This window comes from Streptomyces sp. NPDC048337 (assembly GCF_043201175.1).
GTDB lineage: Bacteria > Actinomycetota > Actinomycetes > Streptomycetales > Streptomycetaceae > Streptomyces.
In genome coordinates, this window is sequence record NZ_JBICYR010000031.1 from 25,196 (window position 1) to 73,984 (window position 48,789).

The following is a 48,789-nucleotide window of genomic DNA, read 5'->3' on the forward strand; positions in this document are numbered from 1 at the left end:
CCACCCGCCCGGGGGGCCGGGGGGCGGGGGTGACCCCGTGTTTCCCCCCCGCCCCGGGCGCGGGGGTGCCGGCCGGACCCCGCCGGGGGGGGCCCCCCGACCCGCGGGGCCGCCCCTCTCCCGTGCATTCAGGCCCAACCGTCAACCCATAAATCGAAAAGCCACGTCGAACCATCCCCCGACCGGGTGACTAAATGTCGCCAAATCTTCACCGAGCGCTACTCTCGCCCTCGTGACCCACACTGCCCGCCGTATCGGCCGTTCCCTCGCCCTGGTCCTGCCCGTCGTCCTCGTCCTGTCGGGGACCCTCGCGGTCACCATGGTCCCCTGGGCGGACACCTCCTCCTCCCAGATCCTGACCGCCTCCGCCGAGGACGTCTCCGTCCCCGCGAAGCCGCGCGCCGCACAGGACGTGCTGCGCGACAAGCTGCTGAGCGAGCTCCAGCAGGGCGAGGAGCCGGGTGACGTCCTCACCCACCTCCAGCGGGAGGTGGACAAGCGGCCGTCGCTCGCCGAGCACTGCGTGGGCATCGCGCGGGCCCTCGGGCGCGCCGCCGTGACCGCCTACGGCCCGACGAAGGCCCAGTCCTTCGCCCGCCCCGTCTGCGACACCTCGTACGCCTCCGGCGTCGCCTCCATGGGCTGACCCGCGCCGCGTCCCTACGCTGCCTCCATGAACGACACCCCCCGATCCGCCCCTCCCGCAGCCGCGTTCCCCGCCACGCCCACCCAGGCCGTCGTCCTGGCGGGCGGCCAGGGGTCGCGGCTGCGGCCGTACACGGACGACCGTCCCAAGCCGATGGTCGAGATCCCGGGGACGGGGGTGCCGATCATCGGGCACCAGCTGGCGTGGCTGGCCGCCGAGGGGGTCACGGACGCCGTGGTCTCCTGCGGGCACCTGGCGGGCGTGCTCCAGGAGTGGCTGGCCGGGGCCGAGTTGCCGCTCCGCGTGACCACGGTGGTCGAGGAGGAGCCCCTGGGGCGCGGCGGCGGCCTCAAGCACGCCGCGCGCCACCTCCCGCGGCCCGACGGCGCCTGGTACGCGACGAACGGCGACATCTGGACCCGCTTCTCGCTGCGCGAGATGGCCTCCTTCCACGCCGAGCGCGGGGCGATCGCGACCCTGGCCCTCGCCCGCCCGCGGATCCCGTGGGGGGTGGTGGAGACGAACGAGTTCGGGCAGGTGCTGGACTTCATCGAGGCCCCGCCGTCGCCGTATCCGGTCAATGCCGGCGTGTACGCCTTCGGGCCCGAATTCGCCGCGCTGCTCCCGGACTTGGGGGATCACGAGCGCACCACCTTCCCGCGACTGGCCCGCGAGCGCCGGCTGGCGGGCTTCCCGCTGCCCCAGGGGGCCTACTGGCGGGCGATCGACACGGCCAAGGATCTGACCGAGGCCGCAAGGGAGTTGGCCGCGCAGACGGCCCCCTGAGCCCTTTCCGCCCGCCCCCGCCGCTCCGCCCCTACGATGCTTCGCCCGCCCGGCACACGAGGAGGGGCCCGGCACGCCGTGCGCGCCGGGCCCCTCGTTCCCTCGATGCGGTTCGTCGGCCTCAGCCGAGGAGCCCCCCGACCAGGCCGGGCTGCCTGCTCGGGGTGGTGCCGCCACTGGTCGCGGAACCGGACGAGGTCGGCGGCTTCTGCGACGCGGACTGCCGCGGCGTGCTGCGCGGGGTCTGCTGGCCGCCGCCGGTGCCCTTGGTCGCGGTGGGCGACTCGGAGCCCGCCCCGGCGGTACCCCGGGTGGGCCCGCCGGTCGCGCCCTTGCCGGACTTGGCGGCCGGTTCGGTGGCGGTGGCGCTGGGCTGCGGCGCCTTCGACGGCTGCTGCTGCGAGGGCTGCTGCCGGGCGGGGGTCTGCGGAAGCGGCCGGCCCGGCAGGTAGTTGGTGGGGGCCTGTCCCGGCCCGGGCACGGTCACGACGGTGCTGGAGCGGACGGCCCCGCCGAGGAGGGAGCCGATGAGGAGGGTGAGCCCGCACACGACGGTGGCCATGACCGCCCCGCGGCGCAGGACCCGCCGCCGCAGCCGCCAGACCTCCGAGCGCGGCCCGAGGGTGCGCCAGGCCTCGCCGGCGAGGCGCCCGTCCAGCGAGTAGACCGGGGCGCCCGCGATGATCAGCGGGCTCCAGGCGGCGAGGTAGATGATGTCGGGCGCGTCGTAGGCGGGGACGGTCCGCCAGCTCACCGTCATCAGCAGCGCGGCGGACAGCAGCGCCCCGAAACAGGCGGCGAACCGCTGCCACAGCCCGAACACCGTCAGCACGCCCACGATGACCTGGAGGAAGGCGACGCTGAGGCCGGCCCCGACCGGGTGGGCGAGCGCGAAGTCACGCAGCGGCTCGGCCAGCGCCCAGGGGTGCAGGGTGTGCAGCCAGGTGACCATGGAGCCGCGTTCGCCGCCGTCGAAGTAGACGGGGTCGCACAGCTTGCCCATGCCGGCGTAGATGGAGATGAAGCCGAGGAAGACGCGCAGCGGGAGCAGCACGACGCCGAGGTTCATCCGGCGGCCCGGGTAGTAGGAGGCCTGCCCGCGCGTGTCGGACCCGGTCCGGCGGGATTCGGGTCCGCCGGGCCCGGCGGGTCCGGAACCGGGCGGCTGCTCGTACGGCAGGTCCCGTACGGCGGCCAGCGGGCGCGTCTCGTCCTGGCTCCCGTGGTCCCCGTAGCCCCCACCCGAGTAGCTGCGCTGGCCGATGACGGTCGGCGTGGCCAGGGTGTCGTCGGCGAGGTCGTGGGCGAGGTCGATGCGCGGGATGACCTGGGTGGCGCCGCCGTCGTACTCCTCGTGCCCGCGACCGGATTCGCGGACGGCCTGGAGCAGTCCGCCCATGACCGCGGCGTCGCCGGCGTCGGACTTGCCGCTCCAGACGACCGGTGCGCGGCGCCGGGTGGCGCCGGCGGCGGCGACCACGGCACCGCCGAGGACGGGCGCTCTGCCGGGGGCCTTCGCGGGCTTGGAACGCGCGCTCGGGCTCGGTGCGAGCCGCACGCGGAAGCTGGCGTGGTTGACGATGACCTGTGCGGGATCGCACGGCACCTTGACCATGCTCAGCGCGGGCTGGTCGTCGAACCCTGACGTTCTGGTGTCCACACTCATCTAACCGAGTGATCAGTGTTTAGGACACTGCCTTGACAGCAGGGATCTGTCCGAGACCCGTCAAGATCAAGCCACCCCGCCCGGAACGGGCGGGGTGACAGCCTCACGTGTCACTTTCCGTGAGCCAAGTGGATCAAGCAGACCCCGTGGGATCAGACGCGGCCGCGGTCAGCGCGGCGGCGGGCGGCCTCGTAGAGGACGACGCCGGCGGCGACACCGGCGTTGAGCGACTCGGCGCCGCCCGGCATCGGGATGCGGACGAGGTAGTCGCAGTTCTCGCCCACGAGACGGCCGAGCCCCTTGCCCTCGGAGCCGACGACGATGACGACCGGGCCGCCCAGCGCCTCCAGGTCCTGCACCTCGTGCGTGCCCTCGGCGGCGAGGCCGACGATGGCGATGCCGGCCTTCTTGTAGTCCTGGAGGGCGCGGGTCAGGTTGGTGACTCGGGAGACCGGGGTGCGGGCGGCGGTGCCGGCCGAGGTCTTCCAGGCACCGGCGGTCATACCGGCGGCGCGGCGCTCGGGGATGACCACGCCGTGGCCGCCGAAGGCGGAGACGGAGCGGACGATCGCACCGAGGTTGCGCGGGTCGGTGACGCCGTCGAGGGCGACGATGAGCGGGTCCTCGCCGTTGTCGTACGCCTCGGCGGTGAGGTCCTCGGGGTGCGCGTACTCGTACGGCGGGACCTGGAGCACCAGGCCCTGGTGGTTGAGCCCGTTGGTCATGCGGTCGAGCTCGGGGCGCGGGGCTTCCATCAGGTTGATGTTGCCGCGCTCGGACGCGAGCTGGAGGGCCTCGCGGACGCGCTCGTCGTTGTCGATGAACTGCTGGACGTAGAGGGTCGTGGCCGGGACCCCGTCGCGCAGCGCCTCGAAGACCGGGTTGCGGCCGACGACCATCTCGCTGGTGCCCTTGGGGCCGCCGCGGCGCGGGGCCGGGCGGCGCTTGGCGGCCTGCCGGGCCATGGCGTTGGAGACGCGGAACGCCTTGTGGCCCTTGCGGTCCTCGGCCTTCGGCGTGGGGCCCTTGCCCTCCAGGCCCTTGCGCCGCTGGCCACCGCTGCCGACCGTCGCGCCCTTCTTGTTGGACGTCCGACGTCCCCTGCGCTGGCTGTTCCCGGCCATGACCTCTACCTGTTTTCGTTGGTGCTGCGATATGTACGTATGAAGAGTGTGCCGCCCGGAGCTCCGGGCGGCCACCAAGCTGTGCTGCCCGGGCTCAGCGGGGGCCGAGCGTCCAGCGCGGTCCGGTGGGGCTGTCCTCGATGACCAGTCCGGACTGCTGCAGCTGGTCGCGGATGGCGTCGGCGGTCGCCCAGTCCTTGCGGGCGCGGGCGGACTCGCGCTGGTCCAGGACGAGGCGGACGAGGGTGTCCACGGCGCCGTGGAGGTCCTCGCCCCGGTCGGCCTCGCCGGCCCAGTGCGGGTCGAGCGGGTCCAGGCCGAGGACGGCGAGCATGGCCCGCACCTCGGAGAGGCGGGCGATGGCCGCGTCCTTGTCGTCGGCGGCGAGCGCGCTGTTGCCCTGGCGGACGGTGGTGTGGACGATGGCCAGCGCCTGCGGGACCCCGAGGTCGTCGTCCATGGCCTCGGCGAAGGCGGGCGGCACCTCCGCGGCGGGCTCGACGGGCCCGCCGGCCTTCTCGATGACGCGCTGGTAGAAGCCCTCGATACGCGCGAAGGCGGATTCCGCCTCGCGCAGGGCCTCCTCGCTGTACTCGATCATCGAGCGGTAGTGCGGGGTGCCGAGGTAGTAGCGCAGGACGATCGGGCGCCACTGCTTGACCATCTCGGAGACGAGCACCGAGTTCCCGAGGGACTTCGACATCTTCTCGCCGGACATGGTGACCCAGGCGTTGTGCACCCAGAACCTCGCGAACTCGTCGCCGAAGGCCTTGGCCTGGGCGATCTCGTTCTCGTGGTGCGGGAAGATCAGGTCGAGCCCGCCGCCGTGGATGTCGAAGGCCTCGCCGAGGTACTTGTGCGCCATCGCGGAGCACTCCAGGTGCCAGCCGGGACGGCCGCGGCCCCAGGGGGTCTCCCAGGAGGGCTCGCCGGGCTTGACCGACTTCCACATGGCGAAGTCGCGGGGGTCGCGCTTGCCGGTCTCCCCGCTGGACTCCGGCTGACGGATGTTGTCCAGCTCCTGGCGGGACAGCGAGAGGTAGCCGGGGAAGGACTTCACGTCGAAGTAGACGTTGCCCTCGGACTCGTAGGCGTGACCGCGCTCGATGAGGCCGCGCATCATCTCGACCATCTCGGTGACGTGGCCGGTGGCGCGGGGCTCGTAGGTGGGCGGGAGGCAGCCGAGGGCGGCGTAGCCGTCGTTGAAGGCCCGCTCGTTCTCGTAGCCGATGGACCACCAGGGGCGGCGCTGATCGGCGGACTTCGCGATGATCTTGTCGTCGATGTCCGTGACGTTGCGGATGAAGGTGACGTCGTAGCCCCGGTACTCGAACCAGCGGCGCATCATGTCGAAGTTGAGGCCCGAGCGGATGTGCCCGATGTGCGGGGCGGCCTGGACGGTGGCGCCACAGAGGTAGATCGAGACACAGCCCGGAACGAGCGGGGTGAAGTCGCGGATCTGCCGGGCGCTGGTGTCGTACAGGCGAATAGTCACGGCATCCAGGGTAGTGCGCCCGTAGCAGTGCCCCGCGACCCTTTGGGGACCCGGGGCACTCTTTGTTGCGGAAGAAGTGTCTTCGTACGTCGTGCTACGCGCGGTTCGTCCGGTAGACGAGGGCCGTCGCGATGGCGGCGAGCCCTTCCGCGCGGCCCGTGAGGCCCAGTCCGTCGGTGGTGGTGCCGGAGACGGAGACGGGGGCGCCCGCGGCGGCGGCGAGCGCCTTCTGCGCCTCTTCGCGCCGCTTGCCGATCTTCGGGCGTACGCCGATCACCTGGATGGCGATGTTGCCGATCTCGAATCCCTCGGCGCGGACGATACGGGCGGCCTCCGCCAGGAGGGTGACGCCGGCCGCGCCGGACCACTCGGGGCGGGAGGTGCCGAAGTGCGCGCCGAGGTCGCCGACGCCGGCGGCGGAGAAGAGGGCGTCGCAGGCGGCGTGCGCGGCGACGTCGCCGTCGGAGTGCCCGGCGAGGCCGTCCTCGCCCTCCCACAGCAGGCCGGCGCACCACAGCTCGCGGCCGGTCTCGAAGGCGTGCACGTCGGTGCCGATGCCGACGAGCGGGATCACGGGGAGGTCAGTAGACATCGGTGGCCCTCCTGCGGGCGAGTACGGCCTCGGCGAGGACCAGGTCGAGCGGGCGGGTGACCTTGAAGGCCTCTTCGTGACCGGGGACCACCACGACGGTGACGCCGAGCCGCTCCACCATGCCGGCGTCGTCGGTGGCGCCCTCGCCGTCCACGGCGATCTCCTCGTGCGCGCGCAGGAGGGTGGCCAGGTCGAAGCCCTGGGGGGTCTGGACGGCGCGCAGCCGGGCCCGCTCGGGGGTGGCGACGACCGGCTCGGGCTCGCCGGGCTTGCCGGGCTCGACCTCCTTGACGGTGTCGGCCAGCGGCAGGGCGGGCACCACGGCGGGCGCGCCGTCGCGGACGGCCTCGACGACGGAGTCCACGGTGTCCACGGGGACCAGCGGGCGGGCCGCGTCGTGGATCAGTACGGAGGTGACGTCCGCGGGGAGCGCCCGCAGACCGGCGCGTACGGACTCCTGGCGGGTCTCCCCGCCGGGGACGACCAGGATCTCGGTGCGGTCGGGCAGCGCGTGCTCGTTCAGGAGCAGGCGCACCTCGTCGGCCCCGTCGGAGGGCGCGACGACCACCACGAGGGAGACCGCGCGGGAGCGTGCCATCGCGCGGACCGCGTGGATGAGCATGGGGGTGCCGCCGAGGGCCCGCAGGGCCTTGGGGGCGCCGGGGCCGAGGCGGACCCCGCGGCCGGCGGCCGGGATCACGGCGGCGGTCCGGTGGGGGCGCGTTTCGTCAGACATCAGTAGCTCCGAGCCAGGTTTGTGACTTCGGCCGACATGGGTATGGCCTGAAGGGTGCCGGGTGCGACGCCCTCGCCCCTTCCGTGACGACAGGTCGAGCAGGCTGCCCGGACCCGGCACGCCAGAGGGATGCGGGTTGAGACGCGGGTGGGGAAACAGACATGCCGCAGCGCCCGGCAACAGGCCTCTCGTGGAGGAGAGGCCTTGTCATCGGGCACCGCGGCACAACTGTGTACACACTGTTCTACTGAACTTCGGTGAACTCGAAGAACTCGAACGGTACGGGGACTCGCGTCAGGACGCGAGCACCTCGTCGAGGAGGGCCTCGGCCTTGTCCTCGTTCGTGTTCTCGGCGAGCGCGAGCTCGCTCACCAGGATCTGGCGCGCCTTCGCGAGCATGCGCTTCTCACCCGCGGAAAGCCCGCGCTCACGCTCACGACGCCACAGGTCACGCACCACTTCGGCGACCTTGATGACATCGCCAGAAGCGAGCTTCTCCAGATTTGCCTTGTAGCGCCGGGACCAGTTCGTCGGCTCTTCTGCATACGGTGCGCGAAGCACCTCGAAGACCCGGTCCAGCCCGTCCTGGCCGACTACGTCGCGAACACCGACGAACTCCGCATTGTCCGCAGGCACACGAACCGTCAGGTCGCCCTGAGCGACCTTGAGCACCAAGTAGGTCTTGTCCACGCCTTTGATCTGACGAGTCTCAATGGCCTCGATCAGCGCGGCCCCGTGATGGGGATAGACCACGGTGTCGCCAACCTTGAACGTCATGTGACAGGTACCCCTTCCGTGGCTATCCAGGGTAACACGAGAACTGACTGTTATGAATGGCGTTTTCGCAGGTCAGGGCCCATCTCAGGGCTTGACAACAGCAACGGGAACGTGCTGCGGAGGGCTTGCGGAAGGGGGTATTCGCAGGTCGGGGGTGCTGTGCGGACCAGGCGAAAGGGCCACGCTACACCCGTCCGGCACCCGCGTCAGTGTGACGTACGCCCCGTTTTGCCGGGTTCGGCGTCGGGAAACCGAACTACTCCGTTCGACTGGCGGGCGTCCATACGGATCGGGTTCCGGCCCAATCGGGAATTGATCACGGAGCCGCGTTCGGGGGAATCCGGAAATTGATCACCGGGGGCGCGGCGGCCGGAATGCGGCACCACATGATCGGGGCGGCGATCGGCGCGGCGAACGGCGCCGTGAATGCAAGATCGCGGGACGGTGCCGAGGGTGGCCGTCGCGCTGCGGAGGGTCGGGTGCGGGGGCAGGGCGGCGGCTCGGTAACCTAAGCGCGCTGACACACCCTTAGAGCGGCTTTACCTCGGCCGTTCCGAGAGCCCACCCGCCCGTTCCGTACGTCCAAGGAGTTGCCGCCGCCGTGAGCCGCAGCCTTCGACGCGGCGCCCTCGCCGCCACCGCCGTCGTGTTCTCGATCGCCTCGCTGGCCGCATGCGGTGCGGGCAACGACGCGCAGACCCTCCAGATCAAGCCGGACAACGCCGCCGCCACCAAGGGTGACATCAAGATCCAGAACGCGCTGGTGATCACCCAGGGCGGCAAGGAGAAGAAGGGCCCGGCCGCCGTCTCGGCGACCGTCTTCAACACCGGCACCACGCCGCAGACCCTTGACGGCATCACCCTCGCGGGCGGCAAGGCCAAGGTCACCCTGAAGGCGGCCGCGGGCGACGGCAAGGTCACCGTGCCGGCCGGCGGCTCCGTGGTCCTGGGCGGCAAGGGCAACGCCTCCGCCGTGGTCGAGGGCGGCGCCGAGGGTGCCAAGGACGGCGACGTGCAGAAGGTCGTCTTCCAGCTGAGCAGCACGGGCGACGTCGAGCTGGAGGCCTTCGTGGTCCCGGGCAACGGCATGTACGCGGCCTACGGCCCGACCACCGCCCCGGCCGCTGGCCCCAGCGCCTCCGGCACCCCCGCGGCCACCCCGTCCGGCACCCCCTCGGGCACCCCGTCGGGCGCCGCCACCGGCGCGGCCACGGGCACCCCGTCCGGCACCCCGTCGGGCAGCGCCTCGCACGCCGCGGGCCACTGAGGTACGCAGACACGAGGAAGGGCCCCGGTCGCATCGGCGACCGGGGCCCTTCCCATACTGCTTTACGGCTCGAACTTGTAGCCGAGGCCGCGGACCGTGACCAGGTAGCGCGGGGCACCCGGGTCCGGTTCGATCTTGGCGCGCAGGCGCTTGACGTGGACGTCGAGGGTCTTGGTGTCGCCGACGTAGTCGGCGCCCCAGACCCGGTCGATCAGCTGCATGCGGGTCAGCACGCGGCCCGCGTTGCGCAGCAGCATCTCCAGCAGGTCGAACTCCTTCAGCGGGAGGTCCACCTTCCCGCCGGCGACGGTGACCACGTGGCGGTCGACGTCCATCCGTACGGGCCCCGCCTCCAGAGCCGCCGGGGTGACCTCCTCCGGCTCGCCGCGGCGGCGCAGGACCGCGCGGATGCGGGCGACCAGCTCCCGCGAGGAGAAGGGCTTGGTGACGTAGTCGTCGGCTCCTATCTCCAGCCCGACGACCTTGTCGATCTCGCTGTCCTTGGCGGTCACCATGATCACGGGGACGTTGGAGCGGCCGCGCAGCTGCCGGCAGACCTCCGTGCCGGGCAGGCCGGGGAGCATCAGGTCGAGGAGGACGAGGTCGGCACCGTTGCGCTCGAACTCGTCGAGCCCGTCGGGCCCGGTCGCGGCGATCGCGACCTCGAAGCCCTCCTTGCGGAGCATGTAGGACAGGGCGTCGCTGAAGGATTCCTCATCCTCGACGACGAGCACTCGGGTCACGGAAGGACCTCCGGGGCAGGGATGGCTGGTGCTGTTTCGGATTCAGGCAGGGTTCGGGCGGGTGCGGGATCCGTCGCCGGGGCCGGCGCGGCCGCTTCGGGGAGGCGCAGGGTGAAGGTGGAGCCCTGGCCCTCGGAGCTCCATACCGACACCTCCCCGCCGTGCGAGGCCGCCACGTGCTTCACGATCGCAAGGCCGAGGCCGGTGCCTCCCGTGGCGCGGGAGCGGGCCGGGTCCACGCGGTAGAAGCGCTCGAAGATGCGCTCGCGGTCCTTTTCCGGGATGCCGATGCCCTGGTCGGTCACGGCGATCTCGATCAAGTCTCCCCCCGGTGCCGCCACCCTGCGCCCGGCTATGCCGACGCGGGTGCGGGCGGGGCTGTAGTTGACGGCGTTCTCGACCAGATTTCCGAGGGCTGCGGCGAGCTGCCCGCGGTTGCCCCAGACGCGCAGGTCGGCGGTGCCGCCCGCGGCCATGGTGATCTGCTTGGAGGACGCCGTGTGGCGGCAGCGGTCGATCGCTTCCGCGACCAGCGTGTCCACGCGGACGGGCTCGGCGTCCTCCAGCGGGTCGTCGTTCTGGACCCGGGAGAGGTCGATGAGCTCCTGCACGAGGTTGATGAGCCGGGTGGACTCGATCTGCATGCGGCCCGCGAAGCGGCTGACCGCCTCGGGGTCGTCGGAGGCGTCCATGACGGCCTCGGAGAGCAGGGAGATCGCGCCGACCGGCGTCTTCAGCTCGTGCGACACGTTGGCGACGAAGTCTCGGCGTACGGCCTCGATGCGGCGGGCCTCGGTGAGGTCCTCGACGAGGAGGAGCACCAGGCGGGAGCCGAGCGGGGCCACGCGCGCCGAGACGGCCAGGGCCTCGCCTCGGCCGGTGCCGCGCCGGGGCAGGTCGAGCTCGACCTGGCGTATCTCCCCGTCGCGGCGGGTGTCGCGGGCCATGTGGAGCATGGGCTCCACGGCGAGCTTGCCGCCCCGTACGAGCCCGAGGGCGTAGGCGGCGGAGCTGGCTTTGACCACCGCGTCGCCTTCGTCGAGCACGACGGCGGAGGACCGGAGCACGGAGAGGACGGTGTCCACGCCGGGCGGGAGCACCGCGTTGATGTCGGGGCGCATGGAGCTCCGGGTGGGGCGGGCCTGGTCGCGCTCGCTCCAGCGGAACGCCAGCATCGCGATCACACCGGTGCAAAGACCGGCGATCGCTGCAGCTGCGGCGACCGCCGCGTTCACGTCCATGCATCCAGGTTAAGCAGGCGCGACGACACTTCCACAGCCGTTCGGGTGGCACCTCGAACAGTCGTCGCCCAGAGTTCACCCTGGCGACGGGGTTGATTCACTTGTGATGCCGGAGTCGGACGCGTTTGCGGCTCAACGTGTCAACGTGGGGCCAAAAGGCCGCCCCGGCCCGCCCCGGGCACTACCGCATTAGTAGGTCGAGAGAGGGACACGAGACATGCGCGACGCGTACCACGAGGAACTGGACTCGATCGGAGAAGGCCTGGTCGAGATGGCCCGGCTCGTCGGTTCCGCGATCGGGCGGGCCACGACGTCCATGCTCGACGCCGACCTGAAGCTCGCCGAGAGCGTCATCGCCGCCGACCAGAAGGTCGACGACCTCCAGCACGACCTGGAGGCCCGCGCCATCGCCCTGCTGGCCCGCCAGCAGCCCGTCGCCACCGACCTGCGCATCGTGGTCACCTCGCTGCGCATGAGCGCCGACCTGGAGCGCAGCGGTGACCTGGCCCAGCACGTGGCGAAGCTCGCCCGGCTGCGCTTCCCGGACACGGCGGTCCCGCGGGACCTGCACGCCACGATCCTGGAGATGGGGCAGCTGGCCCAGCGCCTGATGGCGAAGGCCGCCGAGGTGATCATCACCAAGGACGTCGACCTGGCGCTCCAGCTGGAGCAGGACGACGACGAGATGGACCAGCTGCACCGCACGCTGTTCCAGCACCTGATGGACGACCGCTGGAAGCACGGCATCGAGACGGCCGTCGACGTGACCCTGCTGGGCCGCTACTACGAGCGCTTCGCGGACCACGCGGTGTCGGTCGCCAAGCGCGTGGTCTACCTGGTGACGGGCGAGCACGCGGACGAGCTCCAGCAGCCGACCCAGGTCGAGGGCGTCTGAGCCGTTCTGCCCCCGTGCGCCGTTGACGCGCCGGTGGCACTGGGCATGAATGAGGCGAAGGCAAGTACGACTCCCTGTACGCCGCCTGCGAGGAGGAACCATGCCCGATTCCCCCGTCCCCATCACCCCGGAACAGGACCAGCCACCGAAGCCGGAGCCGCTGCGCCTCCCGCTGCTCGCGGCCTGCGGCTGCGGCTCGGGCTGCGGCTGCGGCTGCCAGTCCGGCGCCCCCTGCCAGTGCGGCGGCTGACCGCACAGCACAGCGCGTCCGAAGGGCCCCGGTCGATTCCCCGGCCGGGGCCCTTCGTCGGGTTACCGCCAGAAAGGCCTGGCGGCGTCCCGCTCGGCCGGTGTGACGCACAGGTTGTCGCCGTCGTAGCTGTCCCGCCATACGTAGCCCTGCTTGCACGTGCTCGGCCCGTAGGCGCCACCGCCGGGCTCCCGGTTGACCCTGCCGTCGTGGGCCTCCTGGCGTTCTCCCGGTGTGACGCACAGGTTGTCGCCGTCGTAGCTGTCCCGCCATACGTAGCCCTGCTCGCACGAGGTCGGTCCGTAGGCACCGTGGGGGTCGCGGTGACTGCTCGGGTCGTGATCACCGCCGTTGCCGCCGATCCCGCCGAGATCCTTGCCGCCGCTGCCTCCATCGCCACCCCTCGCCGAGCTGGGCGGGATGTAGGGCTCGGGGGCACCACCACCGCCGAAGTCGACGTCGTCCGGGGGCGTGTCGGAAAGGACGCCCACGACCGAGGGGCGGGCCGCGGGCGCCGTCGCCGCGGAGGCCGGAAGTGCGATCGCCCCGGAGACGAAGGCGGCCGAGGTGAGGGCCAGCGCGAGGCGTGCGATCCGACGCTTGGACCGGGCGTGAAGGTCGTAGGACACGAGTGCTCTCCTTGAAGGGGTGGGGCCGGCGGAAGGGGCCGCCGTTCTCATGTCTCCAGTAGGCGTGACGGCGCCATCCCCGTCATGCCACCGGAAGACGTGACTTGACGCAGCACGGAAGGCCCCCTACCGGCGGGGAAACCGCAGGCAGGGGGCTGCGGTCTACTTCTTCCAGCTCTTGATCAAATCGCGCTCCTCCGGTATGACGCACAGGGCGTCGCCCTGGTAGCTGTCGCGCCAGACGTAGCCCGGCTTGCACGTGAGCGCCCCCCAGGCGCCGCCGCCGGGCTGGCGGTTGGGGCCTTGGCGGCCCTCAGAGTCCCGCTGGTCGGGATTGACGCACAGGGCGTCCCCTTCAAAGGAGTCACGCCAGACGAAGCCCGGCTTGCACCGGTTGCTCCCGGGCGCGCGGTTGGGGTTCAGCATCCACTCCAGTTCACGCTCCGCCACCGACACGCACGCGTCGTCGCCCTCGAAGCTGTCCCGCCAGACGTAGCCCGGCTTGCACGTGTTGCTCCCGGGCGCGCGGTTGGAATCGTCGGCGCGGACGCCCGTGACCGGGGACCGGGCCGGGGACACGGTCGCGGCGAAGGCCGGCAGGGCGGCGGCTCCCGAGATGAGGGCGGACGAGGCGAGGGCCATCGCGAGGCGCGCGATCCGTCGCTGGGACCGGGCGTGAAGGTCGTAGGACATGGGTGCTCTCCTTGGTTGTGTGCGGCCGACGGAAGGGGCGGCCGTTCTCCTGTCCCCAGTAGGCGTGATGGCGCCATCCCCGTCATGCCACCGGAAGACGTGACTTGACGCAGTACGAAAAAGCCCCCCACCGGCGGGGAAACCGCAGGCAGGGGGCCACATCGGGCGGGGGATCACAGCCCCGGCAGGGCCGTGAGGTGCGGGCCGTTGCCGATCAGACGGCCCTGACTCCTGTTCCTGCTCTGGCTCTGGCTCTGGCTCTGGGCCTTGTACTTGGCCGCGTCGCGCTCTTCCGGCGTGACGCACAGGCCGTCACCGTCGAAGCTGTCGCGCCAGACGTAGCCCGGCATGCACGTGAGCGGTCCGTAGGCGCCGCCGCCGGGCTGACGGTGGGGGTTCTTGGCTTGGACCCTTTCGTGCTCTGCCGGCGTGACGCACTTGGAGTCGCCCTCGTAGCTGTCACGCCAGACGTAGCCCGGCACGCACGTGTTCGGCCCGTAGACCCCGCCGCCGCGCTGACGATGGGGGTCCTTGGAGCCGATGCCCGTGACCGGGGAATGGTGGGGAGTCGCCGCGGATGCCGGGAGTGCGATGGCTCCGGAGACGAAGGCGGCCGCGGTGAGGGCCATCCCGACGCGCAGGACGCGCCGCTTGTGAAGGTCGCGGGTCATGACTGCTCCTTGAAGGTGTGCGGCCGGCGGCAGGGGCCGCCGGACCTGTGCCTGTGTGGCCCTCAAGTACGCGGGATGGAGACAGCCCCGTCATGCCACGCGAATACGTGACTTGACGGGGCCCGCGGGCAGCGAAAAGCCCCCTACCCGGCGGGGAAACCGCAGGTAGGGGGCTTGTTCGTGGCTGGCTGGGGTTACTTCTTGCCCTGGTTCTTGACGGCCTCGATGGCGGCCGCGGCGGCCTCCGGGTCGAGGTAGGTGCCGCCCGGGTTGACCGGCTTGAAGTCGGCGTCCAGCTCGTAGGAGAGCGGGATGCCGGTCGGGATGTTCAGGCCCGCGATGTCGGCGTCGGAGATGCCGTCCAGGTGCTTGACCAGGGCGCGGAGGCTGTTGCCGTGCGCCGCGACCAGGACGGTGTGGCCGTCCAGCAGGTCCGGGACGATCGAGTCGTACCAGTACGGGAGCATGCGGACGACGACGTCCTTGAGGCACTCGGTGCGCGGCCGCAGCTCCGGCGGGATCGAGGCGTAGCGCGGGTCCGCGGACTGCGAGAACTCGGTACCGTCCTCGAGGGCCGGCGGCGGGGTGTCGTACGAGCGGCGCCACAGCATGAACTGCTCCTCGCCGAACTCGGCGAGGGTCTGGGCCTTGTCCTTGCCCTGGAGGGCGCCGTAGTGGCGCTCGTTCAGGCGCCAGGAGCGGTGGACCGGGATCCAGTGGCGGTCGGCGGCCTCCAGCGCCAGCTGCGCGGTGCGGATCGCGCGCTTCTGGAGCGAGGTGTGCACGACGTCGGGGAGCAGGCCGGCGTCCTTGAGCAGCTCACCGCCGCGGACCGCCTCCTTCTCGCCCTTCTCGTTGAGGTTGACGTCCACCCAGCCGGTGAACAGGTTCTTCGCGTTCCACTCGCTCTCGCCGTGGCGGAGGAGGATCAGCTTGTACGGTGCGTCGGCCATGCGTACGAGCCTAATGGACGCGCCGGGCCGCTCGCGCGCGGCGCACATCCCCGCCGATTGACGGCGCGCGTCAATTGAGTGGCGCCGGAAGGCCTCCGCTCGTAATGTGCGGAGAGCCGGAGGGGCACTTACACGCTCGGGGGGATTCCTTATGTCCGTTGCCAGTCTGAGACGGGCCGCCCGGGAGAGCGTGTCTGGGCTGCCGCGCGAGTTCTGGTGGCTGTGGACGAGCACGCTCGTCAACCGGCTCGGGGCCTTCGTCGCCACATTCATGACCTTGTACCTGACCGTGGACCGGGGCTACTCGGCCTCCTTCGCGGGACTTGTGGTCGCCCTCCACGGGCTCGGCGGGGTGATCTCCTCACTCGTCGCCGGAGTGATGACCGACCGGCTCGGGCGCCGCCCCACGCTGATGGCCGCGCAGGCCTCGACCGCCCTGTCCGTCGCGCTGCTGGGCTTCATGGAGCACCCGGCGGCCATCGCGGCGGTCGCGCTGCTGGTCGGCATGACCTCGAACGCGTCGCGGCCCGCGGTGCAGGCGATGATGGCGGACATCGTCCGCCCCGAGGACCGGGTCCGGGCCTTCGCGCTCAACTACTGGGCGATCAACCTCGGCTTCGCCGTCTCGGCGGCGGTCGCCGGGTTCGTGGCCGAGTACAGCTACCTGGCCGGCTTCCTGGGCGAGGCCGCGCTGACGCTGGTCTGCGCGGCGCTCGTGTACGTGAAGCTCCCCGAGTCCCGGCCCGAGAAGGGCGCGGCGCAGGCGGCCGCCGAGGCGGAGGTCAGCCTGGGCACGGTGCTGCGCGACGGGCGGTACATGGGTGTGGTCGGGCTGTCGTTCCTGATCTCGCTGATCTTCATGCAGGGGTCGTTCGGGCTCCCGCTGGCGATGGGCTCCGCGGGCTTCTCCACCGGCGACTACGGCCTGGTCATCGCCATGAACGGGCTCCTGATCGTGCTGCTGCAGATCCCGGTCACCCGGTTCATCGAGCACCGCGATCCGCAGAAGCTGCTGGTCGTCTCCGCGCTGCTGGCCGGGTACGGCTTCGGCCTCACGGCCTTCGGCGGCTCGATCGGGGTGCTCGCCCTGACCGTCTGCGTCTGGACCCTCGCCGAGATCATCAACTCGCCGACCCAGATGAGCCTGGTCGTCCGACTCTCCCCGCTGCACGGGCGCGGCCGCTACCAGGGCATGTACACGTTGTCGTGGGCGGTGGCCTCCCTGGTGGCCCCGCTGCTGGCGGGCGCGGTGATCGACCACTTCGGCGCGGGCTGGCTGTGGGGGACGACCGCCGTCCTGGGCACGGCGGCGGGCATCGGCTACTGGCTCCTGATGCGGAACCTCCCCGAGGGTTCGGCCACGGACCAGGCCCCGGCTGCCGCCCCGGCACCCGCACCCCTCCCGGCCGCCGCCGAGGCGTAGCTTCCGGCCCCGGCGGTGGCGGGGCCGGAACTAGGACGGCCGCGTCAGGTGCTTGAAGGCGTCCAGGTTGAAGGTCGGTTCCCCGCGAGACACGCGCCACTCGTACTCCCGCCGGATCGCACTGGCGAACCCCAGCTCCAGCAGCGTGTTGAACGCCCCGTCCGCCGCCTCCAGGATCGTCCCCAGCAACCGGTCCAGGTCCTCCGCGTTCACCACCGAGAGCGGCAGCCGCGCCGTGAGGTAGACGTCCCCGAGGCGGTCCACGGCGTACGCCATCCCGTACAGCTTCAGATTGCGCTCCAGCAGCCACCGGTGGACGCCGGCCTCGTTCTCGTCGGGGTGCCGGATCACGAACGCGTTGACCGACAGCGAATGCCGCCCGACCCGCAGCGAGCACGTGGTGCTCAGCTTGCGGGTGCCGGGGAGCTGGACCACGTACGAGCCCGGCTCGGGGCTCTCCCAGCTCAGCTCGGAGCCGGTCAGGACGCCCTCGATGATCGCGGAGGTGTCGGTGTCAGCGTCAGCCATGGTGGGAGCGTACGCGACGGCGATGATCATGCATGGCCGCGGTGTAGACGTCCGCCGTGCCGCTCGCGGCGGTGTCCCAGCCGAAGAACTGCGCGTGCCGCGCGGCCTCGGCCCCCATCCGGTCGGCGAGCCCGGGCTCGTCCACGAACCGCCGCAGCTCCCGCGCGTAGTCGACCGGGTCGTGCCCGGGTACGAGGATCCCCGTGACCCCGTCGTTCACCGCGACCGGCAGCCCGCCGACCTCGGCGGCCAGCACCGGCGTACCGCTGGCCTGGGCCTCTATGGCGACGAGTCCGAAGGACTCGCTGTACGAGGGCATGACCAGCACGGAGGCCGCCCGGAACCAGTCCGCGAGCCCGTCCTGCGCCACCGGCGGGTGGAAGTGCACGAGATCGGCGATGCCGAGCTTCGCGGCGAGCTTCTGCAGGCCCTCCGGCTTGGCGAGGCCGCTGCCGCTGGGCCCGCCGACGACGGGGACGAAGAGCCGCCCGCGCAGCGAGGGATCCTGGTCGACCAGGACGGCGACGGCGCGCAGCAGGACGTCGGGGGCCTTGAGGGGCTGGATCCGCCCGGCGAAGAGCGGGATGACGGCGTCCTGCGGCAGCCCGAGGCGGGCGCGGGCTGCGGCGCGGCCGTCGCCCACCGTGAAGCGGTCGAGGTTCACGCCGGGGTGGACGACGGCCACCTTGCCGGGGTCGGCCTCGTAGTAGCGGACGAGTTCGTCGGCTTCCTCGGCGGTGTTCGCGATGAGCCGGTCGGCGGCGGACACGATCTGCGTCTCGCCGATGACGCGGGCGGCGGGCTCGGGCGTGTCCCCCTCGGCCAGCGCGGCGTTCTTGACCTTGGCCATGGTGTGCATGGCGTGGACGAGCGGCACGCCCCAGCGCTCGGCGGCGAGCCAGCCGACGTGGCCGGAGAGCCAGTAGTGGGAGTGGACGAGGTCGTAGTAGCCGGGGCGGTGGCCGGCCCAGGCCTGCATCACGCCGTGCGTGAAGGCGCACAGCTGGGCGGGGAGCTCCTCCTTGGCGAGGCCTTCGTACGGGCCCGCGTCCACGTGCCGTACGAGGACCCCGGGGGCCAGCTCGACGGCGGGCGGCAGCCCGCCGGTGGTGGCCCGGGTGAAGATCTCGACCTCGATGTTGATCGCGGCGAGCCGCTTGGCCAGCTCCACGATGTAGACGTTCATGCCGCCGGCGTCACCGGTGCCCGGCTGGTGCAGCGGTGAGGTGTGCACGCTGAGCATGGCCACACGTCGGGGCTTGCGGTGGTGGCCCACGGCGGGCAGGCGCAGCCGGGGCGGCTCGTGGCGGGTGGCGCGGGCGGCGGCGAGCCTGCCGCTGATGCTGCCGCCGAGGCGGGACACGTACTGGCTCAAGGGAGCAGTTCCTCTCGCTCGGACAAGCCGCTCGGACTGGCCGCTCGGACGCTGGTGGGCCTTCGTGGGACACCCGGACACCGGACACCGGACACCGGACGCCGTGACGGGCACGGGCGCACGGCATGCCTGCAGGAGCGCGGTCGGCGCCCTGCAAGGAGTGCAACCCGGATGGCCGCCCCCCGCATTCCGGGGCGGCCGGTTTTCTCCTCCGTTTGCCGGATTTTTATCCGGTGAGGGACCTCCGCTTACTCTCGGCCCATGGCCTCCCGCAGCACCCCGACCCCGAACCGCGCCTCCGCGCGCCCTGTGGGCTCGGTGACGCGCGGGACGACGAACCCGAACCGCCTGCGCCGCATGGACCGCTGGATCGCCGCCACGCACGGGGCCGCGCTGCGGCGGGCGCAGGCGCCGGTCGCGGTGGACCTCGGCTACGGGGCGGCCCCCTGGACGGCGGTCGAGCTGCTGGCGCGGCTGCGGGAGGCGGCACCGCGGGTGCGGGTGGTCGGCATCGAGATCGAGCCGGCGCGGGTCGCGGGGGCGAAGCCGTACGAGCGGGACGGGCTGAGCTTCCGGCACGGCGGCTTCGAGGTGCCCCTGGACGGCGGCGAGCGACCGGCGCTGATCCGCGCGGCGAACGTCCTGCGCCAGTACGACGAGGAGCAGGTCGCGGAGGTGTGGGCGCGGCTGTGCGCGCGGCTGGCCCCGGACGGGCTGCTGGTGGAGGGGACCTGCGACGAGATCGGGCGGCGGCACGTGTGGGTGGCGCTCGGGCCGGAGGGGGCGCGCACGGTGACCTTCGCGACCCGGCTGGGTTCCCTGGAGCGCCCCTCGGACCTGGCGGAGCGGCTTCCGAAGGCGCTGATCCACCGCAACGTCCAGGGTGAGCCGGTGCACGCGTTCCTGCGGGATTTCGACCGGGCGTGGGCGGCGGCGGCCCCGTACGCCTCGTACGGGGCGCGGCAGCGCTGGATCCGGACGGCGCGGGCCCTGTCCGGCGACTGGCCGCTGGCGGACGGGCCGGGACGGTGGCGGCAGGGCGAACTGACGGTGCGCTGGGAGGCGTTGCGCCCGACAGGGTGAATGCGGCGCGCCGGGGAACCGGGGGCGCAGGCGGCCCGTTGAGTCGTCGGGGTGGGGCAGCGGGGGCCGTTGGGCTTCCTGATGGGTGAGCCGGTGGCGTCCGATGGGGCGGACAAGATCGGAAGCGCATCCACAAGGGTGTTGGAATTCACCGACTCGTGGCACCATCCCGAAGGCAAAGACAAGTTACTGATGAATAGTCAGATCTGATGCAAAGTGCGAGGTCTGACTCGGGATGGCTGGGGGAACCATGGGGGCCGAGAGGCGACGGCGGGGTGCGAGTGCTCTCGTGCTGCTGTGCGCGATGGCGATACTGACGGCACCCGGCCTTGCGGCGGGCATCGCGCACGCGGCGCCGGGCGCTCCGGCGGCACCGGCCACGCCCGGTGCGCCCGCCGCACCCGGTGCGCCCGCCGCACCCGCGCCGGAGCCGGGCGCCAAGTCCCTGGAGCAGGTCCGCAAGGAGATAGAGGACCTCTACCACCAGGCGGCCGCCGCCACCGACACCTACAACCTCGCCGAGGCCGAGACCAAGGCCCAGTCGGAGAAGATCGTCGAGATCGCCAAGCTGGTCGTCGCCGGCCAGGAGCGGATCACCACCCTCAAGAGCCGCGCGGGCGCCGCCGCGCGCGCCCAGTACCGCTCGGGCGGACTCCCGGCGGGCGCGAGGCTGGCGTTGAGCGAGGACCCGGGCCGGTTCCTCGACGGGGCGGGCCGGTTGCGCCAGGGCGAGAAGGCCGCCTCGGACCTCCTGACCGAACTGGACCGCACCCAGAGCGACTTGAAGCGGTACGCGCAGGAAGCGAGTGAGCGCTGGGCGACGCTGGAGGCCAATCGCGTCAAGCAGGAGGACGCGAAGAAGCAGATCGAGCAGAAGATCAAGGCCGCGGAGGAGCTGGAGAACAAGCTCGAGGCGGAGGAGAAGGCCCGGCTGATCCAGCTGGAGCAGGAAGCGCAGTACAAGGCCCAGACGGCCTGGCTGTCGACGGGCGCGCTGAAGGACGTCAACGGCAAGGCGACGGAGGCCGGCAAGCGGGCCGTGCAGTACGCCACTGCCCAGATCGGCAAGCCGTACGTCTGGGGCGCCGAGGGACCGGGGTCGTTCGACTGCTCCGGCCTGACCTCCCAGGCCTGGCTGGCGGCGGGCCGCGGCATCCCGCGCACCTCGCAGGAGCAGCTGCGGCTGCTGCCGAAGGTCGCGCTGAAGGACATGCGGCCGGGTGATCTGATCATCTACTTCGACGACGCGAGCCATGTCGCCATGTATGTGGGCGACGGCGCGATGGTCCACGCCCCGCGGCCCGGCCGCAACGTGACGATGGCGGGCGCGGGCTCGATGCCGATCAAGGCGGTGGTCCGCCCCGACGCGTAGCCCCTGCGGGGTTGCTCCGCCGATCCGGGGTGCGGCGCCGCTGCCGCGGCTCCGTACGTGCGCTCCGCGCCCGTGCGGAGGCGCGGGGTCTGGGGCGGAGCCCCTTGGGGGCACCTCCCAGCGGTAGCTGGGGGAGAAACGGCGCCGCAGGCAACCGAACGGACGCACGGGACGTCTCGTCAGGCGGGACGGGAGTCGACCCCGCCGTGACGTTGGTCATCCAGTGAGGCCGATTTTCCCCCGCGATAAGGGCATATGCCGGAGGCCGTGTCCCGGAACGGCATTCCGCTCGCCGGGCCGGGACCGCTAGGGTCGCCCGGACGAGCGCACCCTCGGGGGGAGGGAAGGAACCGGAGACGATGCCCGTACCCGTACCGCGGCAGAGGGACACCCCGGCCCCGGAGAGCGGTCAGGCCGCCGTTCTGCACGCCACCGCGCCCCACGCCACCCCGCTGACCCTCCTCGTCATCGAGGACGACCCCGCGGGCGGCCTCACCGTCCCCGAGATCCTCGACGCCGACGGCCACCGCATCCGGCTCCGCACCGCCCGCAACCTCACCGAGGCCGCCCGGCTGCTCACGCCCGACGTGCACTGCATCCTGCTCGACCTCTCGCTCCCGGACGCGAGCGCCCGCAACCAGTCGGCGGCGGCCGCCACCGCCGTCGACCAGCTGACCGCCCTCCGCCAGGTGCTTCGCATGGCCCCGCGCCACGCCGTCCTCGTCCTGACCGCCGAGGCCGACGCCGAGCGCGCCGCCGAAGCCGTCCGGGTCGGCGCCCAGGACTTCCTGTTCCGGGACGAGCTGGACGGCCGCCTGCTGAGCCGCGCCATCCGCTACGCCGTGGAGAGAAAACGGGCCGACATCGCCCAGTACAAGCTTGCAGAATCGAAACTTCGGGCCCAGGAGAACGCCCGCCTGGAGCGCGGACTGCTCCCCACCCCGCTCCTCGAGGGCTCCGACCTCCGCTTCGCCGCCCGCTACCGTCCCGGCCGCAGCCGGGCCCTGCTCGGCGGCGACTTCTACGACACCGTCCGCACCCCCGACGGCACCGTCCACGCCATGATCGGCGACGTCTGCGGCCACGGCCCCGACGAGGCGGCCCTCGGCGTCGAGCTGCGCATCGCCTGGCGCGCCCTGACCCTGGCCGGCCTGTGCGGCGACGACCTGCTGGCCACCCTCCAGGAGGTCCTGGAGGTCGAGCGCCCCTGCGACGAGATCTTCGCGACGCTGTGCACGGTCGACATCTCCCCCGACGGCCGCCGCGCGGGCCTCTGCCTGGCCGGCCACCCGGCCCCGCTGATCTCCCGGCCGGGCCGCCCCGCGCGCCTGCTCCCGTACGAGAACAGCGGCCCGGCGCTCGGACTGCTGCCCAAGGCCCGCTGGCCCCGCCGCCAGGTCGAGCTGGGCGGCACGTGGAGCCTGATGCTCTACACGGACGGCCTGATCGAGGGCCGGATCGGCGAGGGCAAGGAGCGCCTCGGGCAGGACGGCATGGTCGAGATGATCAACCGCCACCTGGACCGCGGCCTGAGCGGCGAGGGCCTGCTGGAGGCCTCCGTCACCGAGGCCCGCCGCCTCAACGGCGGCGAGCTCACCGACGACGTGGCCGTGGTCCTGCTCTCCCGCGCCGAGGGCTGACCCCGGCCCGCGCGGGGTTACCGCCCGCCGTTGTAGGGCCCGTACGGCCCGTCGCTGCTGCTGCCACCGCTGCGCCGCCCGCCGCCCGAGACCTGCTTCAGGGCGGGGCGTACGTCGACGAAGAACACGATGGTCGCGACCAGACCGGCGATCTCCAGGAAGAGCATCCCCAGGAAGGCGTCCACCAGCACGGTGATGCCGAGGATCACCAGCCAGAAGGTCTTGGTCTGCTTGTCGGCCGCCCGGTACGCGTCCTCGCGCGCCAGCAGCGCGAACACGAACGCCACGACGGCGAGCGCCAGCATGGCGAACCCGAGCAACGGGAGCACCCCGTTATCGAACCCGTTCATCAGCATCGCTTCGACCGCCTTCTCATCTGCCGCTTTTGTTCCACGCTACCGGGCCGGACCCCCAAAGGGTGCCCGGCCCGACGGCGCTCATGCGCTTCAGCTCGCGTCACCCGGCGTGGCGGCGGCCTTCTTGGCCGTGCTCTTGCGCGCGGGGGTCTTCTTCGCGACGGGCTTCTCCTCGGCCTCGGCCTCGGCCTCGGTCCCGTTCGCCTGCTTCGCCTCCGGCTCCGCCTCGGGCTCGACGGCGACCGCGATCTCGACGATCTCCTCGGAGACCTCGCCCCGCCAGGCCCGTACGGCCTGCTCGCCGTGCTCGGCGACCTTGTCGTACGTCTCCTTGGCGCGGACCAGGTACTCGGCGGTGACGCCGACACCGCGCAGCGCCAGGTCCTGGGCGGTCTCCCCGAGCTTCTTCGGGTCGATCGCGCCGAGCACCTCGGCGACCTTGGCGGCGACGACCTCCTGCGCCTCCTTGGCCGCTTCCCTGGCCTTCTCCTGCACGACCTTCGGGTCGGTGTTCTTCACGGCCTCGATGCGCGCGGGAGCCTCGGCGCGCAGCTGCTCGACGAGCCCGGGCACCTTCTTGGCCTGCTGCAGGGCCAGGTCGGCGGTGCCGGCGGCGAAGTAGAGGGGCGTCGGGTCGGTGAGGGTCTTCTTCAGGTCATCGGCGATGGCCATGTGGTGGTCCTCCCGGATCAAGTTCAGTTCGTCGTCTTCGGCGGCATCTCACCGGATTCGCCGGAGTCACCGGCCGACGCGTCGAGTGCGTTCTCCTTGCGGAACGACTCGTAGATCTGGAGCAGCACCTGCTTCTGCCGCTCGTTGATGGACGGGTCGGCGAGGATGACGGCCCGCGTCTCCACCTCGTCCCGGTCCCGCTCATCCAGGATCCCGGCCTGCACGTACAGCGTCTCCGCGGAGATCCGCAGCGCCTTGGCAAGCTGCTGGAGGATGTCCGCGCTCGGCTTGCGCAGCCCGCGCTCGATCTGGCTCAGGTACGGATTCGACACCCCCGCCGCGTCGGCCAGCTGCCGCAGCGAAAGCTGGGCCTGCCGACGCTGCTCACGGAGGTACTCGCCGAGATTTCCGACGTTGAGCGATGCCATGACCCCATCCTGCCCGACTCTGCTAACTATTGCAAGCAGCTGCTTGCAACATCTCCCACCACCACCGTCGCCCAGAACTCCTCCGAGGTCGCGACCCGGGTGCTCAGGCCCCCCGCGGTCAGGGCCTCGGCCGTCGACGGGCACTGGCGGGCGCTCGTCTCGATCAGCAGCCGGCCGCCCGGGGCCAGCCAGGGCAGGGCGCCCGCCGCGACCCGGCGGTGGATGTCCAGGCCGTCCGCCCCGCCGTCCAGCGAGACCAGCGGCTCGTGGTCCCGCGCCTCCGACGGCATGAAGCCGATCTCCTCCGTCGGGACGTACGGGGCGTTGACCACCAGCAGATCCACCCGGCCCCGCAGCGACGCCGGGAGCGGCCCGTACAGGTCGCCCTCCCACACGCTGCCGCCGTACGGGGCCACGTTGCGCCGCGCGTACGCCAGCGCCTCCGGGTCGATGTCCGCCACGTGCAGCTCCACACCGCCCGGCACCCCCGCCGCCACCGCCGCGCCCAGCGCGCCGACCCCGCAGCACAGGTCCAGTACGACCGCCCCGGGCCGGGCCAGCGCCACCGCCTCCCGCACCAGGAACTCCGTACGCCGGCGCGGCACGAAGGCCCCCGCGCCCACTTCCATGCGCAGTCCGCAGAACTCCGCCCAGCCCACCACGTGTTCCAGCGGTTCACCGGCGACCCGGCGGGCCGCCAGCTCCGCCAGGTGGCCCTCGTCGCGCGCGGCCGCGGCGAGGAGGTCCGCCTCCTCCTCCGCGAAGACGCAGCCCGCCGCGCGCAGTTGTTCCACAAGAGTCGTCAAATGCTCATTCCTCGATGTGCGAAAGGGTGAAGTCCAGGCGGGCCAGCCGGGCCGGATCCGCCAGCACGTCAAGGGCGACGATACGGCCGTCGACCACCGTGAAACCCATGGCCGCCACCACCCGGCCGCCCGGCGGAACGGTGACGACCCCCGGCACGCCGTCGACCAACGCGGGCCTCGCGTACGGCGCCAGCCGCTGGAAGGTGAGCGCCTGCCGGGCCACCGCCCCCGCGCCCAGCGCCGTCTCCGCCCGGTCCACGCGCAGCACGACCTCCGGGTCCAGGACCGCGACGAGGTCCTCGAAGCTGCCGCCGCGGGCGGCGGCCAGGAAGGCCGCGACGACCTCCTCCTGCCCGACCGCCCCGGAGTCCGGCGGCTCGTGGGTCGCCGAGGGAGCGGGCGCCCCGCCCCGCACCCGCCGCCGGGCCCGGCCCGCCAGCTCGCGGGCCTCGTCCGGGCTCCGCTCCACGATCGGCGCCACCTCCTCGAAGGGCAGCCCGAACATGTCGTGCAGCACGTACGACATCCGCTCGGCTGGCTCCAGTTGCTCCAGTACGACGAGCAGCGCGAGCCCCACCGAATCCGCGAGCAGCACCTCCCGCTCCGGCCCCGCCCCCGGCGCCGTTCCATGGGTGCGGGCGCGCAACTGCTCCAGGCAGACCCGGGCGACGATGCCGGTCAGCCAGCCGCCCAACTGATACCTCTCGCCGCCGTCCGAGCTCGCCGCGCCGTCGATGCGCAGCCACGCCTCGCGGAGCGCCTCCTCCGTCTCGGCCGCCGATCCGAGCATCCGCCGGGCGACCGCCCGCAGATGCCCGCGCTTCTCCTCGAACCGCGCCGCGAGGTACTCGCTGTCACCGGCCATGGTGGGGCTCCCCTCGTCCGCACTCCCCGCTCCGTCACCACACTGACCGCTCCCGACCGGTCGATGTGACAGGGGCGGCGGATCAGAAGATGTCCGGGCACCACGGCCGGCGCGCCGTACGGAACACCGCGTCGGCCAGCGCGACCGCCCCCGGCCGCTCCTCCGCCACCCGGCCCAGTGCGGCCAGCCGCACCGCCGACTCGTCGCCGAGGTACAGGGCACCCAGCGCGGACACGTCCAGCCGCAGGTCGGCCGGCCCCTCCGTCCGCACGCACTCGGCGGTGCCCGCGTCCAGCCGGTAGCGGCCGTCCGCGAGCCCCGCAGCGTCGGTCACCTCCAGCACGAGCACCCCGGGGACGGCGTACGTCCGCGCCCGCAGCGCCCGTACGACGTCCAGCAGCCGCACCCACAGGAAGTCCGCGGAGGCCAGCGGCCTGGCGGCGCGCGGATCGGGGAGCAGCTGCGCGACCAGGTCGTCGGGCGCGCGGTAGCCGGTGCGCACCTTCAGCACCCAGTCGATGGAGCACAGGAACTGCCACAACGCGCGCTCCGCCTGCGGGGTGACCGCGATCAGGTCCCTGACCTGCAGGGTGTTCAGCGGGACCTTCGCGTCCGTCCAGTGGTCGTCGGAGGTGTAGACGGCCAGGCCGGCCACCTCGCCCGCCGCCGTCCGGTACACGGCGTGGAACTTCTCCTTGTACGGCCGGTGCGACATCTCCTCGGCGCCGGTCGTCAGGTTCCACCAGCGCTCTTCCCGGTTCACCGCCCCGTGCGTGACCGCCCGCAGCCGCTCGTGCAGCTCCGGGCCCACCCGGCGCACCTCGGCCACGTCCACCAGGTCGATCCGCCCGCCGTCCACGGGCCGCGACAGGCGGCGGTCCAGTCCGGTCCGCGGGACGTCGATCTCCCATTCCGTGAGCGAGGCGCCGGGCCCGTACCCGTAGCGGCCGTAGATCGGGTACTCGGCGGCGATCAGCGTCGACACCACGTCCCCGCGCGCCTGCGCGGCGGCGAGGTCTGCGGCCATCATCCGGGTCAGCAGACCCTGGCGGCGGTGGGTGGGCAGCACCGTCACGTTGGAGACGGCGCTGGAGGGGACGGACGCCCCGCCCGGCACGGTCAGCTGCTGGGCGAAGGAGCGGAAGGTCGCCACACAGCGGCCGGTGTCGGAGTCGAAGGCGCCCTGGATGCGGGCGAAGTCGCTGTATTTGGCGCGCTGGGCAACGTCGGACTGCGTTGCCCGGCCCGGGGTCAGGAACCCCGCGTTCAGGGACTCCATCCACTCGGGGAGTTCGGATTCGGCGATCGGCCGGACGTCAGCACTCATAACGGGCCACGCTAACCGCCCGGTCGGACCGAGTCGCCCGAATTTTCCGCGGCCTCAGGTCAGCAGATCGTCCACCTGCGCCTCGCCCTCCCGGTACCGCCGGGTGATCTCCGCACTGCACTCGTCCACCGTGCGCTGCAACTGCTGCCGCCGCCGCGAGACCTGCTGCTCGTACCGGACCAGCCGCCCCATCCCGTCGTACAGTTCACCGTCCGTACGGGCACTCAGGTCCGAGAGCTCCACGTCGGCCAGCATCTCCGCCGCCAGCAGCCGGTACTCCTCCCCGTGCGGGGTCCCGAGCGTGACGTGCCGGGCGGAGGCGCTCCGGCTGGAGGGCGCGTCGGCGAGGATCTCCGAAAGCCGGTCCACCACCGGCGCCTCGGGATCGGTCCGCCGGGCCAGCTCGGCCCGCAGGATGTCGATGCGCCCCTGGAGCAGCCGGCGCACATAGCTCAGATCGGCCTCGTCGCGCTGCGCGTCCCGGCGCAGCGCCCGCAGCTCGGGCAGCCCGAGCGCCCCGGCCGGAGTCGGGATCCCGGGGACGTCGGCGGTGCGCTGCGCGGGCGGTCGTACCGCGGCAGCGGCTGCGGGTGATGCAGGTACGGAGGTACCAGAAGTATTCATACGAACGAGTCCGTCCCCTCGACCGGTGCGGCGCACCCGCACCGCCTGCGTGCATGGTGCCACTCTCCGTGGTCCCGATGCAGTCCCACTCCACCCGATCGGCCCCGGACGGGTGCACGCCTGGTACACAGGTGGTATGCGAGCAGTGGTGCAGAGGGTGGACGGCGCGAGCGTCGTCGTGGGCGGCGAGACCGTGGGCGAGATCGTCGGCGAGGGGCTGTGCGTGCTGGTGGGGGTGACCCATGACGACACGCCGGAGAAGGCGGCGGTGCTGGCGCGCAAGCTGTGGTCGGTACGGATCCTGGAGGCGGAGAAGTCCTGCAGCGACGTGAACGCCCCGCTGCTGGTGATCTCCCAGTTCACGCTCTACGGAGACGCCCGCAAGGGCCGTCGGCCCACCTGGAACGCGGCCGCGCCCGGACCGGTCGCCGAGCCGCTGGTCGACGAGGTCGTGGCGCAGCTGCGCGCGCTGGGCGCGACGGTGGCGACGGGCCGGTTCGGCGCGGACATGCGGGTCTCGCTGACCAACCACGGCCCGTTCACCATCGTCATCGACGTCTAGCGCGCGGGCGTCACGGCGCCACCACGACCTCCTGCGCGGCGGCCGTCTTGCCGACCAGCAGCGGCGCGTCCACCGGCACGTTCCGCTTGACCAGCGCGAGGGCGATCGGGCCGAGCTCGTGGTGGCGTACGGCGGTGGTGACGAAGCCCAGCTGGCGGCCCTCCTCCCCGTCGGCGGCGAGCCGGACCGGGGCGCCGTGCGCCGGGAGCACCACCTCGGAGCCGTCCAGGTGCAGGAAGACCAGCCGGCGCGGGGGCTTCCCCAGGTTGTGGACGCGGGCCACCGTCTCCTGGCCTCGGTAGCAGCCCTTCTGGAGGTGGACGGCGGTGCCGATCCAGCCCAGCTCGTGCGGGATGGTGCGGTGGTCGGTCTCCAGGCCGAGCCGCGGCCGGTGCGCCTCGACGCGCAGGGCCTCGTAGGCGAGCAGGCCGGCGGCCGGGCCGTGCGCGGCGGCGAAGGCCTCCAGCCCGTCGCGGGGCAGGAAGACGTCGCGGCCGTAGGCGGTCTCCCGTACGACGAGCTCCTTGGCGACCTCGGCGATGGATCCGGCCGGCAGGTGCACGACCGCGAACTCCGCGGTGCGGTCGGCGACTTCGACCTGGTAGAAGAACTTCATGGACTCCAGGTAGGCGATCAACTCCCCCTGGGTGCCCGGCTCCACGTGCGCCCACGTGGTCTCGCCGTCGTCGACGAGGTAGAGCGCGTGCTCGATGTGGCCGTTCGCGGAGAGGACCAGCGCCTCGGTGGCCTGCCCGGCGGGCAGCTCGGTGAGGTGCTGGGTGAGCAGCAGGTGCAGCCAGCTCAGCCGCTCCGGTCCGGTGACGGTGACGACTCCGCGGTGCGAGAGGTCGACGAAGCCGCGGCCGTCCGCGAGGGCGCGCTGTTCGCCGTACAGCTCTCCGTAGTGGGCGGCGACGCCCTCGTCACGGCCTTCGGCCTGCACGGCGCCGGGGAGATGGAGCAAAGGGCTGCTGGTCATGGGACCAAGCGTACGACTCGGCTACGCGTGTCCGTCACGGTGTTCGGCCGCACACTTTCTGCACAGGCCGAAGATCGCGAAGTGCTTCATGTCGGTCTCGAAGCCGAAGGTGGTACGGAGCTTCGCGGTGAACTCGGCGGCGACGTCCACGTCCGCCTCGATCACGTCCTCGCATTCGCGGCAGACCAGGTGGATGTGGTGGTGCCGGTCGGCGAGGTGATAGGTGGGGGCCCCGTGCCCGAGGTGGGCGTGCGAGACCAGCTTGAGCTCCTCCAGGAGCTCGAGCGTCCGGTAGACGGTGGAGATGTTGACCCCGGACGCGGTTTTGCGCACCTGGGCGAGGATCTCGTCCGGGGTGGCGTGCTCCAGGGTGTCGACCGCCTCCAGCACGAGCTGGCGCTGCGGTGTCAGCCGGTATCCGCGCTGCCGCAGGTCGCTCTTCCAGTCGGTGCCCTCTGTGCTGACCACCCGGCCAGTGTAAGCGCGCGAAGGGGACCGCGGCCCGTGCCGCGGTCCCCTTCTCAACCAGTGATCAAGCGACGATCAGCGGAAGAACGCGATGCCGTCGTCCGGCATGTCCGGAAGGTTGCGCGCCATCTCGGCGACCTCCTCCGGGGTGACGACCTTCTTCAGCTGGGCCGACATGTACGGGCGCAGCTCGACGTCCGGGGTGGCCTTCTCGCCGACCCACATCAGGTCGCTCTTGACGTAGCCGTAGAGCCGCTTGCCGCCGCTGTACGGGCCGGAGGCCGCGGTGCGGGCGACCGCGTCGGTGACCAGGTCGATCTGGGGCTTCTGGTCGGCGAGCTCCCCGTACCAGACCTCGACGACGCCCTGGTCGCGGACCATGACGATCTCGACCTTGCGGTCATTGTCGATGCGCCAGTAGCCCGACTCGGATTCGAGCGGCCGCACCTTGTTGCCCTCGGCGTCGAGGACCCAGGTGCGGGAGTTGTACTCCAGGAAGTCCCGGCCGTCGTGGCTGAAGACGACCTCCTGGCCGAAGTTGCACTTCTCCTCACCCGGGAAGTCGAAGACGCCCGCGCCCTCCCAGTTGCCGAGGAGGAAGGCGAGGGGGACGAGGCCCGGGTTCAGGTCGGACGGGATCTGGATCATGAATGGCTGCTCAGGCGATCTGTGGGAGGGGTTCCGGGGCGGTCGGCTGGGCGGACGCTCAGCGCTGACCCTGGTACAGCTTCTTGACGGCCAGGCCGGTGAAGGCGAGGACGCCGACGCAGACCAGGACCAGCAGGGAGGTGAAGACTGCCTCAAGCACGGGGTGCTCCTCGGAATTCGTTCAGGGGGCGATACGGGCCGGTCCCCAAGCCTACTGGCCCGGGGACCGGCGCACTGTGTGAGGTAGGCCGTACCGGCCGCCGGTCAGTGCAGCAGCTCGCGCTGCAGCATCCCCGTCTGGTGGAGCGGCACGGCCGCGACCTCGCCCTTGCGGGTCTGGAAGATGACGGCCACGAGGTCTCCGGCCTCGACGCAGCCGACCTTCACCTGATCGTCACCGTACGGGCGGGCCTCCGTGAGGAATGACATGCCCGAGACGTCCAGTGCGCGCTGGCTGGTCTTGGCCTTGCTCCAGGTGGTGTCGGGCTCCATGCGGTTGACGCCGTTCACCTTCATGTTGATGCCGCAGCCCTGGAAGGCGTTCTCGAAGCCGGAGGAGTGGAAGCGCAGCAGGTAGACACGGGTACGGGTGCCGTCCGGCATCAGCCAGCCGCGGCCGACGATCTGGCGCAGGCCGTCGTCGGTGAAACCCTGCTTCATCTTCTCCCGCTCGGCCGACTCGTACTCCTCCAGGAAGGTGTCCGGGGACACCGCGGAGTCCTTCTCCAGCTTCATCGCGGGGTCCGGCGTGGACCCCTTCGGGGCGGGAATCAGGAGCTCAAAGGCGGCCGCGTAGTGGATGCCGTCCTTGTTGTCCTCGGCGAAGGGCAGGGCGGCGCCGGGCGGCAGCGTGGGCTTGGCCGGCGCTGGGAAGACCCAGCGGCCGTCGTCCTTCGTGGCGAGTCCCGGGATGTCGGTGCGCTCGGGGCGCGTGATCCCGTACGCGACGCCCGCGCCGGCGACGGCGAAGACGGTGACGGCGGCGGTCCAGCGGAGGAGGGCGAACAGCTTGCGGCGGTCCTTGGGCGCCGTGCCCTGCGGGGCTTCGGCGGGCACCGCGTCCTGCGGCCCCGGGGCCTTCACGGTGTCGACCGGTTCCGGGCCGGCTTCGGTCGCGTTCTGCTCGGTCACACGCTCTCCCCGGGGGTCTTCAGGTGGCTCAGCTGGTTCTTCAAGAAGGCCGCGGCGTCGGAGGCGGAGAAGGGCTTGGGCCCGTAGGCGCGGAAGCTGACCAGCACGTCACCCTGGATCGCCACGCATTCGATCGAGTCGATCTTCTCCTTCTTCTCCTCTCCGATGGCGAGGAGCGAGCACTTGGCGTCCGGGTAACCGTCCACCTTCGGCGCGTCGCGAGCGTCACCGAGGAGGTCGAGGAGCTTCTTGCTGATCTCGGAGAACTGGCCGAGGGCCTTCGGGTCGGCCTGCATCAGGCGTACCTCCAGCACCATCTCGCCGCCGCTCTTGGTGTAGCTGCGCCCGGCCAGCCCCTTGAGCTTCAGCTCCGCGAACGCCTCGTCGCGCTTCTTGCGCTCGGTGCTGGACAGGCCGTTGCGGGCCTCCTTGAGGCTCTCAACGGCAGCTTCGCCGGAGACGAAGAAGTTGTTGCCGTCGCCGTCGAGGTCCGGGCCCAGCCGGAAGGTGCTCGGCACCGGCAGCAGCTTGCCCGACAGCTCGTTCGGCGGCACGGCGGCCGGTGTCCGGGGGCTCACAGGGTCCTCGCCCTCGGCCGTCCAGTAGCGGGTGGGCGCGGTGCGGTCGGCGTCGGCGATCGCGGAGGCACCCCATGCGCCACCACCCACGAGGAGGGCCGCGGCCAGTCCTGCGGCGGCGAGGGCGACCTTCTTGCGGTGGACCGGTCGCCGCGTGGGCTCGGCCGTCGCGACAGCGGCCGCCGGGGCGGGCTGCGGAACCTCGGGAGCCGGGTTCGTCTCGTTCAGCGGCTCGGTCACAGTCGCTCCAGCTGTCGCTTGGCCAGGTCGATGAGATCGCCCTCGGCGATGTTCCTGCCACGCTTTTCGTAGTAGAAGATCTCCACGACGATGTCCCCGCGGCGCACTTCCGCCGTCGCGATCCGGACCGGGTAGTACCCCGGCTTCTCTTCGGTCTTCGACGCCACCCACACGTGCCCGACCTCGTCGGCGACACCCGGGACGGCCGCACCGGAGTTGCCCGCTTCCTTCTCCCGGTAGCGGGCCTGGCCCTGCTGGAAGTCCTCCGCGTCGTTGCGCTCGCGGAACTGGAGCAGCCGCACCTCGACGAGGACGTTCTCGCCCCCCGTCCACCTCGTCGACACGGCGCGGCGGAGGTCGTCGTTCACGATGTTGCGCAGGCCCGCGGCCGGGTCCTTGAAGTTCGTGGCGAACCAGTCGAGGGACTCGTAACCGGCGCCCTCCAGCACCTCAGCCCCCTTCGGCGCCTCGATCAGGAGCTTGCTGAGGTCGTCGTCGGTCTTGTGCCAGCGGTTGGCGTTGATCGTCTTGTTCGTCGTGGCGTCGTCCGGCGCGAGCGCCTTCGGTGTCACGACCTTCTGGGCCAGCGGCGGCAGCGCCGTCGGCTCGCGGTGGTACTGGATCGCGTAGCCGGTGACCGTGCCGGCGAGGATGCCGAGGACCGCCGCGCCCGCGATCAGGAGTGTCGTGCGGCGGCCGCGGCGGCGCGGGGCCGCGTCAGCGGCGGGGGCCAGGTCCGGAGTATCCGCATCCGGCGCGGTCTCCCCCTCTTTCCGCTGCTCGGGGATGGTCTGTTCGTGTTCCAAAGGAAGTCCCCCACAGGACTGGAGGCGCGGGCTCGTTGCCCGTGCGTACCCATGACCCGTTCCGGGGGGAAGCAGTTGTATCGATGCTTATTACATTCTTATCTCACTCGTCGGGGCGCCGCTTTCCGTCCAGTTCGTCCCACCACTCGTCCGACTTCGGGTCCCCCGAGGGGTCGTCCCACCAGCGGTCGTCGGGGCCCCGGCGGTTCGCGACCATCGCGGCGACCGGCGGGATGACCATGGCGACCACGCACAGGGCCACGGCCGCCTCCACCGAGAGCAGCCGCACGAAGGACCAGGCGGAGACGAAGAGGAACAGGCATCCGCCCATGAGCCAGAAATAAGCGCGTCGGCGCCGCGCGTACATGCCTCAAGCGTAGAACCAGCCGCGTCCAGTGGCGTCCAACCGTTCCTCAAAGACCGAGCGGGAGTGAGTCCTGTCTCCAGAACCCGTGCTCAGCCGAACGCCCCGAACGGTCTTGGGCGTTCTGGTCCCCCGCGTTCACTCCGCGTCCGGTCCCGGCGGATCGTGTCCGCGGTCCGGGGATGCGGTGGCGGGATTCCTCACACCCAAGGGCTTCCAGTCCAGCCTGGGCGGTCCGATGCCTACGACGATCGCTCCGGTCGTCGTAGGGCGGTGCCGTCCGTCGCCTGATGGGGTGTCCTTGGGCGCGCCTGCCAATCGCGATGCTTGCGGCATCGTGACGGGTGGTAGTGCGGTTCTTGCTCGTAAGGGGCTTCTGCCAGTGCTGGGCGCCCCACTTGGAGGTATAGGCCGGGTCGACTGCGATGATCGCGATGCTGGCCTGGCCTGCCATGGAGGTCAGGCGCGCCCGCAGGTTCCCGGTAGGCATGACGGAGATCAACTGCCTGAAACGCTTCCTGCGCCCATGCTTCTCGCAGGTCTTCTCCGCGCTGAAGTCCAAGTCCTCGATCGCGATCGCGGTGACCTCGCAGCTGCTGGTCCAGTGCAGCAGCCGGGTCAAGGCGTGCCGGACCTGGGCGTCACGGTGACCTGCCGTGCCAGTGAGGTCGAACCGGAACCGGCGGGGAGCGCCGATCGGATTGCCGTGCTGGTCAAGGCGCCAGGCTGCGAGATGGTCGGCGTTCATGTCGACGCCGATCACACCGTGCGCGAGAGCGGCGTCGAGCGGGACGGTCCGGGTAGGTGGGTAGTGCCACGACGCGCTCAGGTACCAGCGGTGCCGCTCCGTGTCGTAGTGGACCCGGTAGGCCACGGCCCGGTCGGCTCCCACTCGGTCGGCCCACTCCGTGCCACGGTGCGCGAACGCGATACGGGAGGTGAGAACGTACCGGCCGCGCTTCGCGTTGGCCAGCCCTGCGAGCGGGGTGGGCAGCTTGATGCTCACCTCACCGTCCGGCGTGACACGGATCGTCTCGTTCCCGAACCTCTTACCGGACTCCCCGTCTGCCTGCAGGAACCAGCGCGACGCCTCCCAACGATCCCGCCACTCGGTCTCGGTGAGCCGGGCGGCATCGAGGTGGTTCCTGGTGCCCAACAGGTGCTTGCCGCCTCGAACGACGCGGACCCGCCCACTGTCGTGGTCCTCCCGCGCACGGCCCAGCCGGTCTTCCAGCACGTTCAGGCGTCTGGTCTTGGCGAACCATTCCCGCTTGCTGCGGTAACCACCCGGAGCCCCTTTGGAGCCCTTCTCCCCAAGCGGGAGCGACAGGCGATGCCTGATCGTCCGGATGCCGGCTTCAAGGTCCCGGATGTGCGCGGCCTGACCACGCCGGGCCAGGCCCCACTGGTCGTGCGTCGCCTTGGTGACCGCCCCCGCCCACCGCGACGACGCGGCCGGCGTCAGCTCCCGCTTGCGGGCCGCCCAAGTGGCCGTGGAATGATCCAGCCCGTCGGCACACCGCGCCCTGAGATCACGCGATGCCAGGACACCGAGGTGCGCACCCGTCCGGCGCAGTACCGCCTCGTCCTGCGGCGTGAGGTCCTTCAGCCGGGCCCGCACTGTGACACCGGCGGGGCCGAGCGCGACGAACGGCGCCGACAGCTCGCGCAATCCGCCCACTCCACACCCCCTCGCGCGTCGAAGAACCCCTCGCGATCACCAACGACCACCGCCCCCGAAGGTCACGCATTCGACGCAAGAACACACGTTCCCGCCGACCGGAGCCGCCCCCGGACGGCGCGAAGGGCCGCACCCAGTTCCAAGCGGCGTCCAAACCCCTGGGGTGCGGCCCTCCGGCCGGTCTTTCGGTGCTCAGTACGCGAGCACGTCGGTCGTCAGACCGCGATCGCCACGTCCGTCACGCCGCCGGCCTCGGCGACCACGACGGCGCGGTCCTTCTGGGCACCCGGGACGAGCGCCCGCAGCGTCCAGGAGCCGGTCGCCGCGTAGAAGCGGAACTGGCCGGTCGCCGAGGTCGGGACCTCGGCGGTGAACTCGCCGGTCGAGTCCAGCAGGCGGACGTAGCCGGACACCGGCTCGCCGTTCTGGGTGATCTGGCCCTGGATGGCCGTCTCACCGGGCTTGAGCGTCGAGAGGTCGGGCCCGCCGATCTGTGCTCCACACATGTTCTCTGTCCTGTCCTAGAGAGGTCGTACGTCTACTGCGAGGGCGTCGCGTGCCCGCTGATTACTTGTTGGCGCCGAGCTCGATCGGCACGCCGACGAGCGAGCCGTACTCGGTCCACGAGCCGTCGTAGTTCTTGACGTTCTCCTGACCCAGGAGCTCGTGCAGCACGAACCACGTGAGCGCGGAGCGCTCACCGATGCGGCAGTAGGCGATGGTGTCCTTCGCCAGGTCGACCTGCTCCTCCTGGTAGAGGGCGGTCAGCTCGTCGTCGGACTTGAAGGTGCCGTCGTCGTTGGCGTTCTTCGACCACGGGATGTTGCGGGCGCTCGGCACGTGGCCGGGGCGCTGCGACTGCTCCTGCGGGAGGTGCGCCGGGGCGAGCAGCTTGCCGGAGAACTCGTCGGGCGAGCGGACGTCGACCAGGTTCTGGTTGCCGATCGCGGCCACGACGTCGTCGCGGAAGGCGCGGATGGAGGTGTCCTGGGCCTTGGCCTTGTACTGGGTGGCCGGGCGGTTCGGGACGTCCTTGCCGTCGACCAGGTCGCGGGAGTCGAGCTCCCACTTCTTGCGGCCGCCGTCGAGCAGGCGGACGTCCTGGTGGCCGTAGAGCTTGAAGTACCAGTAGGCGTAGGACGCGAACCAGTTGTTGTTGCCGCCGTAGAGGACGACGGTGTCGTCGTTCGAGATGCCCTTGGCGGAGAGGAGCTTCTCGAAGCCCTCCTGGTCCACGAAGTCGCGGCGGACCGGGTCCTGGAGGTCGGTCTTCCAGTCGATCCGGACGGCGTTGGTGATGTGGTTCTTGTCGTACGCGGACGTGTCCTCGTCGACCTCGACGATGACGACGTTGGCGTCGTTCAGGTGGGCCTCGACCCAGTCGGCGTCTACGAGGACGTCGCTGCGGCTCATGGTGTTCTCCTCCGGGGCAGTGTGCGGCGGGGCTGTGCTGGTCCAGCTGGTGGTTGCTGGTACTGCGGGGTGCTGCGTGCGTGCGTCCGGGTGCGCTCGATGGTCCTTGCGCGGGGAGGCGTCAGGGATCAGGAGGCGGGTACGCCACGCGGGGAAAAGCCGTCGTCCGGCTGGCTGATGGAGCGGATGCGCTCACATGTCACATGGATCGACAGAGCATGGCGGCGACGCGACACAGGTCTACTGCCCGCCGCTTCGTGAGGTCCGCCTGCTGATGCTTCATAGCCATGGATCGTAGGGACGAACCGGCCACCCTGTCACCGGCGTGTCATATCCCGAGACAGGATCGTCCGAATATTGGGATCGGATGCTCCCCGGGCGGCCGCCGCGCCGCCCCCGGAGCCCCTCGTACGGCCCGTCCTTCTGCGGATCGGACCGCACTGTCTCACGATCCGGCCATCACCACGTTCGAGCCGTCCAGCGTGAGGTGTACGCCGGTCTCGTCCGAGGTCAGGGCCGAGAGGTGGAGCCCGGCCGGCAGACCGCTGTCGAGGCCGCGGTCGAAGTCGGTCTTCTTGCGGACCAGCTTCTCCAGCCCGGGGATGCCCTCACCCGGCACCTCTTCGGCACGCACGCGGACGATCTTGCCGCCCTTTCCGTCCTTCGCGTCCTCAAGGGTGATGGTGGACACCACGCTGCGCGTCAACGTCCTGCCGAGGACGTCCACACCCGCCGTCACCTTCACCTTGCCCGGCGCCCCGCCGTAGGAGAGGCTCGCGCCGGTCTGCGAGGCCGCCGAGAGGTCCCCGTACGTGATGAGCGCGGTCCCCTTCGCGGTCTTGGCGGTGCCGCGGCTGTAGTCCCCGTTCAGCGTCACACCACGGAAGGTCGCGTCGAGCTCGGAGAGGCGCGTCTTGCGGCCGTCCGCCATCACCTCGACGCCCCGGAGCTTCAGGTCGACCTGGTCGAGGTCGCGGCTGAGCGCCTGCGTCAGGAAGGGGAACCCGTGGATGTCCACCTCCGAGCTGCCGGCCAACCCCTGTCGGGCCTGGATCCGGTCGGCCAGCCGGTTCTCGGCGTAGCTCACCGCCCAGCGGTCCACTCCGACGAAGATCGCGCCCAGCACCACTCCGATGATCACAACGACACGCAGAAAACGCACGTGCCCCTCCCCCTACTAGTCGGTACGTGCGATCAAGTGGACCATGACCGGCCGTCAAGGGGCCGTCAGGCCACCACCCGGCCGATCAGGTAGACGGCGGGCGCGGCCGCGGCCAGCGGCAGCGCGACACCGGCCGTCATGTGGACGAACTTCGACGGGTAGTCGTACGCCGCCACGCGCAGCCCGATCAGCGCGCAGACCCCGGCGACGAGGCCGATCAGCGCCCCGCCCACACCGACGCCGGCCAGCCCGCCGACGGCGATGCCCGCACCGGCGGCCGCGGCCAGCGAAACGCCGACCGAGGGAGCGGTGGGCAGCGGCAGCGCGCGGGCGAAGACGGCGACGGCCACGGCGGCCGCGCCGACGGTCACGGCGCCGGTGTCGGCGGCCAGGTAGCCGGCGCAGACGATGGCGAGTGCGGCGGAGGCCACCGAGGCCATCAGCCCGTACATCCGCTCGTCGGGGTCGGCGTGGCTGCGCAGCTGGAGCACGAGTGTGAGCAGCACCCAGGCGCCGAGGGTGCCGATGACCGCGCCGGGGCCGTACGAGTCGTCCACCGCGAGCACGGCCACATCGGCGACGAGGGCTCCGGCGAAGGCGAGGGCGATGCCCTGGCGGGCGGGCCACATGCCGTTGAGGCGGAACCAGCCGGCCGCGGTGAGCCCCTGGAGGGCGATCAGCGGCACGACGAGCGCGAGCTTCCCGAGCGCCGCCGCCACGGCGAGCAGGATCCCGAGGGCGGCGGTCAGTATGGCCGACTGCGGGCCGGGGTCGATGATCGGCGACCGGCCCTCGGCGCGGGCCTGGGCCGGGTCGACGGCGCGCAGGGTGTTGCCCGCGAGGGTGGGCGGGGACCAGGCGGGCTCCTCCTCGGCGGCGGGCGCGGCCGCCTCCGGCAGGGGCCGCACGGGCGGCAGGTACGCGGTCTCCTCCGCGGGGGCGGCGGCCGTCTGCGGCGGGAGGTAGGCGGTCTGCTCGGCCGCCGACCAGTCCTGGGCCGGGGCCGGAGCCGGGGCCTGGACCTCGTCGCGGAACCACCCGTCCGGAGCAGCCGGAGCCGGCGCCGGGGCCTGCTCCACGTACGGCGGCAGGTAGGCCGTCTGCTCCGCGGCCGGAGCGTGGACCTCGTCGCGGAACCAGCCCTCCGGGGCCGGGGCCTGCTCCTGGTACGGCGGCAGGTACGCGGTCTGCTCGGCCGCCGGAGCGGGGTGCGACCAGTCCTGGCCCGGGGCGGGGGCCGCCGGGGCCGCCGGGGCCTCGTCCCGGAACCACCCCTCGGGCGCGACCGGCTGCCCCGGCACCCCGCCCAGCGGCGGCTGCACCGGCTGGTAGCCGGTGTCCCAGGTGTCGGACTGCCAGGTCTGGGTCCCGTACGGGTCCTGGTACTGCTCCTGCTGCTGGTGCTGCTGGTGCTGCTGCTCCTCGGGAGTGCTCATCGGCTCACCCGCCCGCGAACGGCGGGAGCACCTCGACGGTGCCCCCCTCGGTCAGCAGGACGGCATCGTGCGGGCGCTTGCCCACGGGCTCGTCGTTCACGAGGAAGGAGCAGCGCAGCAGGACCCGGGTCAGCTCCCCGGGGTGGCGTTCCCGCACGGCGTCGAGCGCCTCGGCCAGTGTCCGCGCCGAGTACGGCTCCTCCGCCGTCTTGGCCGCGGCCTTGGCCGCCGCCCAGTAGCGGATGGTTCCGGTTGCCACTGCAGCTCCTATCGTCGGCTCTCTACCGTCGGCCTCCATGATGACCCCTCCCGCCGCCCGCTCAGGCGTGCCTCCGCGCGCCCCCTGTGCACCCGGGCGGCCCGGCCGTCCCGCCCGGCGGGCCGCCGATCGCATGAAACCGGGGCATACTCCCCCAGCTACCGCTGGGAGGTGCCCCCAGGTGCTGGGCGTGGCAGGAACCACAGAAGAGGAGCGGAAGAGGCCTCGGCCGGGGAAGGGTCGGTGGGCTATTCTGCTGCGAGAGGATCCGGGCAACGTTGCCCCCGGGTCCTTTTGTGCTTTCAGCACGTTGAACGAACCGAGAACAGTGGTATCCATCCGGACCTCAGGGCGCGGGGACCGGGCGGAGACCACGCACCACACGTACGAAGCAGAACCACGCATGTCCTCGACGGGACCGAGGAGGAACCGACGTGATGGACCAGCGAACCGTGTTCGACCTGCCGACCGGAACCGGGCGGGGTGGTCGGGCATGAGCTCCCTCCTGCTGCTGACCAACGCCCTGCAGCCGTCCACCGAGGTGCTGCCCGCCCTCGGCCTGCTGCTGCACAACGTCCGGGTGGCCCCGGCCGAGGGCCCGGCGCTCGTGGACACCCCGGGTGCCGACGTCATCCTCGTGGACGGGCGCCGCGACCTGCCGCAGGTGCGGTCGCTGTGCCAGCTGCTCCGGTCCACCGGGCCCGGCTGCCCGCTCCTCCTCGTCGTCACCGAGGGCGGCCTCGCGGCCGTCACCGCCGACTGGGGCATCGACGACGTCCTGCTGGACACCGCCGGCCCGGCGGAGGTCGAGGCGCGGCTGCGGCTGGCCACCGGCCGCCAGCAGCTCGGCTCGGACGACTCCCCGATGGAGATCCGCAACGGCGACCTGTCGGTCGACGAGGCGACGTACTCGGCGAAGCTGAAGGGCCGGGTCCTGGACCTGACCTTCAAGGAGTTCGAGCTGCTCAAGTACCTCGCGCAGCACCCGGGCCGCGTCTTCACCCGCGCCCAGCTGCTGCAGGAGGTCTGGGGCTACGACTACTTCGGCGGCACCCGGACCGTGGACGTCCACGTACGGCGCCTGCGCGCCAAGCTCGGCCCCGAGCACGAGTCGCTGATCGGTACGGTCCGCAACGTCGGCTACCGCTTCGTGACGCCGGAGAAGGTCGAGCGGGCGGCGGCGGAAGCCGCGGCGCAGGCGGCCGCGAAGGCGGCGGAGGCCGTCACCCGGACGGCCGAAGAGCCTGTGATCGTCCACTCGGCAGGACGCCCTGCCCAGAGGTAGGTCACCCCGCGTAGACTTCGCGCGTGGCCAAGGTGACGCGGGATGACGTAGCGCGACTGGCGGGTACTTCGACCGCCGTCGTCTCGTACGTCATCAACAACGGACCCCGGCCGGTCGCCCCGGCCACGCGCGAGCGTGTCCTCGCCGCGATCAAGGACCTGGGCTACCGCCCGGACCGGGTCGCCCAGGCGATGGCCTCGCGGCGCACCGACCTCATAGGCATGATCGTCCCCGATGCCCGTCAGCCGTTCTTCGCGGAGATGGCGCACGCGGTCGAACAGGCCGCCGCCGAGCGCGGAAAGATGGTGCTGGTCGGCAACTCCGACTACCGCACCGAGCGCGAGGTCCACTACCTGCGGGCCTTCCTGGGCATGCGGGTGTCGGGCCTGATCCTGGTCAGCCAGGGCATGAGCGAGCAGGCCGCCTCGGAGATCGAGGCCTGGGACGCGCGGGTGGTCCTCCTCCACGAGCGCCCCGAGGCGATCGACGACGTCGCGGTCGTCACGGACGACATCGGCGGCGCCCAGCTCGCCACCCGCCACCTGCTCGAACACGGACACGAGTACGTCGCCTGCATCGGCGGCGTCGAGAACACCCCGTCCGTCGGCGACCCGGTCGCCGACCACGTCGAGGGCTGGCGCCGGGCCATGCAGGAGTCCGGCCGCTCGACCGAGGGCCGGCTCATCGAGGCCCCGTACAACCGCTACGACGCGTACAAGGTCGCCCTGGAGGTCCTGGCCCGGCCGGACCGTCCGACGGCGATCTTCTGCGCGACGGACGACCAGGCCATCGGCGTGCTCCGGGCCGCCCGCGAACTGCGCATCGACGTGCCCGGGGAACTGGCCGTGGCGGGCTTCGACGACGTCAAGGAGGCGGCCCTCACGGACCCGCCGCTGACGACGATCGCCTCGGACCGCCCGGCGATGGCCCGAGCCGCCGTGGACCTGGTCCTGGACGACGCCCTGCGCGTGGCGGGCTCGCGGCGCGAGCGCCTGAAGCAGTTCCCGTCGGCCTTGGTCATCCGCCGCTCCTGCGGCTGCCGCTAGGCGTCCCCGGTCCCTTCTCTTCGCAGGCCAGGGAGGCGCAGAGGCGTACCTCGGTGACGCCGGGCAGCTTCTCGATCTTCTTCCTGATCCAGACGTGGTTGGCGTCCGCGCGGTAGTCGACCGTGAGGTAGGAGCGGTCCTGCCAGGTGAAGGTCTGGGTGAGCGTGGCCCTGTACGTCTTCAGCTCGTCCACGCCGCGCCGGAAGCGCGGCTCGCGGAACCTGGCCGAGGAGTCGACCGTGACCCGGTAGTACGTGCCCGGATGCGGGGGCGGGTGGCCGGCGTTGGTGCCCGTACCACCGGGCATGTAGAGCCCCAGGCCCACCAGCACCATCAGCGCCGCGGCGGCGCCGCCCCCGCCGAGCACGAACCGGGCGCCCGGCCGGTTGCGGCCGTCCGCGAAAGCGGCGATCAGCAGCAGCACGGCCGCCGGGAGGAACAAGATCATCCCGAGGAGGGCCGCGACCAGCGACCAGCCGAGCAGCACGATGCCGATGACCAGGCAGCACCGGGCGAACAAGCGCGGCGCGCGCAGCTGCGTCAGCGGGACGACGACGGGGATCGCCGTCATGACGAAGTAGCCGGCCAGCAGGCTGGGGAGCCCGATGAACAGCCCCGGCACCATCGTCACCACCGCCGCCACGGCCCAGCCCCACTGCCGCGCGGCCACCTTCTCGACAGCATCCCCTGCCATACCCGCCCCCAGGATTTGAACTTGTTCAGTTGAACGCGTTCAAGCTAGCAGCCGCGCACATGGTCCGCCAGGTCCTTATATCGGGCATACGCGGTTCTGTCGGGCTTCTCAGGTCAGACTCAGGAAGCTCTCATGATCGGCGGCGAGAGTCGTAGCCATGACCGAGAGCTTCCGCCGCGAAGGCGAGTACCCCCAGGAGAACCTCCCCCAGCTACCGCTGGGAGGTGCCCCCAGGACCCAGCACGCGCCGTTCGGCGAGGACTGGCAGCGGGGTCGTGACCGGCTCGCGCAGGACGCGGGAGTGGCCGGGGCGTACCCGCCGCCGCCCGTGCACCCGCCCGCCGCGCCCGGATGGCACGAGGCGCACCAGCCTCCGGTCATCCGGGGCGAGACGGTCCCCGAAGCACCGCAGGGCCACGGCCCGGCCCACGCGGCCGCCCCCCGCGCCAAGAAGCCGGTCGCGCTGCTGGCCGCCGTCGCCCTCGCGGCCGCCGTGGTCGGCGGTGGCACGGCCGCCGCGGTCCAGCAGCTGCTGGGCACCCGGAACGGCACCGGCTCCGGCGGCGTGAACGGGACCAACGTCTCGCAGTCCAGCAACGGCACCGTCTCCGGCGTCGCCGAGCAGAACAGCCCCTCGGTCGTCCGCATCGACACCCGTACCGGCTCCGGCCAGGGCACCGGCTCCGGCATCGTCGTCACCGCCGACGGCGAGATCGTCACCAACAACCACGTCGTCGCCGGCGCCTCCGAGATCCAGGTGACGATGAGCGACGGCAAGAAGTACTCCGCCAAGGTCGTCGGCACCGACCCCGACAAGGACCTCGCCCTCATCAAGCTGCAGGGTGCGAGCGGCCTCAGGCTCGCCAAGCTCGGCAACTCCGACGGCGTCAAGGTCGGCGACCAGGTCGTCGCCATCGGCTCCCCCGACCGCCTCACCGGCACGGTCACCAGCGGCATCGTCTCCGCGCTGAACCGCGAGGTGAACGTGTCCAAGCCGGAGACCCAGCAGTCCCCCCAGCGCGGCGGCGACGGCTGGCCGTTCTCCTTCAACGGCCAGCAGTTCAACGGGAAGACCGGCAACGACACCGCCTCCTACAAGGCCATCCAGACGGACGCCTCCCTCAACCCGGGCAACTCCGGCGGAGCCCTGTTCAACATGAACGGCGAGGTCGTGGGCATGCCCTCCGCGATCTACTCCCCTTCCTCGGGCAACTCCACCGCCGGCAGCGTCGGCCTCGGCTTCGCCATCCCGGTGAACACGATCAAGGCGGACCTGGACTCCCTCCGCAAGGGCGGCCCGGGCGGCGCAGGGGGCACCTCCGGCACCGGCGGCGACAACAGCGGCAACGGCTTCGACACCTCGTTCTGACAGACGGCCGTGCGACGCTGGAGGGAACGTCACGACCACCATGGAGGCACCGTCCATGCACCCCGCCGAAGGCGAAGCGCGCATCCTCGTCGTCGACGACGAGCCGGCCGTCCGAGAGGCCCTGCGCCGCAGCCTCGCCTTCGAGGGGTACGCCGTACAGACCGCGGTCGACGGGCTCGACGCCCTCGACAAGGCGGCCTCGTACGCCCCCGACCTGATCGTCCTGGACATCCAGATGCCCCGGATGGACGGTCTGACGGCGGCCCGGCGGCTGCGCTCCGCGGGCAGCGTCACCCCGGTCCTGATGCTCACCGCCCGCGACACCGTCGGCGACCGCGTCACCGGCCTCGACGCGGGCGCCGACGACTACCTCGTCAAGCCCTTCGAGCTGGACGAGCTCTTCGCCCGCGTCCGCGCGCTGCTGCGCCGCAGCTCCTACGCCGCCCCGCGGCCCGGCACCGACCGCCACGAGGACGCGCTGACCTTCGGCGACCTGCGCATGGACCTCGCCACCCGCGAGGTCACCCGGGCCGGGCGCCCGGTGGAGCTGACCCGGACCGAGTTCACGCTGCTGGAGATGTTCCTCGCGCACCCGCGCCAGGTCCTGACCCGGGAGCAGATCCTCAAGACCGTCTGGGGCTTCGACTTCGAGCCCAGCTCCAACTCCCTGGACGTGTACGTGATGTACCTGCGCCGCAAGACCGAGGCGGGCGGTGAGCCCCGCGTGGTCCACACCGTGCGCGGGGTGGGCTACGTCCTGCGCGCCGGCGAGAGCGGGCCCGAGTGAGCCCGGCCGCCAGATTCCGCGCCCTGCCGCTGCGCTCGCGGCTGGCGCTCCTGGTCACCGTGGCGGTGGCACTGGCCGTGGCCGCCGTGTCCGGGGTGTCCTGGGTGATGGTGCGGGCCCAGCTGGACAACCAGCTGAACCAGTCCCTGATGTCCACCAACCCGACCGCACAGGTCCTCGACCGGCTGCGCCAGGGCTGTCCCGCCCGCCCTCAGGCACAGGTCCCGCAGGACATCGCCGAGAAGCTGAACGCGACGGTCCAGATCGTGACCGCAGACGGCGGCCACTGCTGGGTGAGCGGCCAGACCGACCTCCCGGTCACGGACACGGACCGGGAGGTCGCGGCCGGCCGCAAGACCAAGGCACTCCACGACGCGATGACCGACAACGGCGTCGCGATGCGCGTGTACACCTTCGCGGCGCAGACCCAGCCCGGCGCCCCGATCTTCGCGGTCTCGGTGGCCCGGCCGCTGGCCGACGTGGACAAGCCCCTGTCGACCCTGGCCTGGGTCCTGCTGCTCGTCTCCGCCGTCGGAATCGTGGGCGCGGGCGCCGCCGGTCTGTGGGTGGCCCGTACCGGGCTGCGGCCCGTCGACGAACTGACCGACGCCGTGGAACACATCGCCCGGACCGAGGACCTCACCGTACGGATCCCCGACCGGGGCGACGACGAGATCGCCCGCCTGTCGCGGTCCTTCAACTCCATGACGGCCGCCCTCGCCTCCTCCCAGGAGCGGCAGGCGCAGCTGATCGCCGACGCCGGGCACGAGCTGCGCACCCCGCTCACCTCCCTCCGTACCAACATCGAGCTGCTCGCCCGCAGCGAGGAGACGGGCCGGGCCATCCCGCCCGAGGACCGCAGAGAGCTGCTGGCCTCGGTCAAGGCGCAGATGACGGAGCTCGCCGCGCTGATCGGGGACCTCCAGGAGCTGTCCCGCCCGGACGCCTTCTCCCCGGGACCCCTCGGGGTGGTGGCCCTGCACGAGATCGCCGGGAGCGCGCTGTCCCGGGCCCGGCTGCGCGGCCCCGAGCTGGACTTCACCGCCGAGCTGGAGCCCTGGTACGTACGGGGTGAGGCGGCCGCCCTGGAGCGCGCGGTGGTCAACGTCCTCGACAACGCGGTGAAGTTCAGCCCGCCCGGCGGCGCGGTCGCGGTGACGCTGCGGGCGGGCGAGCTGGCCGTACGGGACCACGGGCCGGGCATCCCCGCCGAGGAACTCCCCCACGTCTTCGAGCGGTTCTGGCGCTCCCCGCAGGCCCGCGCCCTGCCCGGCAGCGGCCTGGGCCTGTCCATCGTGGCCCGTACGGTGCAGCGCGCGGGCGGCAGCGCCGAGCTGCGGGCGGCGGCCGACGGCGGCGCGGGGACGGAGGCGGTGCTCCGCTTCCCGGGGGCGCCGACCCCGCCGCCGGCCGGGCCGTCAGTTGTGCCGGATCAGTGAGGCGACCAGGCCGGAGCGGGTGTTCGGGAAGTCCATCGGGACGATGCCCAGCCCGGTCCGGCCGGACATCTCCCCACCGTCGACGAAGGCGTGCACCTGCGGATTGAGCCGGTCGGAGTTCCAGCGCGGCGGCATGTACGCGGAGGTGCTGGTGTAGTTCACGAACAGCTTGCCGGGCTGCTGGACGGCCTTGCGGAAGTGGCTCTCGATCTTGCCGCGCTTGGCGAAGGGCTCGGCGTTCCAGTCGTCCTGGATGTCGAAGACGTTGCCGTCGCCGTAGCGCAGGCCGGGCAGTCCGCCGTTGTCGGCGAGGAGGACCACCTTGCCGCGGGCCTGCCCGAGGTTCGGCAGGGCGTCGGCGATGCGGAAGAGGGGGCGCCAGCCCCGGCCGTCGAGGTAGTCGTCGAAGACGGCGCGGAAGGTCGCGTCGCTGTCCGTGGAGTACTCCTGCTTGAGCCGCATCAGGACGGTCTCGGAGGGGTGCGCGGCGAGGAAGTTCGCGCAGGCGACGAGCACGTCCCCGAACATGAGGTTCTGGTAGAAGGACCCGTGGTGGATGGCGAAGGAGCCGCCGGTGACGCGGCACCGCACGTCCAGGAAGCGGATCCCGGAGTCGAGCTGTTCGCCGATCGAGGTGTTCTGGCAGGCCACGTAGAGCCCGCCCTGGCGGGCGCCGGAGTCGTGGGTGCCGGGGATGGTCATCCGCTGGAGGGCGGTGGAGTCGGCCAGGCCGGCCATCCAGTCCTGCGTGCCCAGTGCCCGTGCGGCCGCCGACGCGGGTGAGGCCGCCGTACCGAGCGCCACGGCGGCGCCCGCGGCGAGCGCCCCGGCCAGGAAGCCGCGGCGTCCCAGGCCGGTGAGCACACCCGTACCGGTGCCCGTGCGCATGCGTATGCGCGTTCTCGCGGCCGTGCCGACGGCCGTGACCGCGCCCGCATCCATGGCCGTGCTCACGGCGGCGCCCGCACCCGTGCCCGCGCCCGTCTCCGTGCCCACGGCCGCGCCCACGCCCGCGTCCGTACCCGTGCCCGATGCCACGCCCATGCCCGCCCCTTTGCCGACCCAGTGGTGGGACCGGATTATGGCGTGCGGAGCCTGCCTTTACTACCCGTCGGTAGCGGTCAGCTTTCGAGCAACTCGACCATCGTGCGCAGCCCTTGGAGGATCTCGCCGCCGTTCGGAGCCTGCTCCGGGTCGGTGAGGGTCTGCACCATCACCCCGCTCAGCAGCGCGATGTGCATCGAGCCGAGGGCCCGTACGTCCTCCTCGGACACCTCGCCCTCGGGGACCCCGCGCAGCGCCGCGGCCACCATGCGCCGGTTCCGGCGCTGGCCTTCGGCGAGGATCGCGAGCAGCTCGGGCGCCGACTGCGCGTGCACGAAGGCCTCTACGGAGGCCAGCCACAGCCAGCGCGTCTCGCCGAAGTCCCGGATCTTACGGTCCCACGTGTCGGCGTAGCGCTCCCCCGGCGTGTCGCCCTGGCCGGCGAGGCGGCCGGAGCCCGCGGCCCACTCCTCCATCGCGGCGAAGAGCGCCTGGTTGAGCAGGGCCTCGCGCGATCCGAAGTGGTAGCCGATCGCGGCCATGCTCACCTTCGAGGCCGTGGCGATGTCGCGCACGGTCGTGCGCAGGTACCCCTTCTCCTCCAGGCAGCGGCGCGCTCCGGCCAGCAGGTCCTCCCGATTTCCCATGCCGGGATCGTAGCCGCCCACCCTTCTTGCACAACCGCCCAAGACAAACGTATTGCGCAAGCGCCCAACCCCTGGCAGGCTGAAGCCACCGGAAGTCGCAAGACCGAGGAAACAACGGGGAGACACCATGCGCCACGAGCTGAAGATCGACGACCGCACCCTGTCCTACCTGGACTCCGGAGGCCCCGGCCGCCCCCTGCTCGCCCTGCACGGCGGGCTCTCCGAAGGCGGCGCCTTCATCGGCCTGGCCCAGGCCCTCGGCGACGAGTGGCGGGTCATCGCCCCCGACCAGCGCGGCCACGGCGACTCCGACCGCGCCCCGCACTACCGCACCGAGGGGTTCGTCGCCGACGCCCTCGCGCTCCTCGACCACCTCGGTCTGCACGCCCCGGTGGCCGTCCTCGGCTACTCGCTGGGCGGCATCACAGCCGTGCACCTGGCGGCCGAGCACCCCGGCCGGGTCAGCGCCCTCGTCAACGTCGACTCCACCATCGAGGTCCCCCTCACCGGAGCCCCCGAGGCCGGGCGGGCGCCCGCCGGGTTCGAGTTCCTGCACACCATGCGCTACACCGCGGCCACCCGCGAGGAGCTCCTGGAGGCGGCCGGGCCGATCGGCTCGCAGTTCGTCGCCCAGGCCCTGCGCCCGCTGGCCGACGGTGGCTGGCGGCTGCCCTACCACCCGCAGGACATGCTCGACGCCATCGCCGGGGCGCGCGGCGACCACTGGGACGCCTGGCTCGGCAGCCGCTGCCCCGCCGTGCTGATCCACGCCACCGGCAGCGCGCCCCTCCCGCAGGCCACGGCCGAGGCGATGGTCTCCCGACGCCCCGGCACCTCGTACATCCCCCTGGACGGGGACCACTTCGTGCCCTTCACGCAGCCGGACGCCTTCCACACGGCTGTCGGGAAGTTCCTCGCCGGCCTGTGACCCCGCCGCCCGCGTCACGGGGGTGCGCGGGAACGGCAGAGGGGGGGGGGGGGGGCCCCGCCCCCCCCCCCCCCCCCGCCGGGGGGGCGCGGAGGGACAAATTAATAGGTGTTTGGGGGGGGCCCCCCGGGGGGGGGGGGGGGCGGGGGCGGGCGGGCGC

54 protein-coding genes are annotated in these 48,789 nt (G+C 71.9%); 16 read left to right on the plus strand and 38 right to left on the minus strand.

Features of this window, described 5'->3' with window-relative positions; translation table 11 throughout:
• Window positions 1–232 precede the first annotated feature (232 nt).
• Both ACGFYU_RS33745 and ACGFYU_RS33750 read left to right on the plus strand, forming a co-directional pair.
• Window positions 233–646 carry a hypothetical protein gene (locus tag ACGFYU_RS33745; RefSeq protein ID WP_393831110.1) on the plus strand — a complete coding sequence of 138 codons (414 nt, stop codon included), beginning with the start codon at window positions 233–235 and terminating at the stop codon, window positions 644–646.
• Window positions 647–673: 27 nt separating this feature from the next.
• Window positions 674–1,432: an NDP-sugar synthase gene (locus ACGFYU_RS33750; RefSeq protein ID WP_393831111.1), complete on the plus strand. Its 759-nt coding sequence runs from the start codon at window positions 674–676 to the stop codon at window positions 1,430–1,432.
• A gap of 121 nt (window positions 1,433–1,553) precedes the next feature.
• Here the strand turns inward: ACGFYU_RS33750 and ACGFYU_RS33755 are convergent, their stop codons facing one another.
• The 6 genes from ACGFYU_RS33755 to ACGFYU_RS33780 all read right to left on the minus strand — a co-directional run bounded on the left by ACGFYU_RS33755 (window position 1,554) and on the right by ACGFYU_RS33780 (window position 7,822).
• Window positions 1,554–3,098: a DoxX family membrane protein gene (locus ACGFYU_RS33755; RefSeq protein ID WP_393831112.1), complete on the minus strand. Its 1,545-nt coding sequence runs from the start codon at window positions 3,096–3,098 to the stop codon at window positions 1,554–1,556.
• Between the two features lie 152 nt (window positions 3,099–3,250).
• Complete coding sequence (gene rlmB / locus ACGFYU_RS33760; RefSeq protein WP_393831113.1) at window positions 3,251–4,222, minus strand: 23S rRNA (guanosine(2251)-2'-O)-methyltransferase RlmB; 972 nt, start codon at window positions 4,220–4,222, stop codon at window positions 3,251–3,253.
• A gap of 94 nt (window positions 4,223–4,316) precedes the next feature.
• Entirely contained in the window at window positions 4,317–5,717 is a 1,401-nt protein-coding gene (gene cysS / locus ACGFYU_RS33765) for a cysteine--tRNA ligase (RefSeq protein WP_393831114.1), read from the minus strand.
• Window positions 5,718–5,811: 94 nt separating this feature from the next.
• A complete protein-coding gene (gene ispF / locus ACGFYU_RS33770) occupies window positions 5,812–6,309 on the minus strand; it encodes a 2-C-methyl-D-erythritol 2,4-cyclodiphosphate synthase (RefSeq protein WP_393831115.1) in 498 nt (165 codons plus the stop codon).
• Window positions 6,299–7,045, minus strand: a complete 747-nt coding sequence (gene ispD, locus ACGFYU_RS33775; RefSeq protein WP_393831116.1) for a 2-C-methyl-D-erythritol 4-phosphate cytidylyltransferase — start codon at window positions 7,043–7,045, stop codon at window positions 6,299–6,301. The genes ispF and ispD overlap by 11 nt, the downstream gene beginning before the upstream one ends.
• 294 nt (window positions 7,046–7,339) lie before the next feature.
• On the minus strand, window positions 7,340–7,822 hold the full coding sequence (locus tag ACGFYU_RS33780; protein WP_003953493.1) for a CarD family transcriptional regulator: 483 nt from the start codon (window positions 7,820–7,822) through the stop codon (window positions 7,340–7,342).
• Between the two features lie 601 nt (window positions 7,823–8,423).
• Between ACGFYU_RS33780 and ACGFYU_RS33785 the strand changes: the two genes are divergently transcribed.
• Window positions 8,424–9,089 carry a DUF461 domain-containing protein gene (locus tag ACGFYU_RS33785; RefSeq protein WP_393831117.1) on the plus strand — a complete coding sequence of 222 codons (666 nt, stop codon included), beginning with the start codon at window positions 8,424–8,426 and terminating at the stop codon, window positions 9,087–9,089.
• A 62-nt stretch (window positions 9,090–9,151) separates the two neighbouring features.
• Here the strand turns inward: ACGFYU_RS33785 and ACGFYU_RS33790 are convergent, their stop codons facing one another.
• Both ACGFYU_RS33790 and ACGFYU_RS33795 read right to left on the minus strand, forming a co-directional pair.
• A complete protein-coding gene (locus ACGFYU_RS33790; RefSeq protein ID WP_030387286.1) occupies window positions 9,152–9,832 on the minus strand; it encodes a response regulator transcription factor in 681 nt (226 codons plus the stop codon).
• Window positions 9,829–11,073 carry a sensor histidine kinase gene (locus tag ACGFYU_RS33795; RefSeq protein WP_393831118.1) on the minus strand — a complete coding sequence of 415 codons (1,245 nt, stop codon included), beginning with the start codon at window positions 11,071–11,073 and terminating at the stop codon, window positions 9,829–9,831. Before ACGFYU_RS33795 ends, ACGFYU_RS33790 begins: the two co-directional genes overlap by 4 nt.
• Window positions 11,074–11,290: 217 nt before the next feature.
• Between ACGFYU_RS33795 and phoU the strand changes: the two genes are divergently transcribed.
• Together phoU and ACGFYU_RS33805 are read left to right on the plus strand one after the other, a co-directional pair.
• Window positions 11,291–11,968, plus strand: a complete 678-nt coding sequence (gene phoU / locus ACGFYU_RS33800; RefSeq protein ID WP_385179542.1) for a phosphate signaling complex protein PhoU — start codon at window positions 11,291–11,293, stop codon at window positions 11,966–11,968.
• Between the two features lie 100 nt (window positions 11,969–12,068).
• Entirely contained in the window at window positions 12,069–12,218 is a 150-nt protein-coding gene (locus tag ACGFYU_RS33805; RefSeq protein ID WP_393831119.1) for a hypothetical protein, read from the plus strand.
• A 62-nt stretch (window positions 12,219–12,280) separates the two neighbouring features.
• On the opposite strand, the gene ACGFYU_RS33810 is transcribed toward ACGFYU_RS33805, so the two are convergent.
• The 4 genes from ACGFYU_RS33810 to ACGFYU_RS33825 all read right to left on the minus strand — a co-directional run bounded on the left by ACGFYU_RS33810 (window position 12,281) and on the right by ACGFYU_RS33825 (window position 15,164).
• The gene (locus tag ACGFYU_RS33810; protein ID WP_393831120.1) at window positions 12,281–12,847 is read right to left on the minus strand and encodes a hypothetical protein; all 567 of its coding nucleotides are present in this window, start codon (window positions 12,845–12,847) and stop codon (window positions 12,281–12,283) included.
• 162 nt (window positions 12,848–13,009) lie between these two features.
• Window positions 13,010–13,540 (minus strand): hypothetical protein, encoded by a 531-nt coding sequence (locus ACGFYU_RS33815; protein ID WP_393831121.1) that lies wholly within the window; start codon window positions 13,538–13,540, stop codon window positions 13,010–13,012.
• A gap of 173 nt (window positions 13,541–13,713) precedes the next feature.
• Window positions 13,714–14,211: a hypothetical protein gene (locus ACGFYU_RS33820; protein ID WP_393831122.1), complete on the minus strand. Its 498-nt coding sequence runs from the start codon at window positions 14,209–14,211 to the stop codon at window positions 13,714–13,716.
• 194 nt (window positions 14,212–14,405) lie between these two features.
• Entirely contained in the window at window positions 14,406–15,164 is a 759-nt protein-coding gene (locus tag ACGFYU_RS33825) for a phosphoglyceromutase (protein WP_393831123.1), read from the minus strand.
• 151 nt (window positions 15,165–15,315) lie between these two features.
• Here ACGFYU_RS33825 and ACGFYU_RS33830 point away from each other — a divergent pair, with 151 nt between their 5' ends.
• Complete coding sequence (locus tag ACGFYU_RS33830) at window positions 15,316–16,587, plus strand: MDR family MFS transporter (protein ID WP_393831124.1); 1,272 nt, start codon at window positions 15,316–15,318, stop codon at window positions 16,585–16,587.
• A 30-nt stretch (window positions 16,588–16,617) separates the two neighbouring features.
• Here the strand turns inward: ACGFYU_RS33830 and ACGFYU_RS33835 are convergent, their stop codons facing one another.
• Window positions 16,618–17,115 carry a YbjN domain-containing protein gene (locus ACGFYU_RS33835; protein WP_393831125.1) on the minus strand — a complete coding sequence of 166 codons (498 nt, stop codon included), beginning with the start codon at window positions 17,113–17,115 and terminating at the stop codon, window positions 16,618–16,620.
• Window positions 17,108–18,490, minus strand: coding sequence for a D-inositol-3-phosphate glycosyltransferase (gene mshA / locus ACGFYU_RS33840; protein ID WP_393831126.1), 1,383 nt, complete (start codon window positions 18,488–18,490; stop codon window positions 17,108–17,110). The genes ACGFYU_RS33835 and mshA overlap by 8 nt, the downstream gene beginning before the upstream one ends.
• A gap of 261 nt (window positions 18,491–18,751) precedes the next feature.
• Here mshA and ACGFYU_RS33845 point away from each other — a divergent pair, with 261 nt between their 5' ends.
• The 3 genes from ACGFYU_RS33845 (at window position 18,752) to ACGFYU_RS33855 (ending at window position 22,585) form a co-directional block, all read left to right on the plus strand.
• On the plus strand, window positions 18,752–19,573 hold the full coding sequence (locus ACGFYU_RS33845) for a class I SAM-dependent methyltransferase (protein WP_393831127.1): 822 nt from the start codon (window positions 18,752–18,754) through the stop codon (window positions 19,571–19,573).
• A gap of 304 nt (window positions 19,574–19,877) precedes the next feature.
• Complete coding sequence (locus ACGFYU_RS33850; protein WP_393831128.1) at window positions 19,878–20,945, plus strand: NlpC/P60 family protein; 1,068 nt, start codon at window positions 19,878–19,880, stop codon at window positions 20,943–20,945.
• A 359-nt stretch (window positions 20,946–21,304) separates the two neighbouring features.
• Window positions 21,305–22,585 carry a PP2C family protein-serine/threonine phosphatase gene (locus ACGFYU_RS33855; protein WP_393831129.1) on the plus strand — a complete coding sequence of 427 codons (1,281 nt, stop codon included), beginning with the start codon at window positions 21,305–21,307 and terminating at the stop codon, window positions 22,583–22,585.
• A gap of 17 nt (window positions 22,586–22,602) precedes the next feature.
• On the opposite strand, the gene ACGFYU_RS33860 is transcribed toward ACGFYU_RS33855, so the two are convergent.
• The 7 genes from ACGFYU_RS33860 to ACGFYU_RS33890 all read right to left on the minus strand — a co-directional run bounded on the left by ACGFYU_RS33860 (window position 22,603) and on the right by ACGFYU_RS33890 (window position 27,663).
• Entirely contained in the window at window positions 22,603–22,941 is a 339-nt protein-coding gene (locus tag ACGFYU_RS33860) for a DUF2516 family protein (protein ID WP_393831130.1), read from the minus strand.
• Window positions 22,942–23,031: 90 nt separating this feature from the next.
• Window positions 23,032–23,613 (minus strand): hypothetical protein, encoded by a 582-nt coding sequence (locus tag ACGFYU_RS33865; RefSeq protein ID WP_393831131.1) that lies wholly within the window; start codon window positions 23,611–23,613, stop codon window positions 23,032–23,034.
• Between the two features lie 23 nt (window positions 23,614–23,636).
• The gene (locus ACGFYU_RS33870) at window positions 23,637–24,041 is read right to left on the minus strand and encodes a helix-turn-helix domain-containing protein (RefSeq protein ID WP_393831132.1); all 405 of its coding nucleotides are present in this window, start codon (window positions 24,039–24,041) and stop codon (window positions 23,637–23,639) included.
• A 26-nt stretch (window positions 24,042–24,067) separates the two neighbouring features.
• On the minus strand, window positions 24,068–24,847 hold the full coding sequence (locus tag ACGFYU_RS33875; RefSeq protein ID WP_393831133.1) for a putative protein N(5)-glutamine methyltransferase: 780 nt from the start codon (window positions 24,845–24,847) through the stop codon (window positions 24,068–24,070).
• A gap of 4 nt (window positions 24,848–24,851) precedes the next feature.
• Window positions 24,852–25,712 (minus strand): sigma factor, encoded by an 861-nt coding sequence (locus tag ACGFYU_RS33880; RefSeq protein WP_393831134.1) that lies wholly within the window; start codon window positions 25,710–25,712, stop codon window positions 24,852–24,854.
• Between the two features lie 82 nt (window positions 25,713–25,794).
• Window positions 25,795–27,039: a GNAT family N-acetyltransferase gene (locus ACGFYU_RS33885; RefSeq protein WP_393831135.1), complete on the minus strand. Its 1,245-nt coding sequence runs from the start codon at window positions 27,037–27,039 to the stop codon at window positions 25,795–25,797.
• A gap of 54 nt (window positions 27,040–27,093) precedes the next feature.
• The gene (locus ACGFYU_RS33890; RefSeq protein ID WP_393831136.1) at window positions 27,094–27,663 is read right to left on the minus strand and encodes an AmfC protein; all 570 of its coding nucleotides are present in this window, start codon (window positions 27,661–27,663) and stop codon (window positions 27,094–27,096) included.
• A 136-nt stretch (window positions 27,664–27,799) separates the two neighbouring features.
• On the opposite strand from ACGFYU_RS33890, the gene dtd reads away from it, so the two are divergent.
• The gene (gene dtd / locus ACGFYU_RS33895; RefSeq protein ID WP_351296765.1) at window positions 27,800–28,225 is read left to right on the plus strand and encodes a D-aminoacyl-tRNA deacylase; all 426 of its coding nucleotides are present in this window, start codon (window positions 27,800–27,802) and stop codon (window positions 28,223–28,225) included.
• Window positions 28,226–28,235: 10 nt separating this feature from the next.
• Here the strand turns inward: dtd and ACGFYU_RS33900 are convergent, their stop codons facing one another.
• The 14 genes from ACGFYU_RS33900 to ACGFYU_RS33965 form a co-directional block, all read right to left on the minus strand.
• Window positions 28,236–29,204 (minus strand): YgfZ/GcvT domain-containing protein, encoded by a 969-nt coding sequence (locus ACGFYU_RS33900; RefSeq protein WP_393831137.1) that lies wholly within the window; start codon window positions 29,202–29,204, stop codon window positions 28,236–28,238.
• 21 nt (window positions 29,205–29,225) lie between these two features.
• Window positions 29,226–29,672: a Fur family transcriptional regulator gene (locus ACGFYU_RS33905; protein WP_393831138.1), complete on the minus strand. Its 447-nt coding sequence runs from the start codon at window positions 29,670–29,672 to the stop codon at window positions 29,226–29,228.
• Window positions 29,673–29,747: 75 nt separating this feature from the next.
• Window positions 29,748–30,320: an FABP family protein gene (locus ACGFYU_RS33910; RefSeq protein WP_393831139.1), complete on the minus strand. Its 573-nt coding sequence runs from the start codon at window positions 30,318–30,320 to the stop codon at window positions 29,748–29,750.
• Between the two features lie 264 nt (window positions 30,321–30,584).
• A complete protein-coding gene (locus ACGFYU_RS33915; RefSeq protein WP_393831140.1) occupies window positions 30,585–31,451 on the minus strand; it encodes a hypothetical protein in 867 nt (288 codons plus the stop codon).
• Entirely contained in the window at window positions 31,448–32,269 is an 822-nt protein-coding gene (locus ACGFYU_RS33920; protein ID WP_393831141.1) for a hypothetical protein, read from the minus strand. The genes ACGFYU_RS33915 and ACGFYU_RS33920 overlap by 4 nt, the downstream gene beginning before the upstream one ends.
• Window positions 32,266–33,075, minus strand: coding sequence for a hypothetical protein (locus ACGFYU_RS33925; RefSeq protein ID WP_393831142.1), 810 nt, complete (start codon window positions 33,073–33,075; stop codon window positions 32,266–32,268). The genes ACGFYU_RS33920 and ACGFYU_RS33925 overlap by 4 nt, the downstream gene beginning before the upstream one ends.
• 103 nt (window positions 33,076–33,178) lie before the next feature.
• Window positions 33,179–33,442 carry a DUF3099 domain-containing protein gene (locus ACGFYU_RS33930; RefSeq protein ID WP_393831143.1) on the minus strand — a complete coding sequence of 88 codons (264 nt, stop codon included), beginning with the start codon at window positions 33,440–33,442 and terminating at the stop codon, window positions 33,179–33,181.
• 46 nt (window positions 33,443–33,488) lie between these two features.
• A complete protein-coding gene (locus ACGFYU_RS33935) occupies window positions 33,489–35,120 on the minus strand; it encodes an IS200/IS605 family accessory protein TnpB-related protein (protein WP_393831144.1) in 1,632 nt (543 codons plus the stop codon).
• Window positions 35,121–35,335: 215 nt separating this feature from the next.
• Window positions 35,336–35,626 (minus strand): DUF1416 domain-containing protein, encoded by a 291-nt coding sequence (locus ACGFYU_RS33940; protein ID WP_393831145.1) that lies wholly within the window; start codon window positions 35,624–35,626, stop codon window positions 35,336–35,338.
• Window positions 35,627–35,687: 61 nt separating this feature from the next.
• Window positions 35,688–36,533 carry a sulfurtransferase gene (locus tag ACGFYU_RS33945; protein WP_393831146.1) on the minus strand — a complete coding sequence of 282 codons (846 nt, stop codon included), beginning with the start codon at window positions 36,531–36,533 and terminating at the stop codon, window positions 35,688–35,690.
• Between the two features lie 199 nt (window positions 36,534–36,732).
• Window positions 36,733–36,822: an Ms5788A family Cys-rich leader peptide gene (locus ACGFYU_RS33950; protein WP_350875872.1), complete on the minus strand. Its 90-nt coding sequence runs from the start codon at window positions 36,820–36,822 to the stop codon at window positions 36,733–36,735.
• Between the two features lie 156 nt (window positions 36,823–36,978).
• A complete protein-coding gene (locus tag ACGFYU_RS33955; protein WP_393831147.1) occupies window positions 36,979–37,695 on the minus strand; it encodes a DUF2993 domain-containing protein in 717 nt (238 codons plus the stop codon).
• Window positions 37,696–37,760: 65 nt separating this feature from the next.
• Window positions 37,761–39,131: a hypothetical protein gene (locus tag ACGFYU_RS33960; RefSeq protein WP_393831148.1), complete on the minus strand. Its 1,371-nt coding sequence runs from the start codon at window positions 39,129–39,131 to the stop codon at window positions 37,761–37,763.
• Between the two features lie 4 nt (window positions 39,132–39,135).
• Window positions 39,136–39,390 (minus strand): MoaD/ThiS family protein, encoded by a 255-nt coding sequence (locus tag ACGFYU_RS33965; RefSeq protein ID WP_030718384.1) that lies wholly within the window; start codon window positions 39,388–39,390, stop codon window positions 39,136–39,138.
• Between the two features lie 493 nt (window positions 39,391–39,883).
• Between ACGFYU_RS33965 and ACGFYU_RS33970 the strand changes: the two genes are divergently transcribed.
• Both ACGFYU_RS33970 and ACGFYU_RS33975 read left to right on the plus strand, forming a co-directional pair.
• Complete coding sequence (locus ACGFYU_RS33970; RefSeq protein WP_382642937.1) at window positions 39,884–40,675, plus strand: response regulator transcription factor; 792 nt, start codon at window positions 39,884–39,886, stop codon at window positions 40,673–40,675.
• 23 nt (window positions 40,676–40,698) lie between these two features.
• On the plus strand, window positions 40,699–41,721 hold the full coding sequence (locus tag ACGFYU_RS33975) for a LacI family DNA-binding transcriptional regulator (protein WP_393831149.1): 1,023 nt from the start codon (window positions 40,699–40,701) through the stop codon (window positions 41,719–41,721).
• On the opposite strand, the gene ACGFYU_RS33980 is transcribed toward ACGFYU_RS33975, so the two are convergent.
• Window positions 41,693–42,415, minus strand: a complete 723-nt coding sequence (locus tag ACGFYU_RS33980; RefSeq protein ID WP_393831150.1) for a hypothetical protein — start codon at window positions 42,413–42,415, stop codon at window positions 41,693–41,695. The two genes, ACGFYU_RS33975 and ACGFYU_RS33980, sit on opposite strands and share 29 nt — an antisense overlap.
• 157 nt (window positions 42,416–42,572) lie before the next feature.
• Here ACGFYU_RS33980 and ACGFYU_RS33985 point away from each other — a divergent pair, with 157 nt between their 5' ends.
• From ACGFYU_RS33985 to ACGFYU_RS33995, 3 genes are read left to right on the plus strand one after another with little or no spacing between them, the layout of a single operon-like run.
• Window positions 42,573–43,784 (plus strand): S1C family serine protease, encoded by a 1,212-nt coding sequence (locus ACGFYU_RS33985; RefSeq protein ID WP_393831151.1) that lies wholly within the window; start codon window positions 42,573–42,575, stop codon window positions 43,782–43,784.
• 55 nt (window positions 43,785–43,839) lie between these two features.
• A complete protein-coding gene (locus ACGFYU_RS33990; protein ID WP_393831152.1) occupies window positions 43,840–44,571 on the plus strand; it encodes a response regulator transcription factor in 732 nt (243 codons plus the stop codon).
• Entirely contained in the window at window positions 44,568–46,010 is a 1,443-nt protein-coding gene (locus ACGFYU_RS33995; RefSeq protein WP_393831153.1) for a sensor histidine kinase, read from the plus strand. Before ACGFYU_RS33990 ends, ACGFYU_RS33995 begins: the two co-directional genes overlap by 4 nt.
• Here ACGFYU_RS33995 and ACGFYU_RS34000 read toward each other — a convergent pair.
• Both ACGFYU_RS34000 and ACGFYU_RS34005 read right to left on the minus strand, forming a co-directional pair.
• A complete protein-coding gene (locus ACGFYU_RS34000; RefSeq protein WP_393831158.1) occupies window positions 45,990–46,898 on the minus strand; it encodes a phosphatidylinositol-specific phospholipase C in 909 nt (302 codons plus the stop codon). The two genes, ACGFYU_RS33995 and ACGFYU_RS34000, sit on opposite strands and share 21 nt — an antisense overlap.
• A 233-nt stretch (window positions 46,899–47,131) precedes the next feature.
• Entirely contained in the window at window positions 47,132–47,701 is a 570-nt protein-coding gene (locus ACGFYU_RS34005; protein ID WP_393831154.1) for a TetR/AcrR family transcriptional regulator, read from the minus strand.
• A 127-nt stretch (window positions 47,702–47,828) separates the two neighbouring features.
• Here ACGFYU_RS34005 and ACGFYU_RS34010 point away from each other — a divergent pair, with 127 nt between their 5' ends.
• Window positions 47,829–48,629: an alpha/beta fold hydrolase gene (locus ACGFYU_RS34010; RefSeq protein WP_393831155.1), complete on the plus strand. Its 801-nt coding sequence runs from the start codon at window positions 47,829–47,831 to the stop codon at window positions 48,627–48,629.
• Window positions 48,630–48,789 lie beyond the last annotated feature (160 nt).

Excerpts from the sequence above, each read along its gene's own strand:
- ACGFYU_RS33750 (WP_393831111.1), top strand. The coding sequence starts at position 674 with ATGAACGACACCCCCCGATCCGCCCCTCCCGCAGCCGCGTTCCCCGCC.
- ACGFYU_RS33755 (WP_393831112.1), bottom strand. The coding sequence starts at position 3,098 with ATGAGTGTGGACACCAGAACGTCAGGGTTCGACGACCAGCCCGCGCTG.
- rlmB (WP_393831113.1), bottom strand. The coding sequence starts at position 4,222 with ATGGCCGGGAACAGCCAGCGCAGGGGACGTCGGACGTCCAACAAGAAG.
- ispF (WP_393831115.1), bottom strand. The coding sequence starts at position 6,309 with ATGTCTACTGACCTCCCCGTGATCCCGCTCGTCGGCATCGGCACCGAC.
- ispD (WP_393831116.1), bottom strand. The coding sequence starts at position 7,045 with ATGTCTGACGAAACGCGCCCCCACCGGACCGCCGCCGTGATCCCGGCC.
- ACGFYU_RS33780 (WP_003953493.1), bottom strand. The coding sequence starts at position 7,822 with ATGACGTTCAAGGTTGGCGACACCGTGGTCTATCCCCATCACGGGGCC.
- ACGFYU_RS33795 (WP_393831118.1), bottom strand. The coding sequence starts at position 11,073 with ATGGACGTGAACGCGGCGGTCGCCGCAGCTGCAGCGATCGCCGGTCTT.
- phoU (WP_385179542.1), top strand. The coding sequence starts at position 11,291 with ATGCGCGACGCGTACCACGAGGAACTGGACTCGATCGGAGAAGGCCTG.
- ACGFYU_RS33805 (WP_393831119.1), top strand. The coding sequence starts at position 12,069 with ATGCCCGATTCCCCCGTCCCCATCACCCCGGAACAGGACCAGCCACCG.
- ACGFYU_RS33815 (WP_393831121.1), bottom strand. The coding sequence starts at position 13,540 with ATGTCCTACGACCTTCACGCCCGGTCCCAGCGACGGATCGCGCGCCTC.
- ACGFYU_RS33820 (WP_393831122.1), bottom strand. The coding sequence starts at position 14,211 with ATGACCCGCGACCTTCACAAGCGGCGCGTCCTGCGCGTCGGGATGGCC.
- ACGFYU_RS33825 (WP_393831123.1), bottom strand. The coding sequence starts at position 15,164 with ATGGCCGACGCACCGTACAAGCTGATCCTCCTCCGCCACGGCGAGAGC.
- ACGFYU_RS33830 (WP_393831124.1), top strand. The coding sequence starts at position 15,316 with ATGTCCGTTGCCAGTCTGAGACGGGCCGCCCGGGAGAGCGTGTCTGGG.
- ACGFYU_RS33835 (WP_393831125.1), bottom strand. The coding sequence starts at position 17,115 with ATGGCTGACGCTGACACCGACACCTCCGCGATCATCGAGGGCGTCCTG.
- ACGFYU_RS33845 (WP_393831127.1), top strand. The coding sequence starts at position 18,752 with ATGGCCTCCCGCAGCACCCCGACCCCGAACCGCGCCTCCGCGCGCCCT.
- ACGFYU_RS33850 (WP_393831128.1), top strand. The coding sequence starts at position 19,878 with ATGGCGATACTGACGGCACCCGGCCTTGCGGCGGGCATCGCGCACGCG.
- ACGFYU_RS33855 (WP_393831129.1), top strand. The coding sequence starts at position 21,305 with ATGCCCGTACCCGTACCGCGGCAGAGGGACACCCCGGCCCCGGAGAGC.
- ACGFYU_RS33860 (WP_393831130.1), bottom strand. The coding sequence starts at position 22,941 with ATGCTGATGAACGGGTTCGATAACGGGGTGCTCCCGTTGCTCGGGTTC.
- ACGFYU_RS33865 (WP_393831131.1), bottom strand. The coding sequence starts at position 23,613 with ATGGCCATCGCCGATGACCTGAAGAAGACCCTCACCGACCCGACGCCC.
- ACGFYU_RS33870 (WP_393831132.1), bottom strand. The coding sequence starts at position 24,041 with ATGGCATCGCTCAACGTCGGAAATCTCGGCGAGTACCTCCGTGAGCAG.
- ACGFYU_RS33880 (WP_393831134.1), bottom strand. The coding sequence starts at position 25,712 with ATGGCCGGTGACAGCGAGTACCTCGCGGCGCGGTTCGAGGAGAAGCGC.
- ACGFYU_RS33885 (WP_393831135.1), bottom strand. The coding sequence starts at position 27,039 with ATGAGTGCTGACGTCCGGCCGATCGCCGAATCCGAACTCCCCGAGTGG.
- ACGFYU_RS33890 (WP_393831136.1), bottom strand. The coding sequence starts at position 27,663 with ATGAATACTTCTGGTACCTCCGTACCTGCATCACCCGCAGCCGCTGCC.
- dtd (WP_351296765.1), top strand. The coding sequence starts at position 27,800 with ATGCGAGCAGTGGTGCAGAGGGTGGACGGCGCGAGCGTCGTCGTGGGC.
- ACGFYU_RS33900 (WP_393831137.1), bottom strand. The coding sequence starts at position 29,204 with ATGACCAGCAGCCCTTTGCTCCATCTCCCCGGCGCCGTGCAGGCCGAA.
- ACGFYU_RS33910 (WP_393831139.1), bottom strand. The coding sequence starts at position 30,320 with ATGATCCAGATCCCGTCCGACCTGAACCCGGGCCTCGTCCCCCTCGCC.
- ACGFYU_RS33930 (WP_393831143.1), bottom strand. The coding sequence starts at position 33,442 with ATGTACGCGCGGCGCCGACGCGCTTATTTCTGGCTCATGGGCGGATGC.
- ACGFYU_RS33940 (WP_393831145.1), bottom strand. The coding sequence starts at position 35,626 with ATGTGTGGAGCACAGATCGGCGGGCCCGACCTCTCGACGCTCAAGCCC.
- ACGFYU_RS33945 (WP_393831146.1), bottom strand. The coding sequence starts at position 36,533 with ATGAGCCGCAGCGACGTCCTCGTAGACGCCGACTGGGTCGAGGCCCAC.
- ACGFYU_RS33950 (WP_350875872.1), bottom strand. The coding sequence starts at position 36,822 with ATGGCTATGAAGCATCAGCAGGCGGACCTCACGAAGCGGCGGGCAGTA.
- ACGFYU_RS33960 (WP_393831148.1), bottom strand. The coding sequence starts at position 39,131 with ATGAGCACTCCCGAGGAGCAGCAGCACCAGCAGCACCAGCAGCAGGAG.
- ACGFYU_RS33970 (WP_382642937.1), top strand. The coding sequence starts at position 39,884 with ATGAGCTCCCTCCTGCTGCTGACCAACGCCCTGCAGCCGTCCACCGAG.
- ACGFYU_RS33980 (WP_393831150.1), bottom strand. The coding sequence starts at position 42,415 with ATGGCAGGGGATGCTGTCGAGAAGGTGGCCGCGCGGCAGTGGGGCTGG.
- ACGFYU_RS33985 (WP_393831151.1), top strand. The coding sequence starts at position 42,573 with ATGACCGAGAGCTTCCGCCGCGAAGGCGAGTACCCCCAGGAGAACCTC.
- ACGFYU_RS33990 (WP_393831152.1), top strand. The coding sequence starts at position 43,840 with ATGCACCCCGCCGAAGGCGAAGCGCGCATCCTCGTCGTCGACGACGAG.
- ACGFYU_RS34000 (WP_393831158.1), bottom strand. The coding sequence starts at position 46,898 with ATGCGCACGGGCACCGGTACGGGTGTGCTCACCGGCCTGGGACGCCGC.
- ACGFYU_RS34005 (WP_393831154.1), bottom strand. The coding sequence starts at position 47,701 with ATGGGAAATCGGGAGGACCTGCTGGCCGGAGCGCGCCGCTGCCTGGAG.
- ACGFYU_RS34010 (WP_393831155.1), top strand. The coding sequence starts at position 47,829 with ATGCGCCACGAGCTGAAGATCGACGACCGCACCCTGTCCTACCTGGAC.